At 69.3% G+C, this 55046-nt stretch carries 55 protein-coding genes, 2 tRNA genes and 1 pseudogene (1 of these 58 running past the window's edge); 21 read left to right on the plus strand and 37 right to left on the minus strand.

What is annotated here, in order from left to right:
• From CJ301_RS18580 to CJ301_RS03245, 11 genes and pseudogenes are all read right to left on the minus strand, one after another.
• Positions 1-352 (minus strand): annotated as a pseudogene (locus CJ301_RS18580) (hypothetical protein); the annotation flags it as partial.
• 12 nt (positions 353-364) lie between these two features.
• On the minus strand, positions 365-859 hold the full coding sequence (locus CJ301_RS03200; RefSeq protein ID WP_099274225.1) for an ExbD/TolR family protein: 495 nt from the start codon (positions 857-859) through the stop codon (positions 365-367).
• 1 nt (position 860) lies between these two features.
• Positions 861-1535, minus strand: a complete 675-nt coding sequence (gene tolQ, locus CJ301_RS03205) for a protein TolQ (RefSeq protein ID WP_173812317.1) — start codon at positions 1533-1535, stop codon at positions 861-863.
• Between the two features lie 175 nt (positions 1536-1710).
• A complete protein-coding gene (gene ybgC / locus CJ301_RS03210) occupies positions 1711-2106 on the minus strand; it encodes a tol-pal system-associated acyl-CoA thioesterase (protein ID WP_099274230.1) in 396 nt (131 codons plus the stop codon).
• Positions 2103-2726, minus strand: coding sequence for a hypothetical protein (locus CJ301_RS03215; protein WP_099274232.1), 624 nt, complete (start codon positions 2724-2726; stop codon positions 2103-2105). The genes ybgC and CJ301_RS03215 overlap by 4 nt, the downstream gene beginning before the upstream one ends.
• Positions 2727-2790: 64 nt before the next feature.
• Positions 2791-3825, minus strand: coding sequence for a Holliday junction branch migration DNA helicase RuvB (gene ruvB / locus CJ301_RS03220; protein ID WP_099274234.1), 1035 nt, complete (start codon positions 3823-3825; stop codon positions 2791-2793).
• 49 nt (positions 3826-3874) lie between these two features.
• A complete protein-coding gene (ruvA, locus tag CJ301_RS03225; RefSeq protein ID WP_099274236.1) occupies positions 3875-4570 on the minus strand; it encodes a Holliday junction branch migration protein RuvA in 696 nt (231 codons plus the stop codon).
• Positions 4567-5088 (minus strand): crossover junction endodeoxyribonuclease RuvC, encoded by a 522-nt coding sequence (gene ruvC / locus CJ301_RS03230; RefSeq protein ID WP_099274238.1) that lies wholly within the window; start codon positions 5086-5088, stop codon positions 4567-4569. Before ruvC ends, ruvA begins: the two co-directional genes overlap by 4 nt.
• Positions 5089-5223: 135 nt before the next feature.
• Positions 5224-7257 (minus strand): hybrid sensor histidine kinase/response regulator, encoded by a 2034-nt coding sequence (locus CJ301_RS03235; RefSeq protein ID WP_099274240.1) that lies wholly within the window; start codon positions 7255-7257, stop codon positions 5224-5226.
• Positions 7241-8740: an ATPase domain-containing protein gene (locus CJ301_RS03240; protein ID WP_099274242.1), complete on the minus strand. Its 1500-nt coding sequence runs from the start codon at positions 8738-8740 to the stop codon at positions 7241-7243. Before CJ301_RS03240 ends, CJ301_RS03235 begins: the two co-directional genes overlap by 17 nt.
• Positions 8741-8852: 112 nt before the next feature.
• Positions 8853-10442 carry an alpha-amylase family glycosyl hydrolase gene (locus CJ301_RS03245; protein ID WP_099274244.1) on the minus strand — a complete coding sequence of 530 codons (1590 nt, stop codon included), beginning with the start codon at positions 10440-10442 and terminating at the stop codon, positions 8853-8855.
• 100 nt (positions 10443-10542) lie between these two features.
• Between CJ301_RS03245 and CJ301_RS03250 the strand changes: the two genes are divergently transcribed.
• The 3 genes from CJ301_RS03250 to CJ301_RS03255 all read left to right on the plus strand — a co-directional run bounded on the left by CJ301_RS03250 (position 10543) and on the right by CJ301_RS03255 (position 12016).
• Positions 10543-11568: a substrate-binding domain-containing protein gene (locus tag CJ301_RS03250; RefSeq protein WP_099274246.1), complete on the plus strand. Its 1026-nt coding sequence runs from the start codon at positions 10543-10545 to the stop codon at positions 11566-11568.
• 95 nt (positions 11569-11663) lie between these two features.
• Positions 11664-11810, plus strand: a complete 147-nt coding sequence (locus tag CJ301_RS18585; RefSeq protein WP_162620403.1) for a hypothetical protein — start codon at positions 11664-11666, stop codon at positions 11808-11810.
• Positions 11807-12016 (plus strand): DUF1127 domain-containing protein, encoded by a 210-nt coding sequence (locus CJ301_RS03255; protein WP_099274248.1) that lies wholly within the window; start codon positions 11807-11809, stop codon positions 12014-12016. The genes CJ301_RS18585 and CJ301_RS03255 overlap by 4 nt, the downstream gene beginning before the upstream one ends.
• 147 nt (positions 12017-12163) lie before the next feature.
• On the opposite strand, the gene CJ301_RS03260 is transcribed toward CJ301_RS03255, so the two are convergent.
• The 7 genes from CJ301_RS03260 to CJ301_RS03290 all read right to left on the minus strand — a co-directional run bounded on the left by CJ301_RS03260 (position 12164) and on the right by CJ301_RS03290 (position 17706).
• Positions 12164-13330, minus strand: coding sequence for a sensor histidine kinase (locus CJ301_RS03260; RefSeq protein WP_099274250.1), 1167 nt, complete (start codon positions 13328-13330; stop codon positions 12164-12166).
• Positions 13327-14325, minus strand: a complete 999-nt coding sequence (locus tag CJ301_RS03265) for a SpoIIE family protein phosphatase (RefSeq protein ID WP_099274252.1) — start codon at positions 14323-14325, stop codon at positions 13327-13329. The genes CJ301_RS03260 and CJ301_RS03265 overlap by 4 nt, the downstream gene beginning before the upstream one ends.
• Complete coding sequence (locus tag CJ301_RS03270) at positions 14322-14729, minus strand: ATP-binding protein (protein ID WP_099274254.1); 408 nt, start codon at positions 14727-14729, stop codon at positions 14322-14324. The genes CJ301_RS03265 and CJ301_RS03270 overlap by 4 nt, the downstream gene beginning before the upstream one ends.
• Complete coding sequence (locus CJ301_RS03275) at positions 14726-15088, minus strand: STAS domain-containing protein (protein ID WP_099274256.1); 363 nt, start codon at positions 15086-15088, stop codon at positions 14726-14728. The genes CJ301_RS03270 and CJ301_RS03275 overlap by 4 nt, the downstream gene beginning before the upstream one ends.
• Positions 15081-15962 carry an STAS domain-containing protein gene (locus tag CJ301_RS03280; protein WP_099274257.1) on the minus strand — a complete coding sequence of 294 codons (882 nt, stop codon included), beginning with the start codon at positions 15960-15962 and terminating at the stop codon, positions 15081-15083. The genes CJ301_RS03275 and CJ301_RS03280 overlap by 8 nt, the downstream gene beginning before the upstream one ends.
• Positions 15963-16060: 98 nt before the next feature.
• Complete coding sequence (locus CJ301_RS03285) at positions 16061-17254, minus strand: hypothetical protein (RefSeq protein ID WP_099274258.1); 1194 nt, start codon at positions 17252-17254, stop codon at positions 16061-16063.
• Between the two features lie 362 nt (positions 17255-17616).
• A tRNA-Ser gene (locus CJ301_RS03290) sits at positions 17617-17706 on the minus strand.
• A gap of 210 nt (positions 17707-17916) precedes the next feature.
• On the opposite strand from CJ301_RS03290, the gene CJ301_RS03295 reads away from it, so the two are divergent.
• From CJ301_RS03295 to CJ301_RS03325, 7 genes are all read left to right on the plus strand, one after another.
• On the plus strand, positions 17917-18720 hold the full coding sequence (locus CJ301_RS03295) for an SPOR domain-containing protein (protein WP_099274260.1): 804 nt from the start codon (positions 17917-17919) through the stop codon (positions 18718-18720).
• An 87-nt stretch (positions 18721-18807) separates the two neighbouring features.
• Entirely contained in the window at positions 18808-20061 is a 1254-nt protein-coding gene (locus CJ301_RS03300) for a D-alanyl-D-alanine carboxypeptidase family protein (RefSeq protein ID WP_254050057.1), read from the plus strand.
• A gap of 4 nt (positions 20062-20065) precedes the next feature.
• Complete coding sequence (gene tmk, locus CJ301_RS03305; protein WP_099274263.1) at positions 20066-20698, plus strand: dTMP kinase; 633 nt, start codon at positions 20066-20068, stop codon at positions 20696-20698.
• Positions 20695-21786, plus strand: a complete 1092-nt coding sequence (locus CJ301_RS03310; protein ID WP_099274265.1) for a DNA polymerase III subunit delta' — start codon at positions 20695-20697, stop codon at positions 21784-21786. Before tmk ends, CJ301_RS03310 begins: the two co-directional genes overlap by 4 nt.
• A 6-nt stretch (positions 21787-21792) precedes the next feature.
• A complete protein-coding gene (locus CJ301_RS03315) occupies positions 21793-22599 on the plus strand; it encodes a TatD family hydrolase (RefSeq protein WP_099274267.1) in 807 nt (268 codons plus the stop codon).
• Positions 22596-23396: an MBL fold metallo-hydrolase gene (locus CJ301_RS03320; protein ID WP_099274269.1), complete on the plus strand. Its 801-nt coding sequence runs from the start codon at positions 22596-22598 to the stop codon at positions 23394-23396. Before CJ301_RS03315 ends, CJ301_RS03320 begins: the two co-directional genes overlap by 4 nt.
• A gap of 72 nt (positions 23397-23468) precedes the next feature.
• The gene (locus tag CJ301_RS03325) at positions 23469-24398 is read left to right on the plus strand and encodes an AEC family transporter (RefSeq protein ID WP_099274272.1); all 930 of its coding nucleotides are present in this window, start codon (positions 23469-23471) and stop codon (positions 24396-24398) included.
• Positions 24399-24469: 71 nt separating this feature from the next.
• On the opposite strand, the gene CJ301_RS03330 is transcribed toward CJ301_RS03325, so the two are convergent.
• The 5 genes from CJ301_RS03330 to CJ301_RS03350 all read right to left on the minus strand — a co-directional run bounded on the left by CJ301_RS03330 (position 24470) and on the right by CJ301_RS03350 (position 29864).
• Entirely contained in the window at positions 24470-25324 is an 855-nt protein-coding gene (locus CJ301_RS03330; protein WP_099274274.1) for an ABC transporter permease, read from the minus strand.
• A gap of 4 nt (positions 25325-25328) precedes the next feature.
• Positions 25329-26885, minus strand: a complete 1557-nt coding sequence (locus CJ301_RS03335; RefSeq protein ID WP_099274746.1) for an ABC transporter permease — start codon at positions 26883-26885, stop codon at positions 25329-25331.
• A 107-nt stretch (positions 26886-26992) separates the two neighbouring features.
• A complete protein-coding gene (locus tag CJ301_RS03340) occupies positions 26993-28117 on the minus strand; it encodes an extracellular solute-binding protein (protein ID WP_099274276.1) in 1125 nt (374 codons plus the stop codon).
• Positions 28118-28232: 115 nt separating this feature from the next.
• Positions 28233-29333, minus strand: coding sequence for an ABC transporter ATP-binding protein (locus tag CJ301_RS03345; protein WP_099274278.1), 1101 nt, complete (start codon positions 29331-29333; stop codon positions 28233-28235).
• Positions 29334-29777: 444 nt separating this feature from the next.
• A tRNA-Leu gene (locus tag CJ301_RS03350) sits at positions 29778-29864 on the minus strand.
• 111 nt (positions 29865-29975) lie between these two features.
• On the opposite strand from CJ301_RS03350, the gene lipB reads away from it, so the two are divergent.
• The 4 genes from lipB to CJ301_RS18590 all read left to right on the plus strand — a co-directional run bounded on the left by lipB (position 29976) and on the right by CJ301_RS18590 (position 33379).
• Positions 29976-30710: a lipoyl(octanoyl) transferase LipB gene (gene lipB, locus CJ301_RS03355; protein WP_173812318.1), complete on the plus strand. Its 735-nt coding sequence runs from the start codon at positions 29976-29978 to the stop codon at positions 30708-30710.
• A gap of 144 nt (positions 30711-30854) precedes the next feature.
• Positions 30855-32558, plus strand: a complete 1704-nt coding sequence (gene ctaD, locus CJ301_RS03360) for a cytochrome c oxidase subunit I (protein WP_099274283.1) — start codon at positions 30855-30857, stop codon at positions 32556-32558.
• A gap of 79 nt (positions 32559-32637) precedes the next feature.
• Complete coding sequence (locus CJ301_RS03365; RefSeq protein ID WP_099274285.1) at positions 32638-33141, plus strand: DUF2244 domain-containing protein; 504 nt, start codon at positions 32638-32640, stop codon at positions 33139-33141.
• An 85-nt stretch (positions 33142-33226) separates the two neighbouring features.
• Positions 33227-33379: a hypothetical protein gene (locus CJ301_RS18590; protein WP_162620404.1), complete on the plus strand. Its 153-nt coding sequence runs from the start codon at positions 33227-33229 to the stop codon at positions 33377-33379.
• 67 nt (positions 33380-33446) lie between these two features.
• Here CJ301_RS18590 and CJ301_RS03370 read toward each other — a convergent pair whose 3' ends face one another.
• Complete coding sequence (locus CJ301_RS03370) at positions 33447-33629, minus strand: DUF3008 family protein (protein WP_099274288.1); 183 nt, start codon at positions 33627-33629, stop codon at positions 33447-33449.
• Positions 33630-33691: 62 nt separating this feature from the next.
• Entirely contained in the window at positions 33692-34150 is a 459-nt protein-coding gene (locus CJ301_RS03375) for a GatB/YqeY domain-containing protein (RefSeq protein WP_099274290.1), read from the minus strand.
• Positions 34151-34301: 151 nt separating this feature from the next.
• Between CJ301_RS03375 and carA the strand changes: the two genes are divergently transcribed.
• Together carA and CJ301_RS03385 are read left to right on the plus strand one after the other, a co-directional pair.
• Positions 34302-35462, plus strand: coding sequence for a glutamine-hydrolyzing carbamoyl-phosphate synthase small subunit (gene carA / locus CJ301_RS03380; RefSeq protein ID WP_099274292.1), 1161 nt, complete (start codon positions 34302-34304; stop codon positions 35460-35462).
• A gap of 67 nt (positions 35463-35529) precedes the next feature.
• Positions 35530-37278 carry a glycosyltransferase family 2 protein gene (locus tag CJ301_RS03385; protein WP_254050058.1) on the plus strand — a complete coding sequence of 583 codons (1749 nt, stop codon included), beginning with the start codon at positions 35530-35532 and terminating at the stop codon, positions 37276-37278.
• Here CJ301_RS03385 and CJ301_RS03390 read toward each other — a convergent pair.
• Entirely contained in the window at positions 37232-37885 is a 654-nt protein-coding gene (locus tag CJ301_RS03390; protein WP_099274295.1) for a GntR family transcriptional regulator, read from the minus strand. The genes CJ301_RS03385 and CJ301_RS03390 overlap by 47 nt on opposite strands.
• A gap of 102 nt (positions 37886-37987) precedes the next feature.
• On the opposite strand from CJ301_RS03390, the gene CJ301_RS03395 reads away from it, so the two are divergent.
• Positions 37988-38653, plus strand: coding sequence for a pyrimidine 5'-nucleotidase (locus CJ301_RS03395; protein WP_099274299.1), 666 nt, complete (start codon positions 37988-37990; stop codon positions 38651-38653).
• 40 nt (positions 38654-38693) lie between these two features.
• A complete protein-coding gene (locus CJ301_RS03400) occupies positions 38694-39884 on the plus strand; it encodes an FAD-dependent monooxygenase (protein ID WP_099274301.1) in 1191 nt (396 codons plus the stop codon).
• Positions 39885-39908: 24 nt separating this feature from the next.
• Here the strand turns inward: CJ301_RS03400 and CJ301_RS03405 are convergent, their stop codons facing one another.
• Positions 39909-40364, minus strand: coding sequence for an Lrp/AsnC family transcriptional regulator (locus CJ301_RS03405; protein WP_099274304.1), 456 nt, complete (start codon positions 40362-40364; stop codon positions 39909-39911).
• Positions 40361-40816, minus strand: a complete 456-nt coding sequence (locus CJ301_RS03410; protein ID WP_099274307.1) for an Lrp/AsnC family transcriptional regulator — start codon at positions 40814-40816, stop codon at positions 40361-40363. Before CJ301_RS03410 ends, CJ301_RS03405 begins: the two co-directional genes overlap by 4 nt.
• 144 nt (positions 40817-40960) lie before the next feature.
• Between CJ301_RS03410 and ilvC the strand changes: the two genes are divergently transcribed.
• Together ilvC and CJ301_RS03420 are read left to right on the plus strand one after the other, a co-directional pair.
• Positions 40961-41983: a ketol-acid reductoisomerase gene (gene ilvC, locus CJ301_RS03415; protein ID WP_099274309.1), complete on the plus strand. Its 1023-nt coding sequence runs from the start codon at positions 40961-40963 to the stop codon at positions 41981-41983.
• 184 nt (positions 41984-42167) lie between these two features.
• A complete protein-coding gene (locus CJ301_RS03420; protein ID WP_099274311.1) occupies positions 42168-42659 on the plus strand; it encodes a hypothetical protein in 492 nt (163 codons plus the stop codon).
• A 65-nt stretch (positions 42660-42724) separates the two neighbouring features.
• On the opposite strand, the gene CJ301_RS03425 is transcribed toward CJ301_RS03420, so the two are convergent.
• The 9 genes from CJ301_RS03425 to CJ301_RS03465 all read right to left on the minus strand — a co-directional run bounded on the left by CJ301_RS03425 (position 42725) and on the right by CJ301_RS03465 (position 54050).
• Entirely contained in the window at positions 42725-43066 is a 342-nt protein-coding gene (locus CJ301_RS03425) for a hypothetical protein (protein WP_099274314.1), read from the minus strand.
• A 672-nt stretch (positions 43067-43738) separates the two neighbouring features.
• Positions 43739-45082, minus strand: a complete 1344-nt coding sequence (gene glmM, locus CJ301_RS03430) for a phosphoglucosamine mutase (protein ID WP_099274316.1) — start codon at positions 45080-45082, stop codon at positions 43739-43741.
• Positions 45079-46074: a dihydropteroate synthase gene (gene folP, locus CJ301_RS03435; RefSeq protein ID WP_099274319.1), complete on the minus strand. Its 996-nt coding sequence runs from the start codon at positions 46072-46074 to the stop codon at positions 45079-45081. The genes glmM and folP overlap by 4 nt, the downstream gene beginning before the upstream one ends.
• Positions 46071-46958 carry a dihydroneopterin aldolase gene (locus tag CJ301_RS03440; protein WP_099274321.1) on the minus strand — a complete coding sequence of 296 codons (888 nt, stop codon included), beginning with the start codon at positions 46956-46958 and terminating at the stop codon, positions 46071-46073. Before CJ301_RS03440 ends, folP begins: the two co-directional genes overlap by 4 nt.
• A 67-nt stretch (positions 46959-47025) precedes the next feature.
• Entirely contained in the window at positions 47026-47751 is a 726-nt protein-coding gene (locus tag CJ301_RS03445) for a cell wall hydrolase (RefSeq protein WP_099274323.1), read from the minus strand.
• A gap of 179 nt (positions 47752-47930) precedes the next feature.
• Positions 47931-50426 (minus strand): putative PEP-binding protein, encoded by a 2496-nt coding sequence (locus tag CJ301_RS03450; RefSeq protein ID WP_254050069.1) that lies wholly within the window; start codon positions 50424-50426, stop codon positions 47931-47933.
• A gap of 125 nt (positions 50427-50551) precedes the next feature.
• A complete protein-coding gene (glyS, locus tag CJ301_RS03455; protein ID WP_099274327.1) occupies positions 50552-52612 on the minus strand; it encodes a glycine--tRNA ligase subunit beta in 2061 nt (686 codons plus the stop codon).
• On the minus strand, positions 52612-53133 hold the full coding sequence (locus CJ301_RS03460; protein WP_099274330.1) for a DUF6446 family protein: 522 nt from the start codon (positions 53131-53133) through the stop codon (positions 52612-52614). Before CJ301_RS03460 ends, glyS begins: the two co-directional genes overlap by 1 nt.
• Entirely contained in the window at positions 53130-54050 is a 921-nt protein-coding gene (locus CJ301_RS03465; RefSeq protein WP_099274333.1) for a glycine--tRNA ligase subunit alpha, read from the minus strand. The genes CJ301_RS03460 and CJ301_RS03465 overlap by 4 nt, the downstream gene beginning before the upstream one ends.
• A gap of 179 nt (positions 54051-54229) precedes the next feature.
• Between CJ301_RS03465 and CJ301_RS03470 the strand changes: the two genes are divergently transcribed.
• Positions 54230-55046, plus strand: the start of a protein-coding gene (locus tag CJ301_RS03470) for a peptidoglycan-binding protein (protein WP_099274335.1). It continues 944 nt past the right edge of the window; 817 of the gene's 1761 nt are visible here — the first part of the coding sequence; its start codon is at positions 54230-54232; its stop codon lies beyond the right edge, outside the window.

A 55046-nucleotide genomic window follows, 5' to 3' on the forward strand; every position in this document is an offset into this window, starting at 1 on the left:
CGATCGCCTCGGCGGGCGGCTCGGGCAAGGGCTCGGGCGCGGGCGGCGGCGGGGTCTCCTCGGCCGGGGCCTCGGGTGCGGGCGGCGGCGGGGCCGCTTCGGCGGGCGCGTCCTGCGCCGCGTCGGGCGCGGGCGGGGTCTGTTCGGTCACGGGCGTCTCGGGCGCGGGCGGCACCTCGGTCTGCGGCTGCGGCGAGGTGGCGGCGACAAGGGCCGCGTATTCCTCGCCCGACACGACCGAGACGGGGGCCACGTCGAATTCCAGAGGCTCGCTGTCGAGCCCCCAGCCCATGACGAGCCAGATGAGCAGGCCGGCATGGCCGATGCCCGAGATGTAGCCCCCCGCGCTCATGACATCAGGCCCTCAGCCGCCCGAGGGCAGCGCGGTCGGCGCGCCCGCCCCGAAATCCGAGCCGCCCACATCCGTGACCAGCCCGATATTCGAGAAACCGCCCGCGTTAAGCGCGCCCATCACCTCGGCGACGCGGTTCCAGGCATTGGCCCCGTCGGCGCGCAGGAAGATGCGGTTGCTCGTGCGCTCGGCGGCGATGGCCTGCAGCCGGGTGATCAGCTCGCCCTGCGGCACCTCGGTGGTCTGGATCATCAGCGCGCCCTCGGCGGTGACGGTGACGGTGAGCGGCTCTTCCTCGTCGGAGGGCAGCGCCGAGGCGGCGGTCTGCGGCAGCTCCACCGGCACGCCGACGGTCATCAGCGGCGCCGCGACCATGAAGATGATCAAGAGCACCAGCATCACGTCGACGAAGGGCGTGATGTTGATCTCGGCCATCGGCTGCGCGCGGCTGCGCCGCCGCCCGCGCCTGCTGCCGCCACCGCCCGATTTCATGACACCCGCGCCCATCTCAGCTGTCCAGCTGGCGCGACAGGATGGTCGAGAATTCGTCGGCGAAGGCCTCGTAGCCGCCGATCAGCCGGTCGGCATCGGCCGAAAGCTTGTTGTAGAAGATCACCGCCGGGATCGCGGCCAGAAGGCCCAGGCCCGTGGCGAGCAGCGCCTCGGCGATGCCGGGGGCGACGACGGCGAGATTGGTGTTCTGCGCCTCGGCGATCTCGATGAAGGCGTTCATGATGCCGAAGACGGTGCCGAACAGGCCGACGAAGGGCGCGGTGGAGCCGGTGGTGGCAAGCACCGGCAGGCCGCGCTGGAGCCGCGAGGCCTCCTTGGCGATGGCCACGTCCATGCCGCGGTCGATCCGCGCCTGCGCGCCCGCGATCAGCCCGCCATCCTGGCGGTGCGAGCGGCGCCATTCGGTCATGCCGGCGACGAAGATGCGCTGCGAGGCGCCGCGCGGATCGGCGCCGATCTCGTCGAAGAGCTGGTCGAGCGGCTCGCCCGACCAGAAGGCGCGGTCGAAGCGCGCCGCCTCAGCGCGCGCGGCACGGTACTGGATCAGCTTGTCCACGATCACGGCCCAGCACCAGATCGAGGCCAGGATCAGCGCGATCATGACGAGTTTGACGGTGATCGTCGCGCGGGCGAAGAGCGCCCACATCGAAAAGTCTGCTACGTGATCCATCTGCCTGCTCTTTGGTGTCGCACGCGCGGCCTCTCGCGGGCCGCCTCAAGCGGCCTTAACCGATCCGGTCGGCGAAATCCACTTCGCGCTTCGCACGGAGGCGTGACAGCCGACAGGCCCCCGCCGCCCGAGACGCCCGGTTTCGGCGAAACTTCGCGCAAGCGTCGCCGCGGCCTCAACCGCGCGCCAGCACCTCGCGCAGCTCTGCAGGCAGCCGCGCGGGCCGGCCCGTGTCGGACAGGGCCACGAGCTGCACCCGCGCGCCGAAACAGGCGGTTTCGCCGCGGCGCACCGCCTGCTCGAGCGTGATCCGTGCGCCGCCGATCTCCACCAGCCGCGTTTCGACCGTCAGCAGGTCGTCGAAGCGCGCGGGCGTCAGGTAATCCGCTTCGAGACGCCGCACCGCGAAGACGATCCCGGTCTCGGATTTGAGCCGCGACTGGTCGATCCCGAGCCCGCGCACCCATTCGGTGCGCGCCCGCTCGATGAATTTCAGGTAATTGGCGTAATAGACGATCCCGGCGAGATCGGTGTCCTCGTAATAGACGCGGATCTCGAAGCGGTGGCTCATTGGCCCATCCGCGCGGCCAGCCGCAGCACTGTCGCCGGATCGTCGGAGGCGGCGGGCAGGACCGGGTCATAGGCCGCGCGGATGAGCGCCGCGATCTCGGGCTTGAGCACCACCGTGCCGTCGGGCGCCGAGGCCAGCGGCGAGGTTTCGTCGAAGGCGCTTTCGGACCATGTCAGCATCGACAACACCGCCTGGCTCAGCGCCAGCACATCCGCCGGGGTTTCGAGCGCCTCGCCCTTCATCCGCAAGAACACGATCCCCGCCCGGATCGCGCCGTCGGGCTCGAAACGAAAGGCGCGGTACTGGCTCGCGTCGCCCGCCTCCAGCTTGGCAAGGAGGTCCGGCAGGCCCGGCACCAGCTTGTCGAGATCGGGGACGGCGGAAAGCTCGTCCCATTCGCGGCAGAAGAAGACGAGCAGGTTCACGCCAAGCTCGGGATCGGTCTCGGCCATGTCGTGATCGGCGAGCTTGCACAGCGCCTGCAGCGCCGATTTCATCACGTCGAGCGTCTCGTCCTCGACCCCGAAGACGACCGGCGCGATCGGCCGGCCCCAGCGGGCGCACATGTAGCCGCCATCGCCACGGGTGAACATCGCCTCGACGGCTTTCGCATCCAGCATGACCGGTCCTCCTGTTTCACGGGCGGGGATACGCCCCCGCGCCCCGCGCGTCCAGCCGGGCGCCTCAGTCGAACAGCATGCCCTGGCTGTCGCCGGGGCCGCGCGGCACCGCCAGCCCCAGATGCCGCCACGCGGCATGGGCAAGCATCCGGCCGCGCGGCGTGCGCTGGATCAGCCCCTGTTGCAGCAAAAAGGGCTCGATCACCTCCTCCAGCGCGTCGCGGCTCTCCGACAGCGCGGCCGAAAGCGTCTCGATCCCCACCGGGCCGCCGCCATAGGCCTCGGCGATGAGCCGAAGGTAGCGCCGGTCGGCCCCGTCGAGCCCCAGATCGTCGACGCCGAGGCGCGTCAGCGCGTTGTCGGCCAGCTCCTGCGTCACCCGGCCGTCGCCCTCGACCACCGCGAAATCGACGACCCGGCGCAACAGCCGCCCGGCGATGCGCGGCGTGCCGCGAGCGCGCCGCGCGATCTCGCGCGCGCCCTCGTCATCGGCGGGGGTGCCCAGCAGACGGGCGTTGCGGGTAACGATCTCGTGCAGCTCGTCCACGGTGTAGAATTGCAGCCGCGTCGGGATGCCGAAGCGGTCGCGCAGCGGCGTGGTCAGCAGGCCGAGCCGGGTCGTGGCACCCACGAGCGTGAAGGGCTGCAGCTCGATCCGCACGGTGCGCGCGGCGGGCCCCTCCCCGATCACCAGATCGAGCGCGTAATCCTCGAGCGCCGGGTAGAGCACCTCTTCCACGGCGGGGTTGAGCCGGTGGATCTCGTCGATGAAGAGCACGTCGCGCGGTTCGAGATTGGTGAGGATCGCCGCGAGATCGCCCGCCTTGGCGAGCACCGGGCCCGAGGTCATGCGAAACCCCACCCCAAGCTCGCGCGAAATGATCTGCGCCAGCGTCGTCTTGCCCAGCCCCGGCGGGCCGTGGAACAGCGTGTGATCCATCGCCTCGCCGCGCTTGCGGGCGCTTTCGATGAAGATGCGCAGATTGGCGCGCGCCTCGGCCTGTCCGATGAACTCCGAAAGCCCCTGCGGGCGCAGGGCGCGGTCGTGGTCCTCGGGAAGCCGCTCGGGGCGCAGCGCGGGATCGGGGGCGTCGGTCATCTCATCGTCCTAAGCATCGGGCGGGCGCGGTGTAAGTGGGCGCGGCAACTCACCGCTCCTTGGGCGCGAGCTTGCGCAGCGCGGCGCGGATCAGCATTGCCGTGTCGGCCTTCGGGTCCTCATGCGCGGTTTCGGCCACGGCGGCGGCGGCCTCGGACAGCCCATAGCCGAGATTGCCCAGCGCCGAGAGCGCCTCGGCCTGCGCCGCGGCGTTGCCCTCGTCCTTCTTCTTCGCGGCCTTCTTCGCGGGTTTCGGCGCGGGCGCATCGGCGGGCGCGTCGTCGATCACCGCATCGGCCTCATGGCCCGGCATCGCCGCGGGCTGCGCGCCCATCGCCATGATCGAGGGCGCCTTGTCCTTGAGCTCATTGACCACGCGCTGCGCCGTCTTGGGGCCGACCCCCTTGGCGCGCGCCACCGCCGACCAGTCGGAGATGGCGATGGCGCGGCTCAGCCCGTCCGCGCCCAGCGCGCCGAGAATGGCGAGCGACGCCTTGGCGCCGATCCCCTGCACCGTGAGCAGCAGCCGGTGCCACTCCTTCTCCACCAGCGTCGGAAAGCCGAAGAGTTGCAGGATGTCCTCGCGCACCAGAAGCTCGGTATAGAGCGCCACCGCCTCGCCCGGACCGGGCAGCTGCGCCAGCACCCGGTCGGAGACATAGACCACGTAGCCCACGCCGCGCACGTCGATCAGCACGTGATCGGCGGCGCGGTATTCGAGCCGTCCGGCGATGCGTCCGATCATGCGCGCGCCCTCCCCGCCTCGGCCCGCGCGACGGCGGCGGCGAAATGGCCCGCCGATTGCAGGTGATGCGCATGGCAGATCGCGATGGCGAGCGCGTCGGCGGCGTCGGCGCTGTCGAGCTTCACGCCCGGAAGTTGCAGCTTCACCATGTGCTGCACCTGCGCCTTGGCGGCGGCGCCGTTGCCGACCACGGCCTTCTTGATGGTCGAGGGCATGTATTCGCCCACCGCCAGCCCCGCCTCGGCCGGGATCATCAGCGCGATGCCGCGCGCCTGGCCGAGCTTGAGCGTCCCCGCCCCGTCGGAGTTGACGAAGACATGCTCCACCGCGGCCGCCTGGGGGCCATGTTCGGCGATCACCGCGCGCAGCTGGTGCGCCAGCGACAAGAGCCGCTCGGCCAGATCGTCGCCCTCGGAATGGCAGGTGCCGTTGGCAATATGGCGCAACCGCGCGCCGGTGCTTTCGATCACGCCCCAGCCGAGATTGCGCAAACCCGGATCGATACCGATGACTCGCATGTGCCCCCATCCGCCGATCGCGACTGCCCTGCGCCCCGGCCCTTGTTCTACGTGGTTTTTCCGATCCCTAGCACAAAGGGCGAACGCAAGCCATGGGGCGATGACAATGGGGCGCCGGGCGATGGCGGGATATCCTCACAGGCCGAGCCGGGCGATCTCCTCGGCCAGCTGGCGCTGCATGTAGGGCTTGGCGAGGCGCGGCAGGTCGAGCGAGGCGCCCTCGGGCAGCTCGGCATAGCCGGTGGCCAGCAGGATCGGCAGGCCGGGGCGCAGCTCGCGCGCGCGGCGCGACAGCTCGCCGCCATTCATGCGCGGCATCGAGTAATCGGTGATCATCAGGTCGATCGGCGCGTCGCCTTCGAGCACCGAGAGCGCCTGCGGCCCGGAGCTCGCCTGGATGACGTGATGCCCCAGATCCTCCAGCAGATCGACGCTGCTCATCGCGATCAGCGCGTCGTCGTCGACGAAAAGAATGCGCAAGGCGCCGCCCTGCCGATGCGTGGCGGCGACAGCGGGCGCGGCGCGTGCCGCGGCGGGCATTTCGGCGGCGGGCAGCCACAGCTCGGCCCGCGTGCCCGCGCCGGGCCGGCTCGACAGGCGCAGCGCGCCGTGAAGCTGCTGGGCGAGACCGTGGATCATCGACAGGCCGAGCCCGGTGCCCTTGCCCAGCTCCTTGGTCGAGAAGAAGGGCTGCGTCGCCTGCTCGAGCGTCGCGGCGTCCATGCCGGTCCCGGTGTCGCTGACCGAAAGCCGCAGATAGGCGCCTTGGGCCAGATCGCCCTCCCCCGCGGCTTCGGCCAGATCGACCGCGATGGCGAGCCGGCCGCCATCGGGCATCGCGTCGCGCGCGTTCACCGCGAGATTGAGAAGGGCGAGGTCGAACTGGGTGCCGTCGACCTGGGCCGAGGGCAGGCCTTCGGGCAGATCGAAGCTCAGCTCGATGTCGTCCCCGACCGAGCGGCGCAACAGCTCCTCGGAGCCGCGCACCAGCTCGGCCAGGTCGCGCGGCTCGACCTTGAGCTCCTGGCGGCGCGCAAAGGCCAGAAGCCGCTGGGTCAGCGCCGCGCCGCGCTGCGCGCCCTGGATCGCGCCATCGATCAGCCGGGTTGCGCGCGCATCCTCGCCGACATGGCGCGACAGCAGGTCGAGATTGCCCAGCACCGCCATCAGCAGGTTGTTGAAATCATGCGCCACGCCACCGGTCAGCTGGCCGATCGCCTCCATCTTCTGGCTTTGCAGCAGCTGTCCCTCGGTGCGCTCGCGCTGCCGGATCTCGTCGAGCATGCGGGCATGGGCCTGCTCCAGCTCGGCGGTGCGCGCGGCGACGCGGCGTTCGAGATCCTCGGTCTGTTCGCGCTGGCTGGCTTCGGCGCTCTTGCGGGCGGTGACATCGGCGGTCAGCCCGACGAGCCGCACCGCGCCGTCCGGCTCCCGCTCGATCCGCGCCGTGGCCTCGGCCCAGCGCAGGCTGCCATCGGGGCGGATGTGCCGGAACTCGGCGCGATACTCGCCGCTGCCGCCGATCGCCGCCTCGACGGTGCCGATCACCCCGGGCCTGTCCTCGGGATGCAGGCTCGCCAGAAAATCCTCGTAGCCGAAGGGCTCGCCCTCGCTGCGCCCGAAGATCTCGCGCATCATGGGCGTGACGGTGAGCAGCTTCGTTTCGGGGTGAAGCTGCCACATGCCCAGCCGCCCGGCGGAAAGCGCGCTGCGCAGCGTGTCCTCGCTGCGGCGCAGCCGCTCGACGGCGGCGCGGGTCTCGAACTGCCGCTCGCGTCCGCGCCGCGCCGCGCGCGCGACGCTGGCGAAGGTCGTGGCGTGAAAGGGCCGTTCGAGAAAGGTGACGTTGCCGAGAAGCTCCGACAGCCGCGCGGCTTCGGGGTTGCGCTCGGGCCCGCCGCCATGGCGGGTCAGCACGACGAAGGGCAGCGCCGACCAGCTCGGCTGCGCCGCGACCGCCGCCGCGAGCGGGCCGAGATCGGCATGGCGCACCGCCTCCTCGGTCAGGATGCCGAAGGCGGCATCCGCATCCAGCGCGCCGACGAAACGGTCGAGATCGGGGCAGATCTCGGCGGGCTGGCCGATCTCCGACAGCAGCGTGGCGGCGAGACGCGCATCGCGCCCGCCGGGCATGAAGATCAGCGCCGGCGCGTCACCGGGGCAGGTCATCCTTGCGGACCTCCATCAGGGGCTCGCTCGACCCGACGAAATCCGGCACGCCGCGCAGGACGCCCTGGAACCCGTGCAGCGGGTCGCCCAGTTCGAGCCCCGCCTGCGAGATGCGAAATTCGCGGATCGTGTCCTCATGCGGGCCGGTGCGCTTCTTGATCACCGAGACCGCCCGGCGCACCTTGCCCAAGGCCTCGAAATAGCGCAGCAAAATGACCGTGTCGGCGATGTAGGTGACGTCGAACGGCGATTGCATGTCGCCGACCAGCCCGTGCTGCGCCACGGTCAGATAGGTGCTCGTGCCCTGCCGGTTGAGAAACTGCAGCAGCTCGTGGATATGCAGCACGAGCGCGTTTTCCTGCGGCATCGCGGCCTTGTAGCCGTTCATGCTGTCGATGATCACCGTGTGCACGCCGTCATGGGTGACGCTGTCGCGCACCCTTTGGGCGAACTCGCCGGGCGACATCTCGGCCGCGTCGACCTGCTCGACCAGCAGCGCGCCGCTCCTGCGCAGGGCGGCGATATCCATGCCCATCTTCAAAAAGCGCGCCTCCAGCAGGCCCAGCTCCTCGTCGAAGCAGAACAGCGCCGCCTTCTCGCCGCGCGCGATGGCCGCGCAGGCGAATTGCAGCGCCACGAGGCTCTTGCCGGTGCCGGCGGGGCCGAGCACCAGCGTGCTCGATCCGCGATCTATGCCGCCGCCGAGCAGACGGTCGAACGCCTCCAGCCCGCTCGATTGCGGGCTGCGGTCATAGCCGGTGCGGTGCTCCAGCGCCACGAGCCGCGGAAACACCTCGATGCCGCCGGTCTTGATGGCGAAGTCGTGAAAGCCGCCGCGGTAGCGCTGGCCGCGATACTTGGTGACGCGCAGCCGGCGGCGCTCGGCACCGTAATCGGGCGCCAGCTCCTCAAGCTTGACCACCCCGTGCACGACGCTGTGCACCGTGCGGTCGCGCATCTCGGCCGTCAGATCGTCGAGCATCATGACGGTCGCGTCCTGCCGGGCGAAATAATGCTTCATGGCAAGGATCTGGCGGCGATAGCGCAGCGAGCCCTGCGCCAGCAGGCGGATCTCGGAGAGGCTGTCGATCACCACGCGCTGCGGGCGCACGCGCTCGAAGGCCGCGAAGATCTGCCGCGTCGCCTCGCCCAGTTCGAGATCCGAGGAATAGAGCAGGCTCTGCTGCTGGTCGGCATCGAGCAGGCTCTCGGCCGGGACCACCTCGAAGACGGAGATCTCCGGGCCGAGCGTCCAGCCATGCGAGGCGGCGCTGTCGCGCAACTCCTCTTCGGTCTCCGACAGGGTGATGTAGAGGCAGGTCTCGCCCTGCTCCGCGCCTTCGAGCAGGAAGCGCAGGGCGGTCGTGGTCTTGCCGGTGCCGGGTGCGCCCTCGACGAGAAAGACATGGCGGCGGGTCAGCCCTCCCGCCAGCACGTTGTCGAGCCCCGGCACGCCGGTGCGCGCAAAATCCCTTGATGTCATCCGAGCCGATCCTTTGAGCCGATGCACGGCTCCTACCAGCTTTGCCTGACAGCAGAAAGACGGATCGCGCCGGGTGCCGCGCGGGACGTCACGGCCCCGCGCGGCCCTGTCGTCAGCCCAGCCGGGCGATCAGCGCGCCATTGGGGCCAAGCCGGACCCGGCCATCGGCCGCCTCGGCCGAGAGCGCGAAGAGCGTCTGCGCGATACCGTCGATCCCGATCTCCTGCGGCGTGGCCGAGAGATTGAAGGCGCAGACGGTGTTCTCGCCGCGATGGAAGGCCAGCACCGGCTCATCGGTTTCGACGAACATGGTCCGGCCCGTCCGCAGGTCCGGCGTCTCGCGGCGCAGCTTCAGGAGCGCGCGGTAGGTTTCGAGGACGGAGCCATCGGCGCCCGCCTGCGTGTCGACCGCGCGCGCGGCCTGCGGCGCCTTGACCGGCAGCCATGGCGCGTTGCTGTCGGAAAAGCCGGCATTCGGCGCCGAGGCTTCCCAGACCATCGGCGTGCGGCAGCCATCGCGCCCCTTGTCCTCGGGCCAGAAGTTGATGCCCTGCGGATCGGTCAGCTCCTCGAACTCCAGCTCGGTCTCGGTCTGGCCCAGCTCCTCGCCCTGGTAGAGGCAGATCGAGCCCTCCATCGACAGCAGCATCGCCGCGGCGAGCCTGGCCACCGCGTCCTGATCGCCATGCTCCGCCCAGCGGCTCACATGGCGCGGCACGTCGTGGTTCGACAATGCCCAGCAGGGCCAGCCCCTCGGGGCGAGTTTGAAGAACTGGTCGATCTGGTGGCGGAAATGCTCGGCGGTGAAGTTCGGGCCCAGCATCTCGAAGCTGTAGGCCATGTGCAGCCGGTTGGCCGAGGTGTATTCGCCCATGATCTCGATCGGATGATGGCTTTCGCCCACCTCGCCCACCAGCGTCCGGTCGTCATATTCGTCCATCAGCTTGCGCATCTTTTCGAGGAAGCCGATGTTCTCGGGCTGGTTCTTCGAGAAGATGTGGTACTGCATCTCGTAGGGCTTGATCGCCGGGGTCCCGTCGAGCCGGAAATCGGCCGGATCGTCGCGCAGATGCTTGTCGTGGAAGTAGAAGTTCACCGTGTCGAGGCGGAAGCCGTCGACGCCGCGATCGAGCCAGAAGCGCATCGTGCCCAGGAGCCATTCCTGCACTTCGGGGTTGTGGAAGTTGAAGTCGGGCTGCTCCTTCAGGAAGTTGTGGAAGTAGTACTGCCGCCGCCGCGGCTCCCATTCCCAAGCGATGCCGCCGAAGATGGCCTGCCAGTTGTTGGGCGCGGAGCCGTCATGCTTGGGGTCGGCCCAGACATACCAGTCGGCTTTGGGGTTGTCGCGGCTCTGGCGGCTTTCCTCGAAGAAGGGGTGCTTGTCGGAGGAATGCGACAGCACCTGGTCGATCATCACCTTGAGCCCGAGCTCATGGGCGCGCGCGACCATGGCGTCGAAATCGTCGAGCGTGCCGAAGGTCGGGTCGATATCGGTGTAGTTCGACACGTCGTAGCCCATGTCGGCCATGGGCGAGGTGAAGATCGGCGACAGCCAGACCGCGTCGGCGCCCAACTCGGCGATATGCGGCAGCCGCTCGGTGATCCCCTTGAGGTCGCCGATGCCGTCGCCATTGCCGTCCTGATAGGAGCGCGGATAGATCTGGTAGATCACCGCACCCTTCCACCAATTCGCCTTGCTCATATCCTGTCCTTTTCATGCCTGAAGTGCCGTCGGCTCGCGGTCAGGGTTGCCCGAAGCGTTTCGGATTGGCAAGGTGCGGCAGCAGATCCGAGGACGAAACATGTCGGCGACACTCAAGGACATCGCAGCACTCACGGGGCTTTCGGTCACGCAGGTCAGCCGCGCGCTCAACGATCACGACGATGTCAGCGCCGAGACCAAGCAGCGCGCGCGCGATGCGGCCAAGGCGCTGGATTACCGGCCGAATCTCTCGGCGCGCCGGCTGGCCTCGGGGCGCTCTGGCATCGTCGGGCTGGTGCTGCCGCCGCAGGACAGGACCCCGCGCGACAGCATGTTCGTGCAGATGATGCGCGGGCTGTCGAGCGCCTTCTCGCGCCATGGGCGGCTCTTCGTGCTGCATGCCGCCGATGAGGGCGAAGATGTCGTGGCGGTGCATCGCCGCCTGATCGATGGGGGCTCGCTCGACGGTTTCGTGCTGATCGAGCCCGAACATGACGATCCGCGCGTGGCCTATCTGCAGGGGCGCGGCGTGCCGCTGGTGATGCATGGGCGCGACGGCCCCGCGCCCGACTACCCATTCTACGACATCGACAACCTCGCCGTGGGCCGGGCGCTGACGCAGATGCTGCTGCGCGCCGGGCATCGCCGGATCGGCTTCATCAATGGCCGCGAAGACATGTGCTATGTCGCGCAAAGGCGGCTGGGCTGGGAGCGCGCCCTGCGCGAGGCCGGGGTCGAGCCCGATCCGGCCCTGCACGAGCACGGGCAGATGACCGAAAGCCTCGGCGCGCTTGCCACGCTGCGGCTGATGGGCCCCGAAGGGGCGCGGCCCAGCGCGCTGATCGCCGGGAACATGCTGATCGCCAAGGGGATATACACCGCGCTCTCGATGCTGGGCCTGAAAGTGCCGCAGGATGTCTCGGTCGTGGTGCATGACGACATGCTGCCGGGAGAGGATCTTCTGGCGGTGCCGCCAAGCTCGGGCACCCGCTCGGCGCTTGCGCAAAGCTGGGAGCCGCTGGCGGCGGCGCTGATCGGCGCGATCGAGGGGCGGGCGCTGCCGAAAACCCAGCATCTGGGCGATTTCGAGATCGTCGAGGCGGGCTCGATCGCCCCGCCATCCTGACGAGCGCTGTGGCAGGCCCCGAATCCACGCCGGGCCTTGCCGCTCAATCCTGCCCCGAAGCGGTTCGGGCCGCATGCAACAGGGAGGCGATCACCATGCATTTGCTGCAGGGCGCTGCGGCGCGGATGGCGGTGGTCGCCGGGCGCCGGGAGGGCCAGATGGGGTCAACGGGGCCGATGACGGCGCCCGCCCCCAAGCGGCCCATGCGCCGCCCGACCAGCCCCGAGGACCGCAGATCATGACCAGCATCAGCACCAACCAGACCGCCCGCCCCGCCTCCTTCCTGTCGCGCCTCGTCGCCGCCGTCACCGGCCGCCGCGCGCAGCTGCGCGCCTACCGCGTCACCCGCCGCGAGCTTTCGGCCCTCAATGACCGCGAACTGACCGATCTGGGCATCAGCCGCGGGATGATCGAAGAGATCGCCACGCAGGCCGCGCGGCGCGCCTGAGCGATTATCGCGCAGGCGGGGGATCTTTTTCCCCTGGCCGATGTTGAGCGGCAGGATGGTTCTCCTCCCTCGCCCATCCGACACATATGGCGGCGGCGCTCCTCCCTCGGGCCGCCGCCATTTTCGTGTCAGGTGAGGCCGTAAACCTCAGGGATCGACCAGCCCGAGCTGCGCCTCGTCGAAGCCCAGCTCGACGCTGAGCCCCCCGCCCTCCTCGCGGTTCTCGGTGCGAATGAAACCGGCATGCTTCTGGACCATGGTGCGGATCATGCGCCAGCCGAGCGATTCCGAGCGCTCGGGCCGCTCCATCCCCGGCGCGAGGCCGCAGCCATCATCGGCCACGGTCAGCGTCAGCATCCCGTCGGCGCGCCTCAGGCGCAGCTCCAGCCGCCCGCGCGCGCGCCCGGCAAAGGCGTGCTTGCAGGCATTGGTCAGAAGCTCCCCCGCCGCGAGAGCGAGATCGGTCACCGCGCTGCCGGTGAGGTGCAGCGCATCCCCCTCGACCACGATCTCGATCTCCTGGTCCGAGGTGGAGAAGGCCTGTCGCGTCTGCTCGGCCACGTCGCGCAGCAAGGGCAGCAACGCCGCGCTGTCGGCGGCGGCGGCGCGCTGCAGCTGGTCGTGGATCGCGGTGATCGCCTTCACCCGCAATTCGAGATCGCGCAGGACCTTCTTCGTCTCGTCGCTCGCGGCCGCCGAGCGCGACAGCCGCATCAGGCCGGTCACCAGCGCGAGGTTGTTCTTGGTGCGGTGATGCACCTCGGCCATCAGCAGGTCGCGCTCCTCGATGGCATCGAGCAGGTCGCGGTTCTGCTGCGCCAGCATCGCCGCCGGATCGGCCCGGCGCAGCGCCGCCAGCGCCTCGCCGATGGCGGCGGCGGTCTGCGCGGTCCCGGCGGCGGGAAGGCCGGTGTCGAAGCCGGCCCGGATCCGCGTGCCCTCGGCGCCGCTCTCGATATCGAGCCTGTCTGCGATGCGCTGCACGCCGCGCAGGCCAAGCCCCAGCCCCGGCCTGCGCGCGGCACCCGGCAGCGGCGCCGCGCCGCCGAGCCGCGCCTCGAGATCGGGGATGCCCGGCCCCTGGTCGATCGCCTCGACCACCAGTTCGAGCGCGCCCGCCCGCGGCTCCAGCGAAAGCGTCATCCGCCCGCCGCCGCCATGCTGGACGATGTTGCGCCCCAGCTCCAGAAGCGCCGTGACGATGCGGGTTTCGGCGAATTTGGCAAAGCCGCAGTGGCGCGCCACCTCCTGGCCGACCATCCGCAGCCGCACGATATCCTCGTCGGCCTCGATCTTCAGCGTGGTCAGCCTCATGCCGCCTCCTCGCGCGCGAGCCGGGCCACGATCACGCAGCAATCGTCGCGGCCCTTGCTGCGGTCGCGCATGAACTGCGCCGCGATCATCGCGCAGCTGTGACCGGCGGTGGACGGCAGCTCGGCATGGCTGCGCAGCGTCGAGAGCCCGTCGCTGTGCAGGATCAGCACGTCGCCGGGCCGTATCACCGCCTCCTCGACGGGGGGCGTGCGCACCGCGCCGCCAAGCCGGCCCTCGCGGCTGATCAGCCGCTTCACCTGGCCATTGGGCTGGACCAGCAGCGCCGCGATATTGCCGATCCCGGCCAGCCGCAACCGCCCGTCCGCCGCCTCGATCTGCGCCAGCGCCGCCACCGAGCCGCGGCTGCCCGCAAGCCGGGCCGAAAGCTCGGACAGGGTGCGCGCGGGGTCCTCGCCGCGCAGCGCCTCGAGCCCCTCGATCGCCTCCGCCGCCGCCGCCTCGGCGCGCGCGCCATGCCCCAGCCCGTCGACCGCGAAAAGATCGACCCGCCCCGAGACGTCGCGCACCAGGAGCCCGTCGCCGCAGGCGCGGTCGCCGGGGTAGTTCATCAGATAGGCGCCGACCTCGACCCCGGCGAGCACCGGGGCCGCGCCGAAGCCGCAGACCGTCACCGTGCCCTGCCCCGGGGTCGAGCGGATCTCGAAGCTGTCGGCCAGCCGCCGCATCGCGCCCAGGCCCCCGCCCGCGCTCGACCCGGTCGAGAAACCGTCCGAAAGCGCGAGATCGACATCGGGGATGCCCGGCCCGGCATCGATCGCGGCGACCGAGACATGCGGCCCCTTGCCGGGCTGGATCTGCAGCAGAAGCTGGCCTGCGCGGGCGTGGCGCAGCAGATTGGTGGCCATCTCGGTGACCACGATGGCCAGCGCCTCGGCGCGCGTGTCGGGCAGCGCCGCCGTCTGGGCGAGGTTGCGCGCCAGGCGGCGCGCCTCGGCCACGGCGCTGGGGTCGGAGATATCGACGACATGTCTCATGGCCTGGCCTCCATCTCGATCGTGGTTCCGACGCCGGGCCGGCTTTCGATGCGGAACGCCTCGACCAGCCGCCGCGCGCCGCCCAGCCCCTTGCCCATGCTGCGCGCGGTCGAGAAGCCGTCGGTCATCGCGCGGTCGATATCGGCGATGCCGGGGCCCTCGTCGCGGCAGCGGATCATGATCCGCAAGGGACGCTCAAGCCGATGGATCTCGATCACCCCGCCGCCGCCATGGTCGAGCGCGTTGCGGGCGATCTCGCTCACCGCGGTGACGAAGCGGGTCTTGCGCAACGCCCGTGCGCCCATCGCATCCATCGCCTTCGACACGGCGATCCGCGCCGCGGCGATGTCGCGCTCCTGCCGCAGCTCGACGCTGGCCGCCGGCCGAGCCGGCGGGGCGCTCACGCCAGCCCCTTGGCCTTCAGGCTCCGCAAGGCATGGCTGAGCGACAGCGCCGTCTTGGAGCCGGGCAGGTCCATGCCGAGCTCGACCAATGTCATCGCCACCGCCGGGCGCATGCCGACGATGTAGGTCTCGGCCGCCAGCAGCCGCGAGATCGAGGAGAGCTGCGCCAGGATCCGCCCGACGAAGGTATCGACGATCTCCAGCGCCGCGATGTCGATCACCACGCCGCGCGCGGCCTCGTTCACGATCCGCTCGGAGAGATCCTCCTGCAGGTTGATGATGTCGGTGTCGGTGATGTTGTCGCGGATCGCGACCAGCAGCACCTTGTCGACCGTGTAGATCGAGGCCGCCTCAGACACGGGTGTCCTCGACCCGGCCGATGCGGAAGCCGACGCGGCGGAACGCCTCGTCGAGCGCGGCGCGGATGGTCGGGCGGGTCGTCACCTCGCCCACATCGACGCCGAGCTCGACCATGGTCTGGGCGATCTTGGGCGAGATGCCCGAGATGATCGCCTCTGCCCCCATCAGCCGCACCGCGGCGGCGGTGCGCAGCAGGTGCTGGGCGACCTGGGTGTCGACGACCCGCACGCCGGTGATGTCGACGATCACCACCTCGGCGGAGTGCTCGACGATGGCGTTCAGCAGGTTTTCCATCACCTCCTGCGCGCGCATCGAATCGAGCGTGCCGATCAGCGGAATGGTCAGCACCCGCTCCCACAGCTGCACCACCGGGGTCGACAGCTCCATCATCTCGGCGCGCTGGCGCTCTATGATCTCGTCGCGCTCGGCGATGAAATACTCGTTGATATGCATCGCGAAGGCATCGACGATCCGCCCGAAATTCGCGGCCTCCTGCAACAGCTGCTCGGGCGTGCCGGTGAGCCGCTTCTGCAGCATCTCGAACACCGGCTGCTTGAGCGCGAGGACGAAGGCGGTCATCTCCCACGGGGCCACGCCGCGCTCGGTGCGCACCAGCGTGATCTCCGACAGCGCCAGCCGCAGATCGGACCAGATCTCCGCCTCGATGTCGACCGGCGCGTCGAGGTCGATCCGGGCCAGAGCCTCGGAAAAGGCGCGCAGCAGGTCGGCCAGCTGGCGGCGGCTCTCGCGGTCGGAGAAGAGGTCGGGGCGGCGCACGCCCTCGCGCTTCTGGGTCGCGAACCAGGCATCGAGAACGCTGTCGAAATCCTCCCGCAGGAGGCGGCTTACTTCGGTCGTCGGCGCAACGGTCATAATCGGTCCTAGTTGGTCACGGCTGCCCATCGATATGGGTAGCCGCGCGAGAAGGAAAGCCTTGTCGCGGCATCATTCGGCGCGAACCGGCCTGCCGCCTATCCGCGGCCGCGCCGGCCCAGCAGCGCATCGGCCCGCCCCAGCGCCGCGTCGAGCTCATCGAAGGCCCGGTTCAGCGCGGCGCGCCCCGCCTGCGGATCGGGTGCGGGGCCTGCCGCGGGGGGCGGAGGCGGGGCGGCCACGGCAGGGCGGCGCGGCCGGGCGGCGAGCCGTTCGGCCAGGCCCGGCACCGACCAGATCCGCGCGGTGCGGCGCCGGGTGATCTCGCGCAGCAGCCCCTCCTCGACCAGCGCATCGATCAAATTGGTCGCCCCGCGCGGCGTGACCCCGATCCGATCGGCAAGCAGCGCCGAGGTCAGGCAGGGCGCAGAGGCGAAGGCCTGCGCCGCATCATTGAGCCGCGAGCGCCCGTGCCGCCCCTCGCCGCAGGCCCGCGCGCGGCGCAGCCAGTCGCGGGCCAGGCCGATCCGGCCGATCTCCCTGCCCAGCACCGTGCCCAGCCCGGCCAGCAGATCGGCGACGCCCGCCACGCTGCCCGGCGACCAGGGGCGGTAGCGGTCCACCGACAGGGCCAGCGCCGGGGTGGCGACCCAATCGGCATCCACCCGCCCAGAAAGGCCGCGCATCGGGTCCTCCTCATAGGCGACCGCCCCGCCCGGCCCCGGCGCCGCCCGGCGGCAGGCCCCCTCGACCGCCATGAACAGCGCCCGTTCGACCATCGGGTTGGCCCGGCCGCTGGCATGGGCAAAGGCGGCGCTGACCCGCAGCGCGGCGAGCAGCGGCGGATCGCCCGGGCGCAGCGCCGCCAGGGCGGGGGCGAGCGCCTCTGGCGTCATCGCCCCGCGCTCCGCCGCGCCCTCGCGCCCGGGCTCCGGCAGGCCGCCGATCCGCCGGGTGAGCCGCTCCATCGCCTCGACCGGCTGCGCCACGGGATCGCCCGGCGCCTTGAGCGCCCGGATCAGCCCCAGCGCCAGCTCGCCCGAAACGGAATCGCCGCGCCCCGTGTCGCCCCCGGCCACGCGCGGCAGCAGATCGGCCTCCGTCACCCGGCGCCCTTCGAGCGCCACGGAAGCGACCGCCTCGGCCACCGCCATTTCCGAGCGCCACAGGTTGCCCGCATCCGGGTCGGCCCGGCCGAAAGCCTCGATCCGCGCGGCGAGCACCTCGATCCGAAGCAGATCGAGCGCCCCCGCCGCGTTGCCCGCCGCCCTGCCGCCGCTCCTGCCCGCCATGGCCGCGCTTCCCTCTCATCGTCCCGCCCGGTGCAGACTGGCCCGCCGCCACGCGGCTTGTCCACCGGCCATGGCGCGCCCAACCGCAACGGGAGACTGTCTCCGGCCAAGGTCAAGTTGCTGCGCAAGTTCCAGCGGCATTTCGGCCCGGCTCTCTGCGAGAAGAACAGGCGGCCCTTGCTCAACCGCATCGGCCTGTCGGACGCGACCTATCCCGCCCAAGAGGGCGCTGTACGACGGGCTCGACATCGACGAAGCCGCATTGCGGGCGCGGTGCGACGACATGGAGCGGCATCTGCGGCTGGCGCTGGATTTGCACCGCACCCCTTGACCCCAGGGCGATCGGGTGGCGGTGGGCATGCTGGCGGAGGAGGTGGGATTCGAACCCACGGTACGCTCTCACGCACGGCGGTTTTCAAGACCGCTGCAATCGACCACTCTGCCACTCCTCCGGCGGGCTTGCCCTAAGCACTGCGCCGCGATTCGGGAAGAGGCGGGATCACGCGATTTTCGGGGATCGGGTCGCGCTACCGGCTTTCCATGCATCGCCACCCCCGATATGTTCGCCGCGCGTCGTGGATCGCGCCGAGATGTGCGACACCATGCCGAAACAAAAGAGCGGGCCGGACAACGGCCTGAGCGGGGCAATCGAGGGAGCACATATGCCAGCCACCATTCCTGCGCGGCCGGTCGTCATGCTGCTGGGCGCGCTGGGCGCCCTTGGCGCCTGCGGCGATGCCGGACCCGCCTCGGGGCCCGATGCGCGCCGCACCGAGATCGTCTCGCGCGACGTGGAGGCGCCGGGGGTGTTCCAGGTCACCGAACCGGGCCTGTGGGACGGGCGGCCCTCGCTGGGGGGCGTCTGGGTGGCCTATCCGGAGGTCGATGTCGAACAGATCGGCCAGGTCGTCATCCGCAACGAGGCCAATGGCCGCTTCGTGATCGGCGCGCTGTTCCGGCGCGAGCGCGAGGCGCCGGGCCCGGCGCTGCAGGTCAGCTCCGAGGCCGCGGGCGCGCTGGGCATGCTCGCCGGCGCGCCGGCGACGCTCAATGTCACCGCGCTGCGCCGCGACGAGAGCGAGGCCCCCGAAGCCCCCGGCGCCACCACCGATTTCGACGATCCCACCCCGATCGCCGCCGTGCCGCTGCCGCCGGCGGAGCCCGCCGAAAGCGCCGCCGCCGAGGCCGCACCGGCCCCCGCCCCGGCATCGCCCCCCGCGCCGCAAAGCGCGCTCGATCGCCCCTTCATCCAGATCGGCATCTTTTCGATCGAGGACAATGCCCGCAACACCGCCACCGCGATGGAGGTGGAGGGGCTGGCCGCGCGTGTCGTCGCCTCCGAGATCCAGGGCGCGACCTACTGGCGCGTCGTGGTCGGTCCCGCCGACACCGCCGCCGCGCGCGAGGCCGCGCTGGCCCGCGTCAAGGCGCTGGGCTTCACGGATGCCTATTTCGTGCGAAACTGATCCGGGAGGCGGACCGGAACCGGCCCGCCCCCGCCCCTTCCTTCCGGCCGCCGCCGCGCGGCCCGACAACCGACCGGAGCGACCTCGATGATCCGTGCCGTCTTTCTTGCCGCCGCCGCGCTCATGGCCTTGGCCCCGCTGGCCCGTGTGGCGCATGCCCAGACCTTCGACACCCCGGCCCGCGCCGCCTATGTGCTCGATCACACCACCGGGACCGAGCTTCTGGCCAAGAACGCCGACGAGCCGCTGCCGCCCGCCTCGATGTCCAAGCTGATGACGCTCTACATGGCCTTCGAGGCGATCGCCTCGGGGCGGCTCTCGATCGACCAGCGCCTGCCCGTCTCCGAACACGCCGCCTCCTATGGCGGCTCCTCGATGTTCCTCGACACCACCGACCGGGTCCGGGTCGAGGATCTGCTGCGCGGCGTGGTCGTGCTGTCGGGCAACGATGCCTCCGCCGTGCTGGCCGAGGCGCTCTCGCCCGACGGGACCGAGGCGGGCTTTGCCCGGCTGATGACCGAGCGGGCGCGCGAGATGGGCATGGAGAACTCCACCTTCGCCAATTCCAATGGCTGGCCCGATCCGCGCCAGCGCATGTCGATGCGCGATCTCGGCATCCTCGCCAGCGCGCTGATCCGCGACTTTCCGACCTTCTACCCGATGTTCGCCGAGCAGGAATTCGAATTCGACGGCCGCGTGCCCTCCAACAGCCAGAACCGCAACCCGATCCTCGGGCTCGGCATCGGCGCCGACGGGCTCAAGACCGGCCACACCTCCGAGGCGGGCTACGGGCTCGTGGGCTCGGCCAAGCAGGACGACCGGCGGGTGATATTCGTGATCACCGGGCTCGACAGCACCCAGTCGCGCCGGGTCGAGGCGGAGCGGATCGTCAACTGGTCGTTCCGCCAGTTCGCCCAGCGCGATATCGGCGAGGCCGGCACCCGGATCTCGGAGGCCGAGGTCTGGATGGGCGAGCAGAGCCGCGTCGGGCTGGCGCTGGCCGAGGATCTGTCGCTGCTGATGCCCGCCATGTCGAGGGACGACGTCGAGGCCGAGGTGGTCTATCAGGGCCCGATCGAGGCCCCGATCGAAGCGGGGCAGGAGTTGGCCGAGCTGGTCATCGCCCGCGAGGGGATGCCCGCGACGCGGGTGCCGCTGGTGGCCGAGACGGCGGTGGCGCGCGGCGGCTTCATGCCGCGGGTCAAGGTCGCGGCCTCGGTGCTGTTTAACCGCTTCGGCCCCGAGGGGCTGACCCTGCCCGGGCTCGACCCGATGGCGGTCACGCCGGCCGACGAGCCGGTGGAGACCGAGGCCGAGCCGGCCGCGGCCGACGAAACCTGAGCCGGTGACAGCCGGTCTCTTCATCAGCTTCGAGGGCATCGACGGCTCGGGCAAGTCGACGCAGGCCCGGTGCCTGGCCGAGCGCCTGCGCGCCGCGGGCCATGAAGCGCAGCTCACCCGCGAGCCGGGCGGCAGCCCCGGCGCCGAGGAGATCCGGCAGCTCCTGCTCACCGGCGATCCGGGCCGCTGGTCGGCCGAAACGGAGCTTTTGCTCTTCACCGCCGCGCGGCGCGACCATCTGGAGCGGACCATCCGCCCGGCGCTGGCCCGAGGCCATACCGTCATCACCGACCGCTTCGCCGACAGCACCCGCGTCTATCAGGGCGCCACGCGCGGCGACCTGCGCGAGACGGTCGACCGGCTGCACGCACTGATGATCGGCGCGGAGCCGGAGCTGACCTTTCTCATTGACATGGACCCGGCCAAGGCGCTCGCGCGCGGGCTGGCGCGCGGCTCGGGCGAGGACCGGTTCGAGGAGATGGGGCTCGGCTTCCAGCAGACGCTGCGCGCGGGGTTTCTCGCCCTCGCCGCCGCAGCGCCCGAGCGGTTTCGCGTGATCGACGGCGACCGCGCGCCCGAGGCCATCGCCGCCGAGATCGCCGAAATCGCCCTGCCCCGCATCGGTTCTGCGCCATGAGCGAGGATCTTCCCGATCCGACCGGCCTGCCCGGCCTGCCCCACCCGCGCGAGACGCGGCGGCTGATCGGGCAGGAGGCGGCCGAGGCCGAGTTTCTCGCGGCACAGGCGGGCGGGCGGCTGCATTCGGGCTGGCTTCTGACCGGGCCGATGGGCGTGGGCAAGGCGACGCTGGCCTACCGCATCGCGGCGCATCTGCTGGCGGGGCGGGACGCCTCCCATGGGCTCGACATGCCCGATGACGATCCCGACCTGCGGCGCATCCGGGCCGGATCGCATCCGCGGCTCTTCGTTCTGAAGCGAGGCCCGAACGACAAGGGCGACAGGCTCTCGGCGCAGATCCGGGTCGAGGAGATGCGCAAGCTCAAGAGCTTCTTCCATCTCAGCTCGACCGATGGCGGCCACCGCGCGGTGATCGTCGACGCCGCCGACGAGATGAACGTCTCGGCGGCCAACGCGCTTCTCAAGGAGCTGGAGGAGCCGCCCGCCAACACCACGCTGATGCTGATCGCGCATCAGCCTTCCGGTCTCCTGCCCACCATCCGCTCGCGCTGCCGGGTGCTGCGGCTTCGCCCGCTCGCCCCTGATGCGCTGTCGCAGGCGCTGGCGCAGGCCGGGGTCGCGGATGAGGCGCCCGAGGCGCTTTCCGTGCTGGCGGCGGGCTCCGTGGGCGGGGCCGCGCGGATCGCGCAATCGGACGGGCGCGCGCTTTATGCCGCGCTGGTGGCGCTTCTGTCGGGCCTGCCGCATATCGACCGGCCCCGCGCCATCGCCATGGCCAATGCCTGCGCCGGCAAGGGGGCGGAGGCGCACTTCGCGCTGATGCTCGACCTGATCGACCTGCTGCTCACCCGCGCCGCGCGCGCCGGGCTGATGGGCGCGCCCGAAATGCAGGGCGCCGAGGGCGAGGCGCGGCTGCTGGCGATGCTGGCACCCGATGCGCGGGCGGCCCGGCGCGTGGCCGAGCTGAGCCAGGAGCTGTCGGCCCGCGCGCGGCACGGGCGGGCGGTCAACCTTGACCCTTCGGCGCTGCTTCTAGATATGCTCTTGAGGATCGAAGCGATGGCGACCGGTGTCGCCGCAGCCTGAGGCCAGATGACTTCCAAAGATTTCCAGCTCGTCGACGCGCATTGTCACCTCGATTTCCCCGATTTCGCCGAGGAACGCGAGGCGGTGATCGCGCGCGCGCTCGATGCGGGCGTGACCCGGATGGTCACGATCTGCACCAAGCTCAAGAACGCCGACTCCGTGCGCGCCATTTCGGAGGCGCATGACCCGGTGTTCTGGGCCGTGGGCACCCACCCGATGAGCGCCGCCGATGAGCCGCTCGCCTCGGTCGAGGATCTGGTGGCGCTGGCCGAGCACCCGAAGATGGTCGGCATCGGCGAGACCGGGCTCGATTACCACTACACTGCCGAGAGCAAGGACGTGCAGCAGGAGAGCCTGCGCATCCATATCGAGGCGGCGCGGCGCACCGGGCTGCCGCTGATCATCCATGCGCGTGACGCCGATGACGACATGGCGCGCATCCTTGCCGAGGAACACGCGGCGGGTGCGTATGAGTGCATGATGCACTGCTTCTCTTCCTCCGCGGCGTTGGGCCGCGCGGCGCTCGATCTCGGCTTCTACCTCTCGATGTCGGGCATCGCCGCCTTCCCGCGCTCGGGGGAGCTGCGCGAGATTTTCGGCAATGCCCCGCTCGACCGGATCCTCGTCGAGACAGACAGCCCCTATCTTGCGCCGCCTCCGCATCGCGGGCGGCGCAACGAGCCGGCCTATACCGCGCATACGGCCAAGGTCGGCGCGGAGTTGTTCGGCCTGTCCCTGCCCGATTTCGCGGCGCGCACGTCCGAGAACTTCGACCGGCTCTTTGCCAAGGCCGCGGATTGGAGCCCGGCATGAGCGACCGGCTGGAGGCGCGGATACTGGGCTGCGGCTCCTCGGGCGGCGTGCCGCGCCTCGGCAATCGCTGGGGCGATTGCGACCCCGCCGAGCCGCGCAATGCGCGCAGCCGCTGCTCGCTGCTGCTGAGCCGTTTCGGGCCGGGCGGCGTCACCCGCGTGCTGATCGACACCTCGCCCGATCTGCGCGCGCAGATGCTCGCGGCGGAGGTCGGCGCGCTCGACGGCGTGGTCTGGACCCATGCCCATGCCGATCACGTGCATGGCATCGACGACCTGCGGATGATCGCCTTCAACATGCGCGCCCGGCTGCAATGCTGGGCCGATGCGCCGACGACCGAGGCGCTGATGGCGCGTTTCGGCTATGCCTTCGAGACGCCGCCGGGCTCGGATTACCCGCCGATCTGCGACCTGCACCCGATCGGAGGCGAGATCAGTGTCACCGGCGCGGGCGGCGAGATCCGCCTCATGCCCTTCGACCTCGTGCATGGCAACATCTCGGCGCTGGGCCTTCGCTGCGCGGGGCTGGCCTATCTGCCCGATGTCAACGAGATCCCCGAAGCCGCCTGGCGGCATCTCGAGGGGCTCGACTGCCTGATCGTCGACGCGCTGCGCCGCGCGCCGCATCCCAGCCATGCCCATCTCGCGCTGACGCTCGACTGGATCGCGCGTGCCGCGCCGAAGCGCGCCGTGCTGACCAACATGCATTACGATCTCGACTACGCCACCGTCGCGGCCGAGACGCCCGAGCATGTCGTCCCGGCCCATGACGGGATGACGCTCTCCTTCGACATCTAGGCGAAGGGGTCTTCCCTTCGCCTTTTCGCAAACCGGCAATAGTGCGGCCACCGCCCGCGCGGAGGTCCGAAGATGATCCTGCTGCTCACCGTCACGCTGCCGGTCTTTCTGGTGCTGGGCTTTGGCTATCTCGCCGCCTGGCGCGGCTGGATCGGTGAGGCGGCGATCGACGGGCTGATGAAGTTCGCCCAGGGCTTCGCGATCCCCTGCCTGCTGTTTCTCGCCATCACGCGGCTCGACCTGTCGCAGGAGTTCAACCTCCCCCTTCTGGGCAGCTTCTACGCGGGCGCCCTGGCGGGATTCTTCGCCGGGCTCTTCGGCGCACGGCTGATCTTCGGACGCGTCTGGGAAGACGCGGTGGCGATCGGCTTCGTCGGCCTGTTCTCGAACTCGCTGCTTCTGGGCCTGCCGATCACCGAGCGGGCCTACGGCGCGGATGCGCTGCAGGCCAATTTCGCGATCATCGCGCTGCATTCGCCCTTCTGCTACGCGGTGGGCATCACCGCGATGGAGCTCGTGAAGGCGGGCGGCGGGTCGCTGTGGCGGCTTCCGGGCCGGGTGTTGCGCGGCATGGGGCGCAACGCGCTGATCCTCGGGATCGGTCTCGGCGCGGTGGTGAACCTCTCGGGGCTGCCGCTGCCCGAGATGCTGATCGAGGCGCTGGAACTGATGGCGCGCGCGGCGCTGCCGGCGGCGCTGTTCGGTCTTGGCGGCATCCTCTACCGCTACCGCCCCGAGGGCGACATGCGGGTGATCCTCTATGTCGTGGCGGTTTCGCTGGTGCTGCATCCGGCGGTGGTCTGGGGGCTGGGATCGATGGCCGGGCTGTCGGTCGAAGCCTTCCGCTCGGCGATCATCACCGCGGCGATGGCGCCGGGGGTGAACGCCTATCTCTTCGCTTCGATCTATGGCCATGCCAAGCGGGTCGCGGCCTCGGCGGTGCTGATCGGCACGGCGGCCTCGGTGCTCAGCGCGACGCTCTGGCTGGCGCTGCTTCCCTAGGCCTGTTCAACGTGAAACGCCCCGCGGAATGATCCGCGGGGCGTTCTTTTCTTGCGTCGATGTCGCGCGGATCAGCCCGGGCTCATGCCGCGCAGCCGCTCCGAGCGCCGCCGCAGCACTTCGAGCGTCACCAGAAGCACCACCGAGATCGAGATCAGCACCGTCGCGGCGGCGAGGATGGTGGGCGAGATCTGCTCGCGCAGGCCGGTGAACATCTGCCAGGGCAGCGTCTTCTGCCCGGCCGAGCCGACGAAGAGCACCACCACCACCTCGTCGAAGGAGGTGATGAAGGCGAAAAGGCCGCCAGAGACCACGCCCGGAAGGATCAGCGGCATCTGCACCTTGAAGAAGGTGCGCACCGGCCCTGCCCCGAGATTCGCCGCCGCCCGCGTCAGCGAGCGGTCGAAGCCCACCAGCGTCGCCGTCACGGTGATGATGACGAAGGGAATACCCAGCGCCGCATGGGCGAGCACGACGCCCCAATAGGTCCCCTGCAGGCCGATCCGGCTGTAGAAGAAATACATCCCGGCCGCCGAGATGATCAGCGGCACGATCATCGGCGAGATCAGGATCGCCATGATCGCCCGGCGAAACGGCACATGCGGCTGGCTCAGGCCGATGGCCGCGAGCGTGCCCAGCGCCACCGACAGGAAGGTCGCGACCGGCGCGATCTTCAGCGAGTTCCACAAGGGCACCTGCCAGTCGGGGTTGGTGAAGAAATCGCGGTAATGCTTGGTCGAGTAGCCCTCGGGGTCCAGCGCCAGCATCTCGGGCGTGAAGGTGAAGAAGTTCTCGGCGTTGAACGACAGCGGGATGATGATGAGGATCGGCGCGATGAGAAAGAAGAAGATCGCCGCGCAGATCACGAGGTAGGAATAATGCCAGACCTTCTGGCCGGTCGAGGCATAGGGGGGAAGTGCAGCCATTCTCTCAGCCTCCCAGCTTGACGTTGTCGATGCCGACGATGCGGTCGTAGAGCCAGTAGAGCGTGAGCACGAGCGCCAGCAGGATCGAGCCCAAGGCGGCCGCGAGGCCCCAGTTCAGCGAGGACGAGATGTGGTAGGCGATCCGGTTCGAGATGAACACGCCGGAGGTGCCGCCGACGATCTCGGGCGTGATGTAGTAGCCGATCGACAGGATGAAGGCGAGGATGGAGCCCGCGCCGATGCCCGGGATCGAGAGCGGGAAGAACACGCGCCAGAAGGCGGTCCAGTCATTCGCGCCCATGGATTTCGCGGCTCGCATGTAGCTCGGCGGAATCGTCTTCATCACCGAGTAGAGCGGCAGGATCATGAAGGGCAGCAGGATATGCGTCATCGCGATCATCGTGCCGGTGGCGTTGTTGATCAGCGTCAGGCGGTTGGCGTCCGACACGATGCCGAGCCAGACCAGCGTGTCGTTGATCACGCCCTGCTGTTGCAGCAGCACCTTCCAGGCGGAGGTTCGCACCAGAAGCGAGGTCCAGAACGGCAGGAGCACGAGGATCATCAGCACGTTGGCCGAGCGCAGCGGCAGGGTCGAGAGCAGATAGGCGATCGGGTAGCCCAGCACGATGCAGGAGAAGGTGATCGCCAGCGACATCCACATGGTGCGCCAGAACAGCTTGAGATAGATCCGCTCGTCGTCGGGACGCATCTGCGCGTCGCCGTCGGGGCCGTTCATCATGTCGATCGAGTTCAGGAAATAGCCGTCGGTATAGGCCGGGCTGTAGGTCTCGATGACCTGCCAGATCTGCGGATCGACCCAGTCCTCGTCCGATTCCTCGAACAAAGCCTTGATCGAGACGGTCTCGAAGCCGGAGACGTCGACATCCGGGAACCCGGCCGGTGCAGCCCCGTTCGCGAGATCGCGGTAGAGCGCGGCATAGACGAAATCCTCGACATCCTCCTCGAGCGGGTCGTCCTCGTTGGCCTCGACCGTGAGCTTGACCCAGGCATCCCAGACATCGGCGGTCTGGGGCAGCGCCGCGCGGATCTCCTCGTCGGCCATCCAGTTCGACCAGGCGACCGGGTCCTCGAGCGCGGGCTCGGCCTCGATGAACTGGTCGGTGTAGATATCGGTGTCGAAGCGGCCGACATCGCGGCCGGTGCCGCGAAACAGCGAGCTGAGACCGGTCTGCTCATAGTTCAGGCGGCTGCCGAGGCGGGTGTGCGACTTGTATTCGGCGGCGATGAAGAGATCGGTGTAGAGTGCCTCGTAGACCGGCTCGCCGGGGGCCTCCTCGGGGAGGTTCTGGTCCTCGCGCAGCGCGACCACGGTGCGCGGCAGGGTCTCGGAGACGATCTGGTTCTCGACCGAGCGGAACAGCATCTCCGCGATCGGCGCCACGAAGGCGACGAGGATGAAGATCAGCAGCGGCGAAACCAGCAGGAAGGCGCGCAGCTTCTCGCGGCGCAGCGCCCGGTTCAGGCTGTGCTTGAGAGGTCGGCCATCGGCGGCCAGCATCGGGCCGTCTTCGGTCACCTCGCCGCCCGGAAGCACCGCCATCGGCTGGCTCGGGGGTGTCGTCGCGCTGTCGGTCATCATGCCTCCGGTATTGGGGGTGGGACGGGGCCGATGCGGCCCCGCCCCCTCATGCACTCAGGCGCGCGGCCTTACTGCGCGAGCCAGGCCTGGAACTTGGCATCCAGGTCGTCGCGGTAGTCGGCCCACCATTCGTAGTTCTGCACGAAGGCGCCTTTCGAGTTCTCGGGGTTGGTCGGCATGTGCGGCGCCATGTCGATCCCGAGTTCGGCGTGCTCGCCCACCAGCGGCGCGGAGGATTTGCGGGCCGGGCCGTAGGAGATGTACTTGGCCTGGTCCGCGAGACGCTGGGTGTCGGTCGCGAAGTAGAGGAAGTCCTTGACGCGGGCGAGCGACGCCTCGTCGAGACCCTCGGGGATGATCCAGCCGTCGAGATCGTAGGACTGGGTGTCCCACATCATGTTCACGGGCTGGTCCTGCTCGACGATCAGGCTGAACAGGCGGCCGTTATAGGTCGAGCCGAAGACCACCTCGCCATCGGCGAGAAGCTGCGGCGTGTCGGCGCCCGAGGACCACCAGATTGTCTCGTCCTTGATGGTGTCGAGCTTGGCGAAGGCGCGGTCCTGGCCTTCCTCGGTCTCGAGCACGTCATAGACTTCCTCATAGGGCACGCCGTCGCAGATCAGCGCCCATTCGAGGTTGTTGTGCGGCCGCTTCTCGAGGCTGCGCTGGCCCGGGAAGGTCTCGGTGTCGAAGACGTCGCAGACGCTGGTGGGTTCCTTGCCGTCCCATTCGGCGACATCGTTGCGATAGCCGAAGGTGTAGGAATAGGCGATCTGCGGGATGAAGCAGTCGGAGACCAGCATCTCCTCGCCGAAATCCTCGGAGGCCGGGGTGCCGTCGGGCGCGGGCGCGAGGTCCTCGTCGGGGTCGATCTCCATGGCGAGACCCTCGTCGCACAGGCGCATCGCGTCGGCGGCGGTGGCGTCGACGAGATCCCAGGTGACGTTGCCGGCCTCGTTCTGGGCGCGCAGCTTGGCCACGGCCTCGGCCGAGCTTTCGTCCCAGGTGATCGACACCTCGGGGTGCATTTCCTGGTAGGGCTCGACATAGGCCTTGAGCTGGCTTTCCTGATAGGCGCCGCCCCAGCTGACGATGGTCATCTCATTGGCCATTTCCACGTGGCTCTCGGCGCTGGCGATGGTCGCCGTGGCCACGAGCGCGGTGCTGGCCGTCAGAAGACGAGTGATGTTCATGTAGAACTCCCGTTGTTTACCCGGTTCTTGGTTTCACAGGGCGCGCGGTCCGGGTGACGACGCCCCGCATTGGCCGCGCCCTTCCTCGGGAAGGGGCGCGGTTGCGCGGCCGATCTCAGGGATCGAGCGCGCGGCAATCCTCGGGCAACCACCCGATGCGGATTTCCTGACCCGGCTTGAGCCGCGGCTGGTCGGGGGCGTTGCGCGTCTTCATGACGAAGTCGTCATGCCCGGCGACCTTGAGCCGCGTGCGGAAGGTGTCGCCCATGTAGATGAACTCCTGCACCACGGCGGGCAGCGTGTGCGCGTCGGGGTGCAGGCGCTCGATGTTGGATTCGACCCGCTCGGGCCGGATCGAGACGCGGGTGCGCTGGCCGACATCGGTGACATTGACCGGCAGCGCGTCGATCAGCTCGCCATCGTCGAGCCGCACGAGGCAGGAATTGGGGCCGATCTCCTCGACTACGCCGTCGAGCGTGTTGTTCTCGCCGATGAACTGCGCGACGAAGCTGTTCTGCGGCTTTTCATAAAGCTCGTCGGGCGGCGCGAGCTGCTGGATGCGCCCGTCGTCGAACACCGCGACCCGGTCGGACATGGTCAGCGCCTCGGTCTGGTCGTGGGTGACATAGACCACGGTGATGCCCAGGCGGTGCGCCAGCTCGGTGATCTCGAACTGCAACGTCTCGCGCAGCTGCTTGTCGAGCGCGCCCAAAGGCTCGTCCATCAGCACCAGCTCGGGCTCGAACACCAGCGCGCGGGCCAGCGCGATCCGCTGCTGCTGGCCGCCCGAAAGCTGGGTCGGGCGGCGGTTCTTGAACTCGCCCATCTGCACCATGTCGAGGGCGCGGGCGATCTTCTTCTCGCGCTCGGACTTGCCCAGCTTGCGCACTTCGAGCGGGAAGGAGAGGTTCTCCCCCACCGTCATGTGCGGAAACAGCGCGTAGTTCTGGAACACCATGCCGATGCCGCGCTTGTGCGGCGGGATGTTGTTGATCGACTTGCCGTCGAGCCGGATCTCGCCATGGGTGGCGGTCTCGAAGCCCGCGAGCATCATCAGGCAGGTGGTCTTGCCCGACCCGGACGGCCCCAGCATGGTCAGAAATTCGCCCTTGGGCAGGGCAAGGTTGAGATCCTTCACGACGAGCTTCTCGCCGTCATAGCTTTTCTGTACGCGTTCGAACTCCACGAACGCTTCCGAACTCGAGCCTTGGGCCAAGCCTCGCTCCCTGTTGTTGTGTCGGCGGATTATTTCCGCACTTGTAAGCAAGACTAAAGCAAGCTGCCCATTGCATTGCAACCGCTTAGCCCGACATTGGAAATTACGCTGGGTAAGACGCGCTGCAGCGCGGCGCGATCGCCCGCCCATGCTGGGGGTTGCGGATCTCAATGCGGCGGGATGACGCAGTGAAAATCGGCCAAAAACGCGACAACTTCAAATTGTATTTTCCGCGGAATGCAACCCAATGAGCTGCAATCCCTGTCGCTCATGGACAAGGGGATGTCGCAAATCGACACATTCGAAAGACAGGGTTTTGGGGGCTGCGAACGAGAAAGAGCCCGGCGATATCGCGGACTCGAAAACGGGCATGATCTGCCCGACGTCACTCTTGCTTTTCTGGGGGGGCTCCGGCGGCCCGCCGTGCCGGCGGGCCTGCCTGAATGGTGCGGTCGAGAAGACTCGAACTTCCACGGGTGTTACCCCACAGCGACCTCAACGCTGCGCGTCTACCAATTCCGCCACGACCGCACGTGATCAGGTAGGATGGCGGCCTCATAGCCTTGGGCTTCGGGGGAGCGCAAGAGCGAATTTCACCGGACCCGGCGTCAAGCACGGAAAAATCGCCCGCGGCGGCGGGCTTTGACTTTTCGCCCCCCGCGCGCCACCCCATCTGCGAGGAAAGCGAAGCGGAGCGCGGGCATGGTGGACTGGATCGTGAGCGACGGGCTGACGCCCTATGAGGAGGCCGTCGCCGCCATGGAGGCCCGCGCGAAGGCGATCGCCGCAGGCGAGGCCGAAGAGGCGGTCTGGTTGCTTGAGCATCCGCCCCTCTATACCGCCGGCACCTCGGCCAAGCCCGCCGACCTGACCGACCCCGAGCGCTTTCCGGTGCACCAGACCCGGCGCGGCGGGCAATACACCTATCACGGGCCGGGCCAGCGCGTCGCTTACGTGATGCTCGATGTCGGCAAACGCGGCCGCGACGTGCGCGCCTTCGTCAAGGCGCTGGAGGGCTGGATCATCGGCACGCTGGCCGAGCTCAACGTCACCGGCGAGCTGCGCGAGGGCCGCGTCGGCGTCTGGGTGCAGCGCCCCGACAAGCCGCTGACCGCCTCGGGCGCGGTGGCCGAGGACAAGATCGCCGCCCTGGGCATCCGCCTGCACAAATGGGTGAGCTTCCACGGGCTGGCGATCAACGTGGAGCCGGACCTGTCGCATTTCGGCGGCATCGTGCCTTGCGGCATCGCCGAGCACGGCGTGACCAGCCTCGTCGATCTCGGCCTGCCGGTGACCATGGCCGATCTCGACATCGCGCTCGAGCGCGGCTTTGCGGCGTATTTCGAAGGCCCCCTGCGGCGCGCCGCAGCGCTCTGAGCCCCTTCCGCCCCGCCCCGTTGCAATCGGTCTCCTGCGGCGTCCTGACCGTTGCCCCGGCCGCGATCTCCTTCTAGAAGGACGCCAATTGCCTGCGCGTGCTCGCGTGCGGGCCCGTCAGGCAACCAAACTCGGGAGAGCCACATGGCAGACGCCGCCATCCACGGCCACGGACATGAGGACAAGCGGGGCTTCTTCACCCGCTGGTTCATGTCCACCAACCACAAGGACATCGGGATCCTGTATCTCTTCGCGGCGGGCTTCGTGGGCCTGCTGTCGGTGATGCTGACCATTCACATGCGGCTCGAGCTGATGCAGCCGGGCGTGCAGTTCATGTGCACCGAAAACGTCAGCGCCAACCCGATCATGACGGTGCTGCGCTCCTGGGTGCCCAGCGCCACCGAGGCCTGTACCCCCAACGGCCACATGTGGAACGTCGCGATCACCTATCACGGCGTGCTGATGATGTTCTTCGTCGTCATCCCCGCGCTGTTCGGCGGCTTCGGCAACTACTTCATGCCGCTGCAGATCGGCGCGCCGGACATGGCCTTCCCGCGGCTGAACAACCTCTCCTTCTGGATGTTCATCGCCGGCGTGGCGCTGGGCCTCGCCTCGCTCTTCTCGCCGGGCGGCAACGGCCAGGCGGGCTCGGGCGTGGGCTGGGTGCTCTACCCGCCGCTCTCGACCTCCGAGCCGGGCATGTCGATGGATCTCGCGATTTTCGCCGTCCACGTCTCGGGCGCAAGCTCGATCCTCGGCGCGATCAACATCATCACCACCTTCCTCAACATGCGCGCGCCGGGCATGACGCTGCACAAGGTGCCGCTCTTCGCCTGGTCGATCTTCGTCACCGCCTGGCTGATCCTCCTGGCCCTGCCCGTTCTGGCCGGCGCGATCACCATGCTGCTGACCGACCGCAATTTCGGCACCTCGTTCTTCCAGCCCTCGGGCGGCGGCGACCCGATCCTCTACCAGCACATCCTGTGGTTCTTCGGCCACCCGGAAGTCTACATCATCATCATCCCCGCCTTCGGCATCATCAGCCACGTGATCGCGACCTTCTCCAAGAAGCCGATCTTCGGCTACCTGCCGATGGTCTACGCGATGGTGGCGATCGGCGTGCTCGGCTTCGTCGTCTGGGCGCACCACATGTACACCGTGGGCATGTCGCTGACGCAGCAGTCCTACTTCATGATGGCCACCATGGTCATCGCGGTGCCGACCGGGGTTAAGATCTTCTCCTGGATCGCGACGATGTGGGGCGGCTCGGTCGAGTTCAAGACGCCGATGCTCTGGGCCTTCGGTTTCCTGTTCCTGTTCACCGTGGGCGGCGTGACCGGCATCGTCCTGTCCCAGGCCGGCATCGACCGCGCCTATCACGACACCTACTACGTCGTGGCGCACTTCCACTACGTGATGAGCTTGGGCGCCGTGTTCGGCATCTTCGCGGGGATCTACTTCTACTTCCCGAAGATGACCGGCAAGATGCTGCCTGAGCTCGCGGGCAAGATCCACTTCTGGATGATGTTCATCGGTGCGAACATCACCTTCTTCCCGCAGCACTTCCTGGGCCGTCAGGGCATGCCGCGCCGCTACATCGACTACCCGGAGGCCTTCGCCACCTGGAACCTCGTCTCCTCGCTCGGCGCCTTCCTGGCCTTCGCTTCCTTCGTGTTCTTCATCGTGGTGCTGTTCTACACCCTCGCCAAGGGCAAGCGGATCAACGTCGCCAACCCCTGGAACGAGTATGCCGACACGCTGGAATGGACCCTGCCCTCGCCGCCGCCGGAGCACACCTTCGAGACGCTGCCCAAGCAGAGCGACTGGGACCGCAGCCACGCCCATTGAGGCATGGCCCGCGACATGACCCCGAGGGCCCGGCGGAAACGCCGGGCCCTTTTTTCATCCCCCCCCGCCGGATTGCCCGATGCCGCATGAATGGACGAAGCGCCCCGCCCCGCAGGGCCCCGTCGAGGCCGAGCTGCAGCTCTGGCCGCACCGCTCCCTGCCCAAGCGCGGCTTCGTCGCCTTCATCGGCGGTACGGCGGCACTGATCGCCCTGCCCTTGCTCACGATGCTGGGCACGCCGGTATTATGGGTCCTGCTGCCCTTTCTCGGCGCCGCCGTGGCGGGCATCTGGTGGGCGCTGGCGCGCAGCTACCGCGATGGCGAGGTGCTGGAGCGGCTGGAGATCCGCGACGGGACGATCCGCCTGACCCGGCGCGACCGGGGCCGCGCCGAGCGGGTCTGGGAGGCCGATCCCTACTGGGTCGAGCTGACGCTGCACGAGGGCGAGCGCCCGGTGCCCGCCTATCTCACCCTGCGCGGCAACGGGCGCGAGGTCGAGCTTGGCGCCTTTCTGCCCGAAGAGGAACGCCGGGCGCTGGCCGAGAGCCTGCAGAGGCTCCTGGCACGGCTCGGACGGCGGTGAACCGCGGATGCGACACCGCGTCGTAACGTCGTCGATGGAACTCCGGTCCCGATCCGGGCATTTTCCTGACAACGGAGGATTCGTCATGCCAAAGAACACCGCGCCGAAACAACTGACCCGCCGGCTGGCCAAGGCCGGACGCGCCATCCTCGAAGGTCTGGCCGACGCCCTGCTGCCGCAGCCGCGCCCGCAGCACCGCCCGATTCCCATTCCCGTTTCCGGCCAGCGCCGCCGCTGAAGGCGCCTTCCCCAAGACAAAGGGCGGCTCCCGGTCGGGAGCCGCCCTTTTTCGGTTCCGCTTCGACTCAACCCTTCTTGTCGGGCAGATCCTCGCGCTTGGTATGGGCGAAATCCTCGAGCTCGGATTCGCTCATGTCGTCGTACATCTCCTTCGAGGCACCCTTGAGGTCCTTGACCTTGGTGTCGCCCCTCTTGGCCGAAAGCGCGGCCCCGGCCGCCTTCTGCTGCGCCTTGGATTGTGCGGGCATGTCGGTCCTCCTTGTTCCGGATGACCGTAAAACGCGAAGCCCTGGCGCCGCGTTCCCGTGGCTCAGCTCAGCCGCTCGCGCACCAGCGGGCCGATTCGACCGAAATCCATGCGCCCCGCATAGCGCCCCTTGAGCGCCGCCATGACCCGGCCCATGTCGCGGATCGAGCCGGCATCGGTTTCGGCGATGGCTTCGTTCACCGCCTTTTCGACCTCCGCCTCGCTGAGCTGGCGCGGCAGGAATTCCTCGATCACCGCGATCTCGGCGCGCTCCTTCTCGGCCAGCTCCAGCCGCCCGGCCTCGTCATAGGCGCGCGCGCTTTCCTGGCGCTGCTTGACCATCTTGCCGAGGATCGCCAGCACCACCTCGTCGGGCACCAGCCCCTCCTCGCCCTCGCCGCGCGCCGCGATGTCGCGGTCCTTGATGGCGGCATTGATGAGACGCAGCGTCGAGAGCCGGTCGGCCTCCTTGGCCTTCATCGCATCCTTGAGCGAAGCGTTGATCTTGTCGCGCAGGGTCATCTGGTCCGTTCCGGATTGTTTCAGACACAAGCGGGCACGCTAGCCGTTTCGCCGGCAGCTGACAACAAGCGCCGCGGGGTGCCGCGGCGTCTTGATTCTTCCCCGCCCTGCCCCTAGGTAGCGGCGGGTTTCAAAACAGGAGCAATGAGCCATGCCGCATTCCGATCTCGGCAAGCCGACCGCCTGCCTCGCGCTCGCGGACGGGACCGTGTTCTACGGACAGGGCTTCGGCGCTCCGGGCCGCACCGTGGCCGAGCTGTGCTTCAACACCGCGATGACCGGCTATCAGGAGATCATGACCGATCCCTCCTATGCGGGCCAGGCCGTCACCTTCACCTTCCCGCATGTCGGCAACACCGGCACCACCGAGGAGGATGACGAGGCCGCCGATCCGGTCGCCGCGGCGATGATCGTCAAGTGGAGCCCGACCGAGCCGTCGAACTGGCGCGCCACCGCGACCCTGTCGGACTGGCTCGCCAGGCGCGGCCGGATCGGCATGGGCGGCATCGACACCCGCCGCCTGACCCGGGCGATCCGCCAGCAGGGCGCGCCGCATGTGGCGATCGAGCACAACCCCGAGGGCGATTTCGACATCGAGGCGCTGGTCGCGCAGGCGCGCGAGTTCAAGGGTCTCGTCGGGCTCGACCTCGCCAAGGAAGTGAGCTGCGTGCAATCCTATCGCTGGGACGAGATGCGCTGGGCCTGGCCTGACGGCTTCAAGACGCAGGACAACCCGCGTCACAAGGTCGTCGCCGTCGATTACGGCGCCAAGCGCAACATCCTGCGCAGCCTCGCCTCCTCGGGCTGCGAGGTCACCGTGCTGCCCGCCACAGCCACCGCCGAGGAGATCCTCGCGCTGAACCCCGACGGGTTGTTCCTGTCGAACGGCCCGGGCGATCCGGCGGCGACCGGCGAATACGCGGTGCCGGCGATCAAGTCGGTGCTGGAGCAGTCCGACATCCCGGTCTTCGGGATCTGCCTCGGCCACCAGATGCTGGCGCGCGCGCTGGGCGCGCAGACGGTCAAGATGAACCACGGCCATCACGGCGCGAACCATCCCGTGAAGGACACCGAGACCGGCAAGGTCGAGATCACCTCGATGAACCACGGCTTCACCGTCGACAGCCAGTCGCTGCCCGATGGCGTGGTCGAGACCCATGTCTCGCTCTTCGACGGGTCGAACTGCGGCATCCGCATGACCGAACGCCCGGTCTTTTCGGTGCAGTACCACCCCGAGGCCAGCCCCGGCCCGCAGGACAGCTACTACCTGTTCGAGCGCTTCACCGAGGCGATGGACGCGCGGCGCGGCTGAGGCGTTAACGCAAGCTTAACCCAACGGGCGCGAGCATCGGGCGGCACTTTCGCGAAAGGACGCCCCCATGTTCGCGCCCGATCCTCCTTGGCCCGACCAGGGCGCGCCGCCTGCCCCGGCCCATGGGCACGGCGCAGGGGGCGAGATCGACCTTGCCCGCATGCCGCCCGACCCGCGGCTGTTGCGCCGCTTCGGCGCCTTGCGGGCCCTGCGGCTGGGCGTTCTGCCTTGGCGGCGGATCGGCGGGCGGGTGGTGATCTTGTGCAGCGCACCGCCCAGCGCCGAAGCGGTGGCGCAATGCGAGGCCGCGGGGTTCGGCGCGCCGCGCTTCGCCTCTTGCAGCGCGCCGGCCCTGCGCGCGGCGCTGCTGCCGCAGGTCGCGCCGATCCTGCTGATCCGGGCGGAAGCGCGCCTTCCTTTGGTCTTCAGCTGCCGGGGCGCGGGCCGTCGGGCGCTCTGGTGCGTCGCGCTGGCGCTGATCTGGAGTGCCGCCCTGGCGGCGGCTTTGGCGCCGGGGGTGGCGCTGGCGCTCCTGTGCGGCCTGTGCGTGGTGACGCTGAGCATCAACGCCATGCTCAAGCTGGCCGCCCTCCTGGTCATGCTGCGCCCCCCGGCAAGCAGCCCCGCGCTTGCCGCGCAATCGGCCGACCGGCTGCCGGTGGTCTCGCTGCTGGTGCCGTTTTTGCGCGAAGGGCGCATGGTCGCGCCCTTCCTCGCCCGCCTCGACCGGCTCGATTACCCGCGCGACCGGCTCGACCTGTGCCTGATCGTCGAGGAAGGCGACGCCGAGACCCGCGAGGCGCTGGCCCGCATCTCCCTGCCCGACTGGGCGCAGATCGTCGTGGTGCCGCGCGGACGGGTCCAGACCAAGCCGCGCGCGCTGAACTACGCGCTCTTCTTCGCCCGCGGCAGCCTGATCGGCATCTATGACGCGGAGGACGCCCCCGCCCCCGACCAGTTGATGCGCGTGGTCTCGCGCTTTGCCGCCTGCGGGCCGCAGACGGCCTGCCTGCAGGGTGTCCTCGATTACTACAACGCCCGCAGCAACTGGATCGCGCGCTGCTTCACCCTCGAATACGCGAGCTGGTTCAGGGTGATGCTGCCGGGGCTGCAACGGCTGGGGCTGGTGGTGCCCTTGGGCGGCACGACCCTGTTCTTGCGCCGCCACGCGCTCGAAGCGGTCGGCGGCTGGGACGCCCACAACGTCACCGAGGACGCGGATCTCGGCGTGCGCCTCGCGCGGCATGGCTACCGGACCGAGCTGATCGACAGCGTCACGCTCGAAGAGGCCAATGCCCGCGCCTGGCCCTGGATCAAGCAGCGCTCGCGCTGGCTCAAGGGCTATGCGATGAGCTGGGGTGTCGCCATGCACGACCCCGCGCGGCTGTGGCGCGAGCTCGGGGCCTGGCGCTTCTTCGGGGTGCAGGTGCTGTTCCTGGGCACCTTGGCGCAATTCGCGCTGGCACCGCTCTTGTGGTCCTTCTGGCTCGTGCCGCTGGGGCTGCACCCGATCACCCCCTTGCTGCCCGAAGGCAGCTTCGGCGTGCTGCTCTTCGTCTTTCTGGGGTCCGAGGCCATCACCTATGCCACCGCGGCGCTGGCCACGCATCGCGCGGGCCAGCCCCGGCTCGCGCTCTGGGCACCGACGCTGCAGATCTATTTTCCGCTGGCCACCATCGCCATGTGGCGCGCGATCTGGCAGCTGCTGCGCCGCCCCTTCCACTGGGACAAGACCCGGCACGGCGTCTTCGCGCCCACGGCCCTGCCGGTCAGCGCGCCGCCTCCACCTTCTCGGCATCGAGCTTCAGCCGGGTGACGAAGGCGTGGCTGATATGATCGCGCAAGGCGCGGTCGGCCCCGTCGCCGTCGCCTGCCTCGATCGCGGCGACGATGGCGGCGTGTTCCTCCAGCGCGCCGCGCCCGCGCCCCTCGGCCGCGAGCGAGGTCGAGGCCAGAAGCGCCATCGAGCGATGCACGAGATCGAGCTGGCGCACGAGAAAGCGGTTGTGGCTGGCGAGGTGGATCTGCTTGTGAAAGCGGCGATTGGCGCGCGCCAGCGCGGCCGGGTCGTCGACCAGCGCGCGGTCGGCTTCGAGCATGTCGCGCAGGACGCGCACCTCCTCGGGGGCGGCATGGCGCGCGGCGAGCCTTGCTGCCAGCCCCTCCAGCTCGCCGCGCACTACGTAAAGCTCGGCCAGCTGCGTGTGATCGAGCGAGGCCACGATCAGCGAGCGCCCGTCGCGGGTCAGCATCCCTTGCGTCTCGAGCCGCTGCAGCGCCTCGCGCACCGGCGTGCGCGACACGCCGAGCCGGTCGGCCAGCTCGCTTTCGACCAGCCGGTCGCCCGGGCGGTAGGCGCCGCTGTCGATCGATTCGAGGATCAGCCCGTAGGCGTCCTTCTGCGAGGGTCTGGTGTCCTGCATGCGCGGCTTTCCGATGGGTCGGACGACGATAGCCCCGCAAGCGGAAGGGCCGCAACCCGGCGGCGCTTGTGACGCCCGCGCCGTGCCCTTAGGGTCGCGCGCATGACAGCTCTCCTCACCGACATCGCCGCCGAATTCGCCCATGTGCGGGCCTGGGTCTTCGACCTCGACAACACGCTCTACCCGCCCGAAGCCCGGCTCTTCAGCCAGATCGAGGTGAAGATGCGCGACTGGATGGTGGCGCGGCTCGGTGTCGATGCCGCCGAGGCCGACCGGCTGCGCGCCGACTACTGGGCGCGCCACGGCACGACGCTGGCTGGGCTGATGGCCGAGCACGGCCTGCCGGCGGACGAGTTTCTCGTCAATGTGCATGACATCGACCTGAGCCATCTCGATGCCGATCCGGCCCTTGCGCGCGCCATCGCCGCGCTGCCGGGGCGGCGCATCGTCTATACCAACGGCTCCGAGCCCTATGCCCGCCGCGTGCTCGCCGCGCGGGGGCTGACCGGCGCCTTCGATGCGGTCTACGGCGTGGAACATGCCGGCCTCGTGCCCAAGCCGCAGCGCGCCGCCTTCGAGGCGGTCTTCGCGCTCGACGGGCTCGCGCCCGAGCAGGGCGCGATGTTCGAGGACGATCCGCGCAACCTCGCCGTGCCGCATGCGATGGGGATGCGCACCGTGCTGGTCGGCCCGCCGCAGGACAGCCTGGCCGACCATATCCACCACCACACCGACGATCTTTCGGGCTTTGTGTCGCAGCTGGCGTGACGGGCTTTCCCAGCGCAGGCACGCGGCCTATCTCCATCCCATGACACGTCAGATCGACATTCTCGTCTCCGGCGGCGGCATCGCCGGGCTCTCGGCCGCGGCCGCCCTCGGCGCGCGCGGCTTCTCGGTGCTTTGCGTCGATCCCGCGCCGCCGGTGCGCGAGATGGCCGAAACCGGCGCGGATCTGCGCTCCACCGCCTTCCTGCAGCCCGCCAAGGCGCTGCTTGATGAGGCCGGTCTGTGGGAGCGTCTCGCCCCCCATGCCACGCCGCTGCAGGTGATGCGGATCGTCGAGGCCGGGCGCGGCGCGCCCGTCATCCGCGATTTCGACGCCGCCGATCTCGGCCCCCTGCCCTTTGGCTGGAACCTGCCCAACTGGCTCCTGCGGCGCGAAATGGCCGCCCGGATCGAGGAAATGGAGCGGGTCGAGTTCCGCGCCGGGACCGGTTTTGCCGGGCTCACCCGGCGCGAGGACCGGGCGCTGGTGCGGCTCACCGATGGCAGCAGCGTTGCCGCCAAGCTCGTCATCGCCGCCGATGGGCGGGCAAGCCCGGTGCGCGAGGCCTGCGGCATCGGCCTGCGGACCCGGCGCTACGGGCAAAAGGCGCTGGCCTTCGCCGTCACGCATGAAAAGCCGCATGAGAACGTCTCGATCGAGGTGCACCGCTCCGGCGGGCCGTTCACCCTCGTGCCGCTGCCCGATCACGAGGGACGCCCCTCCTCGGCGGTGATCTGGATGGAGCCGGGGCGCGAGATCGCGCGGCTGGCGGCGCTGCCGGTTTCGGATTTCGACATCGAGGCCACGGCCCGCTCCGAGCGGGTGCTGGGGCGGCTGCATCTCGTCACCGCACGGCAGGCCTGGCCGATCGTCATGCAGACGGCGCGCGCGCTGACCGCGCAGCGGGTCGCGCTGGTGGCCGAGGCCGCGCATGTGATGCCGCCCATCGGCGCGCAGGGGCTCAACACCTCGCTCGCCGACATCGCCTGCCTCCTCGATCTCGCCACCGCGCGGCCCGAAGGCCTGGGCGACCGGGCGATGCTCGACACCTATGCCGAGCGGCGCGCGGGCGACATCGCGCTGCGCGAACACGGGATCGACGCGCTCAACCGCCTCGCCATGGCGGGCGGGCCGCTGGCGCAGGGGCTGCGCGGTCTCGGGCTCGGCGTGATGCACGATGTGGCGCCATTGCGGCGCGGGCTGATGCGGCTGGGGCTGGGCAAGGGCCGCTAGAGCGGGGCATTGCCGCCATGAACGCTAGAGCGGGCCGGGCAGCCGCTCTTCCGAGAGCAGCACATTGGCCTCGACCGGGCCGATGCCGGGCAGCGTCATGATCCGGCGGCGCAGCACCCGCTCGAAATCCTCCAGATCGCGCGCTACCACCCGCAGCCGGTAGTCATGAAGCCCCAGCACGTGCTCGACGGTCTGCACCTCGCGGATCGCGCAGACCGCGCGTTCGAAATCCTCGAGGCTGACGCGGCCGCGATTGGCGAGCTTGACCCCGAGAAACACCGTCACGCCGAAACCCAGCGCCGCCGCGTCGAGATCGAGCCTGCGGCCCTTCAGCGCGCCGATCTCGCGCAGGCGGCGGATGCGCCGCCATGCCGCGGGCTGCGACAGGCCCAGCTTGCGGCCCAGATCGGCGGCGGGGCGCGTGGCGTCGCGGCTCAGCGCGCGCAAAATCGCGCGGTCGGTGGCGTCGAGATCGTTCACAGCGGCAGCGTCTCCTCGGATTTCACCACGCTCACCGTCATCAGGCTTTCGATATCGGCGATATGCGGCAGGGCGAGGATGCGGGTGCGGTAGACGACGCGGTAATGCTCGAGATCACGCGCGACGAGCTGCAGCCGCACATCGACCCGGCCCAGCAAGGTCTGGATCTCGATCACCTCGGCCACCTCGCGGGCGCCGGCGAGAAACTCGTCGAAGGCGCGCGGCTGGGTCTTGTCGAGCGTCACCCGCAGGCTCACCGCCACCTCGAAGCCGAGCGCCTTCCAGTCGATCACCGCGCGTTGCCCGCGAATGATGCCCGCATCCTGCAGCCGCGCCAGCCGGCGCGCGCAGCGCATCGCGGTGAGACCGGCGCGGTCGGCCAGCTCGGCGGTGGAGAGGTCCGGCGTCTCCTGCAGGAGACGCAGGAGGCGGCGGTCGGTGTCGTCCTGCATGAAAATCACGTATCACGCAGGTTTTGCGAATGCGAGCATCGAAACTTCCGCCATATTCATTCGAATCCCTCCTCGCTTCGCCCTGTCGGCTCGGCCATGGTGCCTGCAGAGAACACCGCCCCGGCGAAGAAAAGGACCATCATCATGCGCGTTTACTATGACCGCGATTGCGACGTGAACCTGATCAAGGACAAGAAGGTCGCCATTCTCGGCTATGGCTCCCAAGGCCACGCCCATGCGCTGAACCTGCGCGATTCGGGCGCCAAGAACCTCGTCGTGGCGCTGCGCGAAGGCTCGCCCTCGCGCGCCAAGGCCGAGGGCGAGGGCCTGCAGGTCATGGGCATCGAGGAAGCCGCCGCCTGGTGCGACGTCATCATGTTCACCATGCCCGACGAGCTGCAGGCCGAGACCTACAAAAAGCACGTGCACGACCACCTGAAGGAAGGCTCCGCCATCGCCTTTGCGCATGGCCTCAACGTGCATTTCGGCCTGATCGAGCCCAAGCCCGGCGTCGACGTCATCATGATGGCGCCCAAGGGCCCCGGCCACACCGTGCGCGGCGAATACGTCAAGGGCGGCGGCGTGCCCTGCCTCGTCGCCGTGCATCAGGACGCCTCGGGCAAGGCGATGGAAATCGGCCTCTCCTACTGCTCCGCCATCGGCGGCGGCCGCTCGGGCATCATCGAGACCAACTTCCGCCAGGAATGCGAGACCGACCTCTTCGGCGAGCAGGCCGTGCTCTGCGGCGGCCTCGTGGAGCTGATCCGCATGGGCTTCGAGACGCTGGTCGAAGCGGGCTACGAGCCCGAGATGGCCTATTTCGAGTGCCTGCACGAGGTGAAGCTGATCGTGGACCTGATCTACGAAGGCGGCATCGCCAACATGAACTACTCGATCTCGAACACCGCCGAATACGGCGAATACGTCTCGGGCCCGCGCATCCTCCCCTACGAGGAGACCAAGAAGCGCATGAAGGACGTGCTGACCGACATCCAGAACGGCAAGTTCGTGCGCGACTTCATGCAGGAGAACGCCGTGGGCCAGCCCTCCTTCAAGGCGACCCGCCGCCTGAACGACGAGCACCAGATCGAGCAGGTCGGCGAGAAGCTGCGCGCGATGATGCCCTGGATCTCCAAGGGCAAGATGGTCGACAAGGCGCGCAACTGATCGCGCTTCGATCGCGGCGTTGCCGATCGGCAACTCAAGGGGGCGCCTTCGGGCGCCCCTGTTCATTTGGACAGGGGTGATCCACTATTTTCGCATGGGACCCGGTTAAGGACATGGTTTCCATGAACTTCCGCCTCATTTGGGCGCGACCTCGCTCTTGTATGATTTTACAGGAGCATGAATCATGATTTCCGGTCTTACCTCCGGCATCACCTCCGGCCAGCAGTCGCCCAATCAGACCACGACTGCCTCGACGAAACCCGAGACGAACACCGACCCCGCCCCCCAGGCCGCCGCGTCGAGCAGCGAGCCCGCATCCACCCCCTCGGATGACAGCACCGTCGCGGCCTCGGGCAACACCAGCAAAACCGAGACGGCCGCCAGCAGCACGACCCGGAGCCAAGACACGACCGCCCGCAGTTCCGCCGCAACGCAGGCGGAAGCGGAAACGACTGCCAAGGCGAACGACCTCGCGCGCTCGCAGGCCGAAGCCCAGGCTACACAGGACCGCCTGCGCCAGACCACCCTCATCGCCACGATTTCGGAGGGCGGCTCGAAAGCCCCCAAGATCGCCCCGATCGAGGACGCCCCTTCGAGCGCCAACGCGGCCACCCGCTACGCGGCGACGAACACCCCGGCCGAGCCGGCCAAGGCCGTGGCCGAACTGCGCGCCTGACAGGATCCGGGCCGGCCCCCGGGGGGGCCGGCCCGCCACGACATGCCCATGCGCTGACGATACCGCTAGCGCTTGATCACGTCGAACCGGTGCGTGGCCAGAACCTGGCCGTTCACCCGCAGCACCGCAATGAGATCGCGCCGCACGGGCCGGTCCACCTGAACGCGCACGGCCCTGTTGGCTCCGGCGTGAACGGGTTCGGTTCCGAGCAGGATCATCGTCCCATCCGAGGCCCTGGTGTAGATCTCCACCATCCCATTGCTCTCCGAACGCACGATGCCCACATCGACGATGGACGTCTGCTGATGGATGCGCGCCAGAGACTGGAACGAATTCTCTCCGGTCATCGCCGGCGCGCTCGTGGCCGAGGCGGCGAAGATCGCCAGAGCTAGAAGTTTCCCATACATGGCTACAGCCCTTCTGGATCAGGGTGGGTCACATGACCCATGCAGACAGGCTGCGCCTCGTTCGATCACGTGGCGAGCCTTCTCGCATCACGATGAGGATCGGCTATCGTGATGAAGCTCTCCTCTTGAAATCGCCTCGCGCGTCACCGCTGGGCCGGAGCGCGCGGTGGCGAACATCGAAACGGTCCGAACCGCACCGACTTCAACCCCAAGGCAGACCGGAACGGTCCCGCCCTTGTGACTGGACCGTGAACGGCATCGGCATATCACGGCTTCGCGTCCCATCATTCGCACCATTCACGCCAGCACCGCCCGGATCGCGGGTCTTTGCCGGCCTTTCGGTGAGTCGTTACAGTCCACGCATCGGTCATGGATCTTGCCGCGGCAGCGCGGCGAAGCAGCTTCATGACATCGCAGCCGACACCGGCCCACTGCCTCCCCACCTGCCTGCTCGGCCTGATCCGGGGCGGCACCTTCGCCGTGCTGCGGTGGCAATGCTCTGGCCGATGCAGGCGGTGCGCCGGCCGGTGCCCGCGCCTCGCCGCGCACTCACGAGGTACCTGCTGGCAATCGGCCTGACCTCGGCCGCGCTGGCGGCGCTGATCCCGATGGGCCTTGGGATCAGCCGAAGGGCCAACCTGCGCGCGCTCGTGGCCCGCGCAGGTCGGGGCCTCAGGCGACCGACTTCACCTCCGACACGATGCCGTCGACGACCTGCGACAGAAGCGCGTCATCCTCGCATTCAGCCATGACGCGGATCAGCGGCTCGGTGCCCGACTTGCGGATCAGCAGCCGCCCCTTGCCGTCCAGAAGCCCCTCGGCCTCGGTGATCGCGGTCTTGACCGAAGCGGCGTCCAGCGGGTCCTGATCCGGCGCGTAGCGCACGTTCTTGAGCAGCTGCGGCACCCGCTCGAACTGGCGCACCAGCGCGCTGGCGGGCCGGCCCGTCTCGATCATCGCGGCAAGGAATTGCAGCCCCGCCAGCAGCCCGTCGCCGGTGGTGGCGTAATCGGTCATCACGATATGGCCCGACTGCTCGCCGCCCAGGTTCCAGCCACCGCGGCGCATCGCCTCGACGACGTAGCGATCGCCGACCTTGGTGCGCTCGAGCTTCAGCCCGCGCGCGGTCATGAAGCGCTCCAGACCGAGATTCGACATCACGGTCGCCACCAGCGTGCCGCCCTGCAAGCGGTCGGCCTCGGCCCAGCGGCCCGCCATCAGCGCCATCAGCTGGTCGCCATCGGCGATCTGGCCGGTCTCGTCGATGATCATCACCCGGTCGGCATCGCCATCGAGGCAGATCCCCAGATCGGCGCCCTCCTGCAGCACCCGGGCCGCGGCGTGACGCGGCGCGGTGGAGCCGCAGTTCTGGTTGATGTTGGTGCCGTCGGGGTCCACCCCCACCGGGATCACCGTCGCGCCCAGCTCCCACAGCACCTCGGGAGCGACCTTGTAGGCCGCGCCATTGGCGCAGTCGATCACCACCTTGAGCCCGTCGAGACGCCTGCCCTGCGGGAAGGTCGCCTTGACCCGCTCGGCATAACGGAAACGGCCGTCATCGACGCGCTTGGCGCGGCCGATATTGACCGCCTTGGCCGGCTCGATCTCGCCCGCGACGATCGCCTCGATCTCGGCCTCGGCCTCGTCCGAAAGCTTGAAGCCGTCGGGGCCGAAGAACTTGATGCCGTTGTCGTGATGCGGGTTGTGGCTGGCCGAGATCATGATGCCGACATCGGCGCGCATCGAATGGGTCAGAAGGCCCACCGCTGGCGTCGGCACCGGGCCGAGCAGCAGCGCGTTCATGCCGGTCGAGGTCAGGCCCGCAGTCAGCGCGTTCTCGAACATGTAGCCCGAAAGCCGGGTGTCCTTGCCGATCACCACCCGGTGGCCGTTCGAGCCGTCATTGCGGAAGTACCGCCCCGCGGCAGCGCCGATCCGAAGCGCGATCTCGGCCGTCATCGGCCAAGTGTTGGCGGTGCCGCGCACGCCGTCCGTGCCGAAGAGCTTGCGTGTCATTCGTCCCATCCCATTACTGCCCTGAGCAGGCTCAGCGCCTGCCGCGTTTCTTCCACGTCGTGTACCCGCAGCACATGCACGCCCTGCTGCGCCGCCAGAAGCGCCACCGCGACCGAGCCGGGCATCCGCGCCTTCGGCGTCTCGGCGCCCGACAGCGTGCCGATGAACCGCTTGCGCGAGACCCCGAGCAGCAGCGGCAGGCCGAAGTCGTGAAATAGCGGCAGCGCCCGCAACAAGGCAAGGTTGTGCTCGAGATCCTTGCCGAAACCGATGCCCGGATCCAACAGCAGCCGCTCGCGCGCGATGCCCGCCGAAACGGCGGTCTCGATCCGGGCGGCCAGCGCATCCCGCACCTGCGCCACGACATCGTCGTAGCGCGGCGCGCGCTGCATGTCGGCGGGCGTGCCGCGGGCATGCATCAGGCACAAGGGCACTCCCGCCTCGGCCACCACCCCGGCCAGCTCGGGATCGAAGCTCAGCGCCGAGACGTCGTTGATCATGTCGGCACCCTCGGCAAGCGCCGCGCGGGCGACGGCGGATTTGCGGGTGTCGATCGAGAGCGGCACGCGCATCCCCGCGGCCCGCAGCTCTGCCACGACCGGCACCACGCGGGCGATCTCCTGCGCCACCGGCACCTCGGCCGCGCCCGGCCGGGTCGATTCGCCGCCGATATCGAGGATCTCGGCCCCTTGGGCCACGAGCGCATGGGCCCGCGCCACCGCCGCCTCGTGCGTGGCGTGATCGCCGCCATCCGAAAAGCTGTCGGGCGTCACGTTCAGAATGCCCATGAGCCGGGGGCGGTCGAGCGGCAGCCCGCAAAGCGGCGGGCGCGGCGCGCTGAGCCGGGCGCGCGTGGCGGGATCGAGCGCGGTGGCGGCGCGCGGCGCGCCATCGTGATCGAGCTGCGCGAAGCGCGGGCCCGACTGGCCGGCCAGCGGCAGGCCCTCCTCCGGCGAACCCGGCCAGAGCGGCAGCGGCACGGCCCGGCTCATGCCTCTTCGCCGGGCAGCGCCAGCCTGCGCAGGGGGCGTGTCGTCGCCGGGGCCGCCGCGCCGACCAGCACGATCTCGCGCGCATCGAGCGTCTCGGCCAGCCAAGCCGCGAGATCGGCCGCCCCGGTCCCGGACGGCCCGTCAAGCGCGCTCACGGCCATGCGTGCGGGCGCCCAGATCGTCGCGGCGCCCTTGCGCTGGGCCCAGTCGATCTCGGTGCGGTTGTCGCGCACCTCGACCTGCGGCAGCCCGGCCGAAAGCCGCCATGCCGCCTGGTCGAGCGCCAGAAGCTCGATCCGGCCCTGGGCCGCGGCGTCGTCGAGTGCGAAGCCCAAGGGCTCCGCCTCGACGCAGATCAGCAAGGGCGCGGCCTGTTCGAGGAGCGCCGCGCTCCATGCCGCCGGATGCGCCGCCGCCTTTGCGGAAACCAGCGCCAGCACCGGACGCGGCGGGCGCGAGGCCGGGCGCGCGCTCGGCCCTGCGCGCATGATCTCGACCCCGAGGGCGCCGGGCCCACGGTCGAGCTTGCGGATGCGCACGAAGACCCGCTCGGCCTGCGGCTCCGCGAGGATGCGCTCGGCGATCCGCTCGGCCAGGGTTTCGAGCAGGTCGAGCCGCTCGACGGCCAGCGAATCGGCCACCGCCTCGGTCAGCCGGTCATAGGAGAGGATGCGGTCGACATCGTCGCCCGCGGGCGCGGAAGCCGCCAATTCGGCCACGATGTCGAAGGCGAGGCGCTGCGTCGCGCCGCGCTCGGCGCGGAATGCGCCGATCTCGACCTCGATGACATGATCCTGAAGCAGGATGCGATCCCGCAGGCCCGGGGCCGTGGCAGCGGCACGGGCCTGCGGATGCTCGAAAGCGTGGCGTGTCTCGTCGGTCATCTAGGCCCCTCCGGGCTTGCGGGCATGGGGCATCTAACGCTCCCCTGCCCGCCCGGCAAGCGGAGCCTCAGTTCGAAGCGGTGCGGGTCGCCTCGCGGTAGAACAGATGCGCGCCGATCGCCGCCGTCTGGGGGATGCGCCCGGCCCAGGAGGGGTTCACCGCCGTGGTGTGATAATGCGTGGCGCCGCCGGTCAGCTCGCGCGGGCCGTCCTCGATCATGATCTGGGCGATCCGGCCGAGCTTCTTCCAGGAGCGACCGTCATTGACCGTGTCGGGGATGCCGTCGCAGGTATAGGAGAACTGGCAGGCATATTTGCGGCCCGTGCCCTGGTTCACCACGCCGCAGATCGAGCCGGGATAATCGGGGCTGTCGACCCGGTTGAGGATCACCTCGGCCACCGCGAACTGCCCTTCGAGCGATTCGCCGCGCGCTTCGAAATAGAGCGCCTCGGTCAGGCATTCCCATTCGGCGTTGCCCTTGGCAGAGGGCAGCGCCGCCATCAGCGCGTCGTAATCCTGGCTGGTCCGCGAGACGATGCTCAGACCGCGATCGGCCGCGGCGGGAAGCACCTCGCCTTCGGACGCGGCCATGGCGGGAACGATTTCGCCCGCATCGCGTTGTTGACCCAGAAGCAGGGACAGGCGGGTTTCCGCATCGAGCGAGACACCCCCCTCGTTCTGTGCCGCAGCGAGGGCATCCTCGCTGGCGGTGGCTGGTGCTGCGGCCGCGAATGTCGCAAGACAAGCCATCGCGCCAAAGCTGGGCAGGCGCAGAAAGTTCAGTCGCTTCATTGCAGTATCCCCGGTTCCTCGCGGTATGCCCCGCGCTGGCAGGGGGGGAGGTATGGGATCGGGTCTGCCGTGTCTACCTCAGCGTCACCCGGGCCGCAGGGAACCGGCGATTCTCTGCCACAGGTGCAAGCAGAAAATCGCCATTTCCTGCATGGAACTATACGATAGTGGTGTTTTTGTCAGCCTCGCCCCTTGTCCGACAGCGCCAGCTGCGCGGCGGCCAGCCGGGCCACGGGAACGCGGAAGGGCGAGCAGGAGACATAGTCGAAGCCCTGTCGGCGGCAGAATTCGATCGCGGTCCGCGAGCCGCCATGTTCGCCGCAGATCGACAGGGTGACATCCGGCCGCCCGGCCCGGCCGCGCTCGGCGCCGATCTTGAGAAGCTCGCCCACGCCGTCGAGATCGAGGCTGTGAAACGGGTCCTCCTCGTAGACGCCGTTCTTGACATAGATCGACATGAAGCGCCCCGCATCGTCGCGCGACAGGCCGTAGGTCATCTGCGTCAGGTCGTTGGTGCCGAAGGAGAGGAAGGCCGCGTGCTGGGCGATGTCGGCGGCGCGCAGCGCCGCGCGCGGCGTCTCGACCATGACACCGAGCCGGTAATCGAACTCGACCCCCGAATGCGCGCGCACCTGCGCGGCCACCGCATCGATGCGCGCCTTGACCAGCTCGACCTCCTTCATCGCCGAGACCAGCGGGATCATCACCTCGGGCACCACCGCCTCGCCGTCGCGGCTGGCCTGCACCGTCGCCTCGAAGATGGCGCGCGCCTGCATCTCGTAGATCTCGGGCACGGTGATCCCGAGCCGCACGCCGCGCATCCCCAGCATCGGGTTGTATTCGGTCAGCGCCGCGACCCGCGCCTCCACATCCGACAGGGTCACCGCCAGCCCGTCGGCCAGATCGCGCATGCCGGCGCGGTCCGAGGGCAGGAATTCATGCAGCGGCGGGTCGAACAGGCGGATGCAGACCGGCTGGCCCTGCATGATCTCGAACAATCGCGCGAAATCGGCGCGCTGCATCGGCAAAAGCCGCTCCAGCACCGCGCGGCGCGCCGCCTCGTCCTTGGCAAAGATCATCTCGCGCATCATGCCGATGCGCCCCTCCTCGAAGAACATGTGCTCGGTGCGGCACAGCCCGATTCCCTGCGCCTGGAAATTGCGCGCGGTCTGCGCGTCGGCGGGGGTGTCGGCATTGGCGCGCACGCCGATGTCGCGGAAATCATCGGCCCAGTCGAGCAGGCGGCGGAAGGCGCCGTCGAGCACCGCCTCGAACATCGCGGGCTCGCCCGCCAGCACCTCGCCCGAGGTGCCGTCGAGGGTGATGACATCGCCCTCCGACAGCCTGCGCCCGCCCGGCGCCACCACCTGCCGCCGCTTGGGGTCGAAGGTCAGCTCCGAAGCGCCAACCACGCAAGGCAGGCCGAGCCCGCGGCCGATCACCGCCGCATGGCTGGTGATGCCGCCGCGAATGGTCAGCACGCCCTCGGCGGCGTGCATGCCGCGAATATCCTCCGGCGTCGTCTCGCGCCGCACGAGGATGCAGGGCTCGCCCCGCGCGGCAGAAGCCTGCGCCGCATTGGCCGAAAACACGATCCGCCCCGTCGCCGCCCCCGGCGAGGCGGCGATGCCCGAGACGATCAGGTCGCGCGGCGCCGAAGGATCGACATGGCGGTGCAGAAGCTCCGACAGCGCCTGCGGCTCGACCCGAAGCACTGCCTCCTCGCGCGGGATCATCCCGTCTTCGGCCAGCGCCACCGCGATGCGCACGCTCGCGCGCGAGGAGCGCTGCACCCGCACCGCATCGAGCACATGCAGCTTGCCCTCATGCAGGGTGAACTCGATCTGCATCTCCTCGCGCAGCCTTTCGCGGCACAGATGCCCCATCCGCAAGAGCCGCTCGAAGGCCTCGGGGCACAGCTCCTCGAAGGAGGGCCCGCGGTCGTCGCGGGTCAGGTAGATCGCCCCGGCATCCGCCTTGAGCGCGTCGCGCCCCTGGCTCTGGCTGAGATATCGCCCGGTGACCTGCGGCTGGCCGGTCTGGCTGTCGACGAACTGGATCACGCCCGAGCCGCATTCCCCCTGCCCCACGCCGAGCGCCATCTGCTGCACCACGAGGCCGAGACCGGCATCGGCGGGCGCGCCCTTGGCCTGCCGCAAGAGCCGCGCCGTCGTCCCCTCCCAGGCGCGGGCCATGGAGCGCAGCACCTCGCAAAGCTGCACGGTGATGTCTTGCGGAAAGGGCTCCTCGGCCTCGGCCTCGTAGGCGGCGAGGGCCGCGCGCAGCGCGCCGGGACCGGGCCGGTCGGGAATGTCGAAGCTGTCGGGATCGAGCCGCGCGACATGCACGGCCCAGCTCTGGATGAAGCGCAGATAGAGCGAGGTCGCGGCCTCCTCGCCCACCTCGTCGCACATGCGGGCATGGGTGAGATCGGTCATGCCGATATTGAGGATCGCGCCCGGTCCGCCCCAATCGGGGTCCTGGCTCGACGGGCGCACCGACAGGAGCGGCGCCTCGTCGAAATGGCGCATGATCTGCGACAGGTCGGGTATCCGCCCCTGCGCGATCGCATGCACGCAGGAAAACGACAGCGCCACCGTGGTCGGCAGCGGCAGCCCCATGCGCACCAGACGCTGCAGGCATTTGGCCCGGCCACCATGACGCGAGGCCGACATGTCGGCCTCGGAGGTGATCAGCAGGATCTTCGGATCTCGTGGCAATTGCTGCACTGCGGCACTCCTTGTCGCCGCAAGATAGGCCGTGCAGGGCGATCCGCCAAGCACGGCCTGTCCGGCAGGCCTCAGCCTTCGATCTTCGTCAGGTCCGCCACCGCACCGCAGGTGGTGCGGATGCGTGACAGAAGGTTGAGCCGGTTGCGGCGCAGCACCTGGTTGTCGGAATTGACCTGCACCGCCTCGAAGAAGGCGTCGATCGGCGCGCGCAAGGATGCCATCGCGCCCATCGCGGCGCCGAAATCCTCGCGCGCCATCGCATCGTCGATCTTCGGCTGCGCGCCGTCGAGCGCGAGGAACAGCGCCTTTTCCTCGGCGCTCTCGGCGAACTTGGCATCCGCGCCGAAGGAATACTCGACCCCGTCGCGCTCCTCGGCCTGCGCGAGGATATTGTTGGCGCGCTTGAAGCCCTGCGTCAGGTTCTCGCCATCCTCGGTCTTGAGGAAGGCCGCGAGCGCCTCGGCGCGGGCCACCAGAAGCGTCAGGTCGTCATTGCCGGGCATGGCGATGCAGGCGTCGATGACGTCATGCGGGATGCCCTCGGCACGCAGGTGGACCTTGAGCCGGTCGTGGAAGAAGGAGAGGAGATCGTCGGCGCTGGCACGTTCGTCGGCGGCCCCGATCAGCTCGCGCAGCCTGAGCCGCAGCCCGTTCGACAGCACCAGACGGATCACGCCCAGCGCCGCGCGGCGCAGCGCGAAGGGGTCCTTGGAGCCGGTGGGCTTCTCGTCGATCGCCCAGAACCCCGCCAGCGTGTCGAGCTTGTCCGCAAGCGCCACCGCGACCGAGACCGGGGCGGAGGGCACGGCGTCGGAGGGGCCGAGCGGCTGGTAGTGCTCCTGCGCGGCGGCGGCGATCTCGGGCTTCAGCTCCTGGGCTTGGGCATAATAGCGCCCCATCAGCCCCTGCAGCTCGGGAAACTCGCCGACCATCTCGGAGCGCAGATCGGCCTTGGCGATCCTCGCGGCCTTTTCCGCGTCATCGGCATCTGCCGAGACCTGCGGCGCGATCTCGCGCGCCAGCGCGGCGATGCGGGCGATGCGGTCGGATTGGGAGCCGAGACGGTTGTGAAAGGTCACGTTCGACAGCCCCTCGGCCATGCCTTCGAGCCCGTGATCCTTCACCACGCGCAGATCGTTCTCCCAGAAGAACTTGGCATCGGCGAGCCGGGCCGACAGCACCTTGCCGTTGCCCGCGAGGATGGTCGCGCCGTGATCGCGCGTCTCGATATTGGCGACGGTGACGAAGCGGGTGATCCTGCCGGTCTTGGGATCGCGCACCGAAAAGAACTTCTGGTGCTCCTTCATCGAGGTCTGCAGCACCTCGGGCGGCAGGCCGAGGAATTCCTCGCCGATCTCGCCCATCAGCACGACGGGCCATTCCACGAGCCCCGCGACCTCGTCCAGAAGCCCGCGATCCTCGACCAGCTCCAGCCCTTGGGCAAAGGCCTGGGAGGAGGCTTCGGACCAGATCGTCTCGGCCCGCTCATCGGCGCGCAGCATGACATGGGCGCGCTTCAGCTTCGCCTCGTAATCCTCGAAGGAGGTGACGGCGAAGGCGTCGGGCCCCATGAAGCGGTGGCCGCGCGTGGTGTCGCCGGCCGCGATCCCGGCCACCTCCATCGGCACGACGCGCGCGCCCTGCTCATCCGACAGGATGCACAGGATCGAATGCAAGGGCCGCACCCAGCGCAGATCGCCCGCGCCCCAGCGCATCGATTTGGGCCAGGGGAAGTTGCGGATCGCGGCCTCCAGCACCTCGGCCAGGATGGCTTCGGCGGGCCGCCCCTTATGCGTGATCCGCGCGAAATAGGCCTGGCCCTTCTTCTCGTCGCGGATTTCCAGCTGCTCCTTCGTGAGACCGGTGGAGCGCAGGAAACCTTCGAGCGCCTTCTCCGGCGCGTCGGTACGCGGGCCCTTGCGCTCCTCGGTGGTGTCGCGGCTGGCTTCGGAGAGCCCCTCGACCGAGAGCGCGAGCCGGCGCGGCGTGTGGAAGGCGCCGGCGGAGGCATAGGTGAGACCGGCCTCGACGAGGCCGTCGGTCACCATGCGCTTGAGGTCCTCGGCGGCGCGTTTTTGCATGCGCGCGGGGATTTCCTCGGAAAACAGTTCGATCAGCAGGTCGGGCATCAATAGGTCCCTTCGGGTGGGGTCGGGCAGCCGGCGGGGGCCGGGTCGCCGTCGAAGACGACCTCGCCGCAGACGTTGATCTGGTTCCAGGCGAGGCCGCGCCCGTCGGGCATCACCGCGAGCACGCGGTCGATGCCGTAGGGCTCGTTGAGCTTCCAGACATAGGCCTTGGCCTGCCCGCTCTCGAGCGCCTCGCCCACCTCGCGCGCGTCGAAGCAATCGAACCAGCCGGGCGCGACCAGCGGCTCGGCGCGCTCGTGGATCACGGCGTTGTCGAAGGCGCTGGCATCCTCGATCTGCATGCAGGCGCGAAAGCGGATGGGCGAGCTGTCGCTGTCGATCGCGCGCAGATCCGAAACGGCGACGCGCACCGGCGCGGCCCGGTCGTCGAGCACCACCACCTCGCCCACCTGCGCGGGCGTCAGCTCCTCGTAATAGGCATAGACCTGCAGGTACCACATCAGCACGCCCGACAGGAGCGCGAAAGCCAGCAGCACCGAGATGACGATGCGGGTGATCATGCGCTCGCACCGCCCGCACGGGTGGTGACGAAGGCATCGGCGCAGGCCTTGGCCAGCGCCCGGACGCGGCCGATATAGGCCTGCCGCTCGGTGACCGAGATCACGCCGCGCGCATCGAGAAGGTTGAACAGGTGCGACGCCTTGATCGCCTGGTCATAAGCGGGATGCGCCATGACGATGCGCTTGCCGGTGCGGGGGTCCTCGGCCGGGGCCGCGAGGATCTTCGCGCATTCGGCCTCCGCGTCCTCGAAATGCCGCAGCAGCATCTCGGTGGTCGCGGTGTCGAAGTTGTGGCGCGAATACTCTTCCTCGGTCTGGCGGAAGACATCGCCGTATTTCAGCGCGATCGGCGCGTCGGGGTCGTTGAACGGCATCTCCATGACGTGATCGACGCCGAGCACATACATCGCCAGCCGCTCCAGCCCGTAGGTCAGCTCGCCCGAGACGGGGCGGCAGTCATGCCCGCCGACCTGCTGGAAATAGGTGAACTGCGAGACCTCCATGCCGTCGCACCAGACCTCCCAGCCAAGGCCCCAAGCGCCCAGCGTCGGGCTTTCCCAGTCATCCTCGACGAAGCGGATGTCATGCAGGGTCGGGTCGATGCCGATGGCGCGCAGCGAGCCGAGATAGAGCTCCTGCAGGTCCGGCGGGCTGGGTTTGATGATGACCTGATACTGGTAGTAGTGCTGCAGCCGGTTCGGGTTTTCGCCGTAGCGCCCGTCGGTCGGGCGGCGCGAGGGCTGCACGTAAGCCGCGGCCCAAGGGTTCGAGCCGAGCGCGCGCAGCGTCGTGGCCGGGTGAAAGGTCCCCGCGCCCACCTCCATGTCGTAGGGCTGCAGCACGGCGCAGCCCTTCGAGGCCCAGTAGGACTGCAGCCGCAGGATGATCTCCTGGAAGGAACGGGGAGCGTCGGTCATCTGGGGGCCTCTCGCGGGGGGTCACGGATCGCGGGCCTGCTTACGGCGCGCCGCAGACAGGGTCAATCATGGCGCGGGGGCGCAACAGCCATGCCCGGTGCGGCGCTTTGGCATGGTCCCCGGCCGGCGCGGTGCTATGGTCCATGGCCATATCCAGCACAACGGAACGCGCGATTCACATGAAACGATTGCTTGCAGCCCTGCTCGCCACGGGCTTTTTCACCGGGCCCGGCTGGGCGCAGGATGGCGGCGTCTGGCTTCAGGTCGAGGCGCTGCCGACGCTGAACCGGGCCGAGAACCGCGCGCGCGCCTATGCGGGGCGGTTCGACGCCGTTTCGGGCTATGCGCTCGACGGCGGCTGGTACGGCATCGCGCTGGGCCCTTACGACAGCGCCGAGGCGCGGCGTCTCCTGAGCCAGCTGAAGGCCCAAGGCGCGATCCCGGGCGATGCCTTCCTTGCGGATGGCGCGCAGTATCGCGGGCGTTTCTGGCCGGTCGGCGCGCGCGGGGATGCGGAAGGCGCGCAGGCCGCGACATCGGCCCAGACCCAGGAGCAGACCCCCGCCGCCGCGCCCGCCCGGCCGGAGGCCCCGGCCGAGCCCGCCGACGCGCCCGAAGAGACGCTGGCCGAGGCCCGCGCCTCGGAGGCGGCGCTCGACCGGGCCGCGCGCGAAAGGCTGCAGGTCGCGCTGCGCTGGGCCGGGGTCTATGAGGCCGGCATCGACGGCGCATTCGGCGCGGGCACCCGCGCCGCCATGGCCGAATGGCAGCGGCAGAACGGCCATGAGGCCACCGGCGTGCTCACCTCCGCGCAGCGTGCCTCGCTGCTCGAGGCCTATGACGCGGTGCTCGACGGGCTCGACCTTGCGCCGGTGCGCGACGCGCAGGCCGGGATCGGGATCGAGATGCCGACGGCGCTGGTGGCGCGCGACGAGGTGCGCCCGCCCTTCGTCACCTATGCGCCCAGCGGCGATCTGCCGGTGCAGGTGCTGCTGA

This window comes from Limimaricola cinnabarinus (genome assembly GCF_002723615.1).
Classification (GTDB): domain Bacteria; phylum Pseudomonadota; class Alphaproteobacteria; order Rhodobacterales; family Rhodobacteraceae; genus Limimaricola; species Limimaricola cinnabarinus_B.

Bases quoted from the DNA above. Each gene is read 5' to 3' on its own strand.
- CJ301_RS03200 (WP_099274225.1), bottom strand. From the start codon at position 859: ATGGGCGCGGGTGTCATGAAATCGGGCGGTGGCGGCAGCAGGCGCGGG.
- tolQ (WP_173812317.1), bottom strand. From the start codon at position 1,535: ATGGATCACGTAGCAGACTTTTCGATGTGGGCGCTCTTCGCCCGCGCG.
- ybgC (WP_099274230.1), bottom strand. From the start codon at position 2,106: ATGAGCCACCGCTTCGAGATCCGCGTCTATTACGAGGACACCGATCTC.
- CJ301_RS03215 (WP_099274232.1), bottom strand. From the start codon at position 2,726: ATGCTGGATGCGAAAGCCGTCGAGGCGATGTTCACCCGTGGCGATGGC.
- ruvB (WP_099274234.1), bottom strand. From the start codon at position 3,825: ATGACCGACGCCCCCGATCCCGCGCTGCGCCCCGAGCGGCTTCCCGAG.
- ruvA (WP_099274236.1), bottom strand. From the start codon at position 4,570: ATGATCGGACGCATCGCCGGACGGCTCGAATACCGCGCCGCCGATCAC.
- ruvC (WP_099274238.1), bottom strand. From the start codon at position 5,088: ATGCGAGTCATCGGTATCGATCCGGGTTTGCGCAATCTCGGCTGGGGC.
- CJ301_RS03235 (WP_099274240.1), bottom strand. From the start codon at position 7,257: ATGACCTGCCCCGGTGACGCGCCGGCGCTGATCTTCATGCCCGGCGGG.
- CJ301_RS03240 (WP_099274242.1), bottom strand. From the start codon at position 8,740: ATGACATCAAGGGATTTTGCGCGCACCGGCGTGCCGGGGCTCGACAAC.
- CJ301_RS03245 (WP_099274244.1), bottom strand. From the start codon at position 10,442: ATGAGCAAGGCGAATTGGTGGAAGGGTGCGGTGATCTACCAGATCTAT.
- CJ301_RS03250 (WP_099274246.1), top strand. From the start codon at position 10,543: ATGTCGGCGACACTCAAGGACATCGCAGCACTCACGGGGCTTTCGGTC.
- CJ301_RS18585 (WP_162620403.1), top strand. From the start codon at position 11,664: ATGCATTTGCTGCAGGGCGCTGCGGCGCGGATGGCGGTGGTCGCCGGG.
- CJ301_RS03255 (WP_099274248.1), top strand. From the start codon at position 11,807: ATGACCAGCATCAGCACCAACCAGACCGCCCGCCCCGCCTCCTTCCTG.
- CJ301_RS03260 (WP_099274250.1), bottom strand. From the start codon at position 13,330: ATGAGGCTGACCACGCTGAAGATCGAGGCCGACGAGGATATCGTGCGG.
- CJ301_RS03265 (WP_099274252.1), bottom strand. From the start codon at position 14,325: ATGAGACATGTCGTCGATATCTCCGACCCCAGCGCCGTGGCCGAGGCG.
- CJ301_RS03280 (WP_099274257.1), bottom strand. From the start codon at position 15,962: ATGACCGTTGCGCCGACGACCGAAGTAAGCCGCCTCCTGCGGGAGGAT.
- CJ301_RS03285 (WP_099274258.1), bottom strand. From the start codon at position 17,254: ATGGCGGGCAGGAGCGGCGGCAGGGCGGCGGGCAACGCGGCGGGGGCG.
- CJ301_RS03295 (WP_099274260.1), top strand. From the start codon at position 17,917: ATGCCAGCCACCATTCCTGCGCGGCCGGTCGTCATGCTGCTGGGCGCG.
- CJ301_RS03300 (WP_254050057.1), top strand. From the start codon at position 18,808: ATGATCCGTGCCGTCTTTCTTGCCGCCGCCGCGCTCATGGCCTTGGCC.
- CJ301_RS03310 (WP_099274265.1), top strand. From the start codon at position 20,695: ATGAGCGAGGATCTTCCCGATCCGACCGGCCTGCCCGGCCTGCCCCAC.
- CJ301_RS03315 (WP_099274267.1), top strand. From the start codon at position 21,793: ATGACTTCCAAAGATTTCCAGCTCGTCGACGCGCATTGTCACCTCGAT.
- CJ301_RS03320 (WP_099274269.1), top strand. From the start codon at position 22,596: ATGAGCGACCGGCTGGAGGCGCGGATACTGGGCTGCGGCTCCTCGGGC.
- CJ301_RS03325 (WP_099274272.1), top strand. From the start codon at position 23,469: ATGATCCTGCTGCTCACCGTCACGCTGCCGGTCTTTCTGGTGCTGGGC.
- CJ301_RS03330 (WP_099274274.1), bottom strand. From the start codon at position 25,324: ATGGCTGCACTTCCCCCCTATGCCTCGACCGGCCAGAAGGTCTGGCAT.
- CJ301_RS03335 (WP_099274746.1), bottom strand. From the start codon at position 26,885: ATGGCGGTGCTTCCGGGCGGCGAGGTGACCGAAGACGGCCCGATGCTG.
- CJ301_RS03340 (WP_099274276.1), bottom strand. From the start codon at position 28,117: ATGAACATCACTCGTCTTCTGACGGCCAGCACCGCGCTCGTGGCCACG.
- ctaD (WP_099274283.1), top strand. From the start codon at position 30,855: ATGGCAGACGCCGCCATCCACGGCCACGGACATGAGGACAAGCGGGGC.
- CJ301_RS03365 (WP_099274285.1), top strand. From the start codon at position 32,638: ATGCCGCATGAATGGACGAAGCGCCCCGCCCCGCAGGGCCCCGTCGAG.
- CJ301_RS18590 (WP_162620404.1), top strand. From the start codon at position 33,227: ATGCCAAAGAACACCGCGCCGAAACAACTGACCCGCCGGCTGGCCAAG.
- CJ301_RS03370 (WP_099274288.1), bottom strand. From the start codon at position 33,629: ATGCCCGCACAATCCAAGGCGCAGCAGAAGGCGGCCGGGGCCGCGCTT.
- CJ301_RS03375 (WP_099274290.1), bottom strand. From the start codon at position 34,150: ATGACCCTGCGCGACAAGATCAACGCTTCGCTCAAGGATGCGATGAAG.
- carA (WP_099274292.1), top strand. From the start codon at position 34,302: ATGCCGCATTCCGATCTCGGCAAGCCGACCGCCTGCCTCGCGCTCGCG.
- CJ301_RS03385 (WP_254050058.1), top strand. From the start codon at position 35,530: ATGTTCGCGCCCGATCCTCCTTGGCCCGACCAGGGCGCGCCGCCTGCC.
- CJ301_RS03390 (WP_099274295.1), bottom strand. From the start codon at position 37,885: ATGCAGGACACCAGACCCTCGCAGAAGGACGCCTACGGGCTGATCCTC.
- CJ301_RS03395 (WP_099274299.1), top strand. From the start codon at position 37,988: ATGACAGCTCTCCTCACCGACATCGCCGCCGAATTCGCCCATGTGCGG.
- CJ301_RS03400 (WP_099274301.1), top strand. From the start codon at position 38,694: ATGACACGTCAGATCGACATTCTCGTCTCCGGCGGCGGCATCGCCGGG.
- CJ301_RS03410 (WP_099274307.1), bottom strand. From the start codon at position 40,816: ATGCAGGACGACACCGACCGCCGCCTCCTGCGTCTCCTGCAGGAGACG.
- ilvC (WP_099274309.1), top strand. From the start codon at position 40,961: ATGCGCGTTTACTATGACCGCGATTGCGACGTGAACCTGATCAAGGAC.
- CJ301_RS03420 (WP_099274311.1), top strand. From the start codon at position 42,168: ATGATTTCCGGTCTTACCTCCGGCATCACCTCCGGCCAGCAGTCGCCC.
- CJ301_RS03425 (WP_099274314.1), bottom strand. From the start codon at position 43,066: ATGTATGGGAAACTTCTAGCTCTGGCGATCTTCGCCGCCTCGGCCACG.
- glmM (WP_099274316.1), bottom strand. From the start codon at position 45,082: ATGACACGCAAGCTCTTCGGCACGGACGGCGTGCGCGGCACCGCCAAC.
- folP (WP_099274319.1), bottom strand. From the start codon at position 46,074: ATGAGCCGGGCCGTGCCGCTGCCGCTCTGGCCGGGTTCGCCGGAGGAG.
- CJ301_RS03440 (WP_099274321.1), bottom strand. From the start codon at position 46,958: ATGACCGACGAGACACGCCACGCTTTCGAGCATCCGCAGGCCCGTGCC.
- CJ301_RS03445 (WP_099274323.1), bottom strand. From the start codon at position 47,751: ATGAAGCGACTGAACTTTCTGCGCCTGCCCAGCTTTGGCGCGATGGCT.
- CJ301_RS03450 (WP_254050069.1), bottom strand. From the start codon at position 50,426: ATGTCGGCCTCGCGTCATGGTGGCCGGGCCAAATGCCTGCAGCGTCTG.
- glyS (WP_099274327.1), bottom strand. From the start codon at position 52,612: ATGCCCGACCTGCTGATCGAACTGTTTTCCGAGGAAATCCCCGCGCGC.
- CJ301_RS03460 (WP_099274330.1), bottom strand. From the start codon at position 53,133: ATGATCACCCGCATCGTCATCTCGGTGCTGCTGGCTTTCGCGCTCCTG.
- CJ301_RS03465 (WP_099274333.1), bottom strand. From the start codon at position 54,050: ATGACCGACGCTCCCCGTTCCTTCCAGGAGATCATCCTGCGGCTGCAG.